Consider the following 57,671-nt stretch of genomic DNA (forward strand, 5'->3'; position numbering starts at 1 on the left):
GCTTTAAAGAAATGGGCGTCTTAAGGTCTATGGGTGCATTGCTCAAAATGAATCAGAAAGATGGTTTTGATTGCCCCAGTTGTGCTTGGCCAGACCCTGAAAACAGGTCTCCGGTAGCAGAATATTGTGAGAACGGTGCCAAAGCACTGGCTGATGAAGCAACCACAGCTAAGGCAGATGCTGGTTTGTTTAAAAAATGGACAGTTGAAGAATTATCTCAGCTATCAGATTACGAACTCAATAAATTTGGGCGTTTAATAGAACCTTTAGTGCTTAGACCTAATAGTCTGCACTATGAACCGATTACGTGGACAGAGGCTTACGGTTTGATCACTAAACATCTGGATAGATTAAACCATCCTGACGAAGCGATTTTCTACACGTCTGGTCGCTCCAGTAATGAGGCCGCTTTTTTATATGGAATGTTTGCTCGTGCTTTTGGTACGAATAATATGCCAGATTGTTCTAATATGTGTCACGAGTCTAGCGGTGTAGCGCTGGGTGAAACCTTAGGAATAGGGAAGGGATCAACGGTTTTAGAAGATTTATATGAAGCTGAAGTGATTATCATTGCCGGTCAAAATCCGGGAACCAATCACCCGCGGATGATGTCTGCTCTGGAAAAATGTAAAAATAACGGCGGAAAAATAATAAGTATCAATCCGTTGGAAGAATCCGGGTTGGTGAATTTTAAAAATCCGCAGCATTTAAGTGGAACAATTGGTAGCGGTGTTCAGATGGCAGATTTACATCTTCCTGTGCAAATCAATCAGGATATTCCGCTGATGAAATTGATTCTTAAAAAATTAGCCACTTTAGATTCTATAGACCACAAGGTTTTTGATCACGCCTTTATAGAAAAATATACAACCGGTTATGACGGGTTTATAAACGACATAAAACAATACGATGAGGCTGATTTGCTAGCTCGTGCCGGTGTGCAGGAATCTGATGTAAATAAAGCCGTAGCGATGCTACGCCATTCAGAAAAAATCATCGTATGCTGGGCGATGGGCTTAACCCAGCATAAAAACGGAGTAGAAAATATACGCGAGTTTGTAAACTTGTTATTATTAAAAGGAGCTTTAGGCAAACCCGGTGCAGGTACCTGTCCCGTGAGAGGTCATAGTAATGTACAGGGCGATCGCAGTGTTGGCATTCAGCATTTTATAGATGAAGCAATGAACAGGAGGATTAAGGAGTTTATGCATTTTGATCCACCCACAAAAAGAGGACTTGATGTTGTTGAATCTATGGAAGCGATGCATGAGGGAAAAGCTAAAGTCTTTTTTTGTCTGGGTGGAAACTTCCTGATGGCTGCATCAGACACAAAATATACCGCTGAAGCCATACAGAATTGTGAGCTTTCGGTACAAATTAGCACAAAGCTTAATCGCACTCATCTGGTTACCGGTAAAACGGCTTTAATCTTACCAACGCTAGGACGTTCTGAAAAAGACACCATCAACGGAAAGCAGCAGTATTTTACGGTTGAAAACAGTATGGGTAAAGTGAGTCAGTCTAAAGGTATTCTCAAACCAGCTTCTGGAAATGTAAAGAGCGAACCGCTTATAATAGCTGAGATCGCCGATGCCTATTTCAAAGGCAACCATCCTGTAGATTGGAAAGCGATGGGAATGGATTATGAGATTATCAGAGAATATATTGATTTGGTAGCCAAAGGTTTTAAGGATACTTCAAAACGTTCTGAAGGTCATGGATATTACTTACCAAATAATGTGCGTAATCTTGACTTCAGTATGCTTCCGCAAGGAAAAGCACAAATCACGGTTAATAAATTACCGCAACATACTTTAGCAAAAGATGAATTTATGCTGATGACTATTCGGTCACACGATCAGTTTAATACTACAATTTATGGTCTGGACGATAGATACCGTGGAGTTTACAATGAACGCCGCGTTGTTTTCATGAATCAAAAGGATATGGATAAACTAGGCTTGAGAAAGTTAGATGTAGTTGATATCACCAGCGAATATGATGGTGAAGTCCGTAAAGCCAGAAAGTTCTTAATGATACCTTACAATATCCCAGAAGGAAATATAGCTTCTTATTTCCCCGAGACAAATATACTTGTGCCGTACAATCACTTTGCAGAACGCAGTCAAACCCCCATAAGTAAATCTGTTAAGGTGAAAATTCATAAACAGACTAAAACGGTGAAGGAATTGGTTTAAGAAATTTAAAAACCCCCGATATTTAGTCGATTAACCCCCTATATAATAGTTTTAAATTAGTGAAAATTGTAAAAGCTAACAGGAGTTAGTCTTAATAAGAGCATTCACTAAAATATCTATTTTGAAATTTAAAAGTGTCGTTTCAGTTTTTAGTATAATAATAATTGCTAGTACAGCATTTTTATTAAGCTGGAAGAGCCAACCAAAAAGTTCTCAGAAGGAGGAACCAACTAGTATTGAACTACATTTAGATTCTAAAAAGACCTTTCAACTTATAGATAATTTTGGAGCTTCTGATGCGTGGTCTGTACAATTTGTGGGCAGTAACTGGCCTTTACATAAAAGAGAGAAAATAGCAGATTTGTTGTTCAGTTTGGAAAATGATGAATCTGGTAGTCCTAAAGGAATAGGTTTAAGCCTTTGGAGGTTTAATCTGGGTGCAGGAAGTGCTGAACAAGGTGAGCAAAGTGGTATTGGAGATGAATGGAGAAGAGCTGAATCTTTTCTAAGCGATGATGGCTCTTATGATTGGAACAAACAGCAAGGTCAAGTGTGGTTTGCAAATGCGGCTAAAAATAGAGGTGTAAAAGAGTTATTAATTTTTTCTAATAGCCCGCCGGTAAAATTCACTCGCAATAATAAAGCATATACGAGCAATAAAAACGAATCTAACCTTAATGCTGAGCAAGTAAAAGATTTTGCTATTTACCTAGCAGATGTAGCTCAGGGATTAGAGAACAAAGGCTTAAAAGTAGATTATATCAGTCCGGTAAATGAACCGCAGTGGGATTGGGCAGACGGAGGTCAAGAAGGAACTCCTTTTTGGAATAGTGAGATTTCGAGCTTGGTAAAAGAATTAAGTAGACAACTTGACGAAAAAAATCTGGACAGCATTTTTATTGATATAGCCGAGACAGCTCAAATTAACTACCTAGTAGAATCAGGAGACAAAAAGGGCAGAGGTGATGTTATCAATTCCTTTTTTAATAAATCTTCAACAAATTATGTAGGTAATCTAAATCACGTAAGTCCTAGTGTATCTGCACACAGCTACTTCACAACATCTCCTTTTGCTAAAATGGTAGAACAACGTGAAAAAGTGAATAGTGCTATAGTAAAGATTCCTGACTTGCATTTTTGGATGAGTGAATATTGTATTCTAGGTGATAATAACGGAGAGATTAACGGAAATGGTCGTGATTTGGGGGGTATGGAGTCTGCACTATATATGGCTCAAGTAATTCATAGTGATTTGGTGGTTGCAAATGCTAGTGCCTGGCATTGGTGGACTGCAATTTCTGCTTATGATTATAAAGATGGCTTAGTCTATATTGATAAGAATAAAAATGACGGTAACTTTTATGAAAGTAAAATGCTCTGGGCTTTTGGTAATTATAGCAGGTTTATCAGACCGGGTTACCAACGTGTATCACTTAACGGAGTTAATGAAAATAAGCTAAATAAAGATTTTGTTTATTCAGCTTATAAAAGTCCTGACGCAAAAAAAACAGTGTTGGTTTTTATAAATGCAACTCCAGAAAGCAAAGAAGTCAATCTTAATTATGAAGACAGCTTCAAGTATTCAAAAATTGAAAGTTATGTGACTTCAGAAGATTCTGATCTTGAAAGAAGAGTGTTGTTTATTAATGAGCAATTAGAAATTCCAGCAAAATCCGTTACAACATTTGTTTGTACTATGGAATAATAAATTTCTGTTTAAGTGTTAGTTATAAGTGTGTTATTTTGACATTGAACAGTTATAAAGCCTCAGTTTACTGAGGTTTTTTGTTTTAAATAGGATTTTTTCTATTCTTTAGATCTTTTCAATTTGCTATTCCACAGTTTGATTTTGAACCGTAATTTTTGTTTTCTCTTCTTTTTACTTTCTTGATCTTGAACTAAGTTGATATAGAATTTAGCGCCAGCTTCCTCAAAAGAGGTTTTTTTCGGTAGAGATAGTCCTTCATTGGCTTTTAGATTTTTCCACGGGATAGACAACCAAATATTGACATATTCATCCAGTTTGATTTTTCCTTCAGCAAAAGCCTGAATGGCAGAAGATTGAAATTCAGTCCGTGGAATAATTATTTCGCCATTTACCACTTTAAATGTTTGAACGATAGGTCTAAACTCTAATTCTTCAAATCGATCCTCTTTAAGTAAAACAACACTTTCCATCAAAGGTTTGTAGTTATGCAGCGTGAGGTTTTGTAGATTCAATTGCAGTTCACCGTTGAGGCTATCAGAATTTAAAGTTCCGTCATCATTGAGCATTCCTGTTGCCTGTAGGTTAAAGTTTATTAATCCGCCAAGTTTATCAGTATTTTTCAAGTTTTCATTCTTAAAATAATCAAGCCCTTCAACAATCTTTTTAAGATCTAAGTTAGTCGCTTCAATAGTAATAGTTACCGGTAGATGCTTAGGTTCAGAAATATTTGCAAGAGCTTCTATATGCAATTTACCATCATAAAAGTCTACATCACTTTTTTGAATTTTTAGGTTTTCCGTATTGTCAAAAAGAAGATACGTATCAAAATCTGTTAACCTTAAATTCTTGTGAATAAGGGTATCAATAGTAATGCTTCCCTGTGGATAATAGGAGTCATTAATAGTATTTAGAATGTCCTTCAGGTTTTGAATTTTTAAAGGTTTTTTATCTGAAGTGTCTTTAGTTTTTTTACTCGTATCGAAAAATGTCACCAGATCTGCAGTATCTAGGTAAGGAGAACTAATATCAAAAGTCGAAATATGCTCCTCGTTTTCTATCGAATTATTGATGAAATCAGAGAAATTATTAATCGATCCTGAAACATTCAATGTGCTTTTGCTTGGCAGATCTATGGTTAAGGTTTCCAGATTTGCAAAATCATTCTTGATCTCTAAGCGAAGACTGTCTATAGGAATCTGAATACCTGCCAACGGAAAATTTACTTTCGAGTCTACCAGTTTTAAAGTTCCTATTGCATCGGTATTAAATACGGCGAGATCTGATGCTTCTCCGTGATAATCGCCGGTAAACTCAAATTTTCCAGATTCAAATATAAAATTGACAGTCTTTAAATAATCATTTAAGTCTGCTGTATTACCAGAGGCCTTTGCCTCAAACTTAAAATCAAAGGGATTTTTTTTTTCAGCATTTTTAACTCTTTTTAAAGATTGAATGGTTCCCTTTAAAAATAACCGAGAATTTTTATAATTGATCTTGAGATGATCCAATTTTAAAATAGAATCATTCTCAAAATATACCGAAGCATCAACATCTTTAGTAATTAAACCTTTGTATTTTAAGGAATCTATATTGAGCGAAACTTGAGGTTGCAATCTGTTTATATCTTTAAAGGCTTTTGATAATTCTCGGGATTTAGTTTCTGAAGTAAGAACATTTTTCTTGCTAAAAGAATTAACGACACCCATCCATTGATCCCCATCTACAAAAGGAGCTTTTATATTTAGAAAAACACTGCTTTTTGTTTCTTGGTTATCTAAAAGTATATTGGTGAAATTTTTAATATTTCCGTTTAAAACAAAGGGATGCAATGCGCCCACTTCAAGTTCAACCTGATCTAATATGATATTTGAATTTGCGATATTAACGGATAATGAATCAAAGTCGATATCGAAACCGGCGTTCGGGTAGTAGAAGCTTGCATTTTTTAGTTTTAAAATACCCCTGGCTTTATTCAGAAGTTGGTTGAATTCTTGAATGTTACCGGAAACATTCCCTGAAAAGTCAAAGTTACCGGCTCTTATATCTACTAATTTGATATCAAATAAATCTTGAAAAATAGCAATAGGTCCTTTAGTTTTTGCTTGTACATTGAGGTGAAGCGGCTGTTTAATTGCAATATCTTTTCTGGGAACAATTAAGTTTCCTTTTAAATTGGTTTTAGATTTCTGATAATTGATGTAAAAGTCATTAATGGTAATTATCTCAGGGCTAGTCAATTGAATGTCTGAGCTTAGATTTTGATATTGAATTGCGTTGTAAACAACATGGTCTAATTTGAGTTTAAACCGCGGCTGAAATTTATGAAAAACTGCGGTGAGTATTTGATTGATATTTTTACGATCATCCTTGTTTTTATCAGATTCCGGAATCATTTTCTTGGCTGTAGAAATGAGTTCATCTACATTTAAATAGCCAGATTTTAACTCCACAAAACTGCTGGTAGGCTCTAATGGATTATTTGAAATCAAAGAGGAAATATTATTGAGATATCCTGTAAAAACGAGGTTTTCGCTTTTTTCTAATTCGATACTCAATTCTTCTAGAAATGATTTTTTATTAGCTAAACTTAGTTTGATGGTTTTTACAGGTAATTGTAAGCCATTTTTTTTGAGAATAACCTGAGTATTATTGAGTAAAAAGCTTCCTTCCGCAAAATTAAAAAGCTGCTCAAGATGGTCAATATCGCCTCTAACCTTGGTATTTAATTCGAAATTTCCACCTTTAAAATCAAAATCATCATTCTTTAAAACCTGTGCGAGCGATTCATTTTTACCTTCTATATTTAAATTAGCAGCGACATAATTGGGGTACTCAGGAGTAGATTGATAATAACTGTTATCCAACTTTAGCTCCATGCCTTCAAGGTTACCGGTGACCTCTTTGAAGAATATTTTTATATCCTCTTTAGTTCCTTTTTTACTTTGGATGCTGTCAGATATGTAAATCTTATTTGTGAGATATCCTTTAAAATTAGTATTTGACAGGGTATATTTATCGTTATAACTAGCTGTGTTAGCTGTACTTTTAAACCTAGCATTAATCTCTGGAGTATTTTTAAATTGAAATAAGCCATCAAGTGTCAAACTCGTTTGAATGGGGTTTGATATTACAAATGGAGCAATCTTCTTTGCAATACTATCAGAAAGAAATTTTTGTAAAGAACCGAATTTCAGATTGTCATTAGAGAGATTTATATGATATGCAGGTTCTAGCAAATTAAAACTAGAACTTATGGTAAATCGCTCATCGTCTATGCTTAGAATAAACTCGGATATATTTAAAACATTTTCATTAGTATCTAAGGAAAATTTGGGTTTGCCAGATACTTCGGTTGATTTTAAAAAGCTACCTTTTTGTGTATTAAACCCTAATTTATTGATACTAGCTTCAAAACTAAAAGACCCACTTATCAGTGATTTAGTCTTTTTGAGTTGACCACGAATATTATAAAACTCTAAATTGAAATCTTTATGAAATATACTATCCTTAGCAACATATTTTAATTCTTTTATTCTAAAACTTGTTGCTTTGAGATCTATCCAGGATGGAAATGAAATAGAGGCTTTATGATTTTGAAGTTTATTTAATTTTTGCTTTATGTGATAATCATAAGATTTATCAGAGACCATTTCAGAATAAATTGAAGCGTTGTTAATCGTAATATTTTTAAACTGAAAATCTCCTCGAATTAAATCGCTGGCACTAATAGTGACCAATGCCTTATCAATGACAATTGATTTTCTTTTAAAAGAAATCGTGTCCCTTTCACTTTGAGATATATCGTTAATTGTAAAACCAACGTTAGGAAAACCGGTTAAAAAATTAGCTTCTACGTCACCAATCTCTAAAGTTCCTTCGTGATTGGCGTTATACCACTCCTGTAAACCATTTACAATTAAGTTACGGCTTTGCCAGCCCAATATGAATAAACCAATGGGGACTAAAATAATAAGCCCTAAAATAAGTCCAAGACGGCGTAAACGTTTGGTTGATTTAGGTTTATTTTTCTTTGTGATAGGATGAATTGTCAAATGTTATTTTAAAGTAAAATATGAAAAATAGTTATTTGTTAGCTTTTTCGAGCAATTAGAAGTCAGCTGCTAGGTAGGAACTATCAAAAATAGTCTAGAAATATCCTAAAGTTGATTAAGTAATTCAAAAGAATTATAATGTAATTCTGAGTCTGACAAGTTGCATATGTAATTAAGATTATAGAGGTCGGTAGTTAGTTGCATTCAATTTGCTTGCCATACACTTTGTCCTTGTTGATCATTTTAGTAATTAGATTATTGAATATTGTGGCTTTGCTTTGTGAGTGGTTAATCCTAAAACAAAACTCATTAAAATATCTATTGAAATCGCTCACCCAAGAACTGGTTGTTCTTATCCAGAACTTGATCTGATGAATTTTGGTACTGGTAGCCATCTTGAAGACAATAAAAAAAGCCTTGTGCATACCAAACTTAACTTTATGAAAAAGCGTATTGAAAGTAGCGGACTCCTGGAGCGAACAGATATTGCATGTTCTTGAGAAATCCTTTCTTGCCTGAGGTTTTTTATGGCCACACTTACGGCACTTAAATCCATCATTCCATTTAATCTCAGCCAGGTATTCTTTACAATTTTCATCAGTTTTGAACCGATCAGAGAACTCTAGGAGATTTTGACCCTTGAAACTATTCATATGATCCCTATATTTGGTGTCTTCCAAGATATGAGTTTAAATACTTGCCTCTATATAGTTATATGGATGTGTTGATAATTTGAAATATTGAATGTAAATCAGAATAATAATTATTTCTGATAATTTGCCGGGCTAACTCCTATTCTTTGAGAAAATGTAGATGAAAAATGCTGAACAGAAGAGAAACCACAAGCGAACGCAATATCAGACATACTGTAATTTGAAGCTTTGATCATTTCTATGGCTTTTTCTATTTTCAAATTGATAATAAAGCTATTTGGAGGATAACCTGTCAATTTCTTCACCTCATAAGTAAATTTTGTTTTCCCCATTCCAAACAAAGTGGCAAGATCTTCAATAATCCATTTTTTATTTAAATCTTTATTAACTACTTGGGTAAGTCTCTCTATAAAATTATCCTCTTCAGAAATTTGTTGTTCTCGTAAGGATAAATAGCGATTGAGATCAATAAAAAAATTCTCTATAATATTACCTACCATAGTTTTAAAACCCTTTTCTTGGTTCTTTAGTTCTTTCTCAAGTTCAATAAAGTACTTTTTAAAGACTTTTGCTTTTTCTATGACAATAACATTTTCAGAAGTCATCATAGAGCCTAGATTTTCTTGAAATTTTTTAGAAAGCTTAGTCCATTTTCCAAGGTTTAAAGGCGTGTCAACTGAGAATTCTTCTGGTTTTATAACAATCCAGTTGATATGGCCAATATCCATTTTACCTTCCGGACTGCCATTTAGTTGCCAAGGAGTTGTGACCGATAGATTATCGGGAAGCAATTCTACTTCAGTATTATCTACTACCCATTTGTATTTACCACTTTTTACAAAATGAATTTCAATACCATCATTCAAATGCGGACGCATATTTTCATCCATTCTTACCTTGGAAAATTTCATACTACCAAATTGTTTGATATAGGGAACGCTTTTTAAAGGACCTAAGTTTTCCGGATGCCACCAGATCCCTTGATTACCTTCTTTATTATTTATAGCAGACATTTAAATGAATATATGTAGTGATTAAAATGAAGTTCAATTTATGATATAACGATAAAAGCTTTTATAAAATTGACCGTTGTTTGAAAATATCATTAAAAAAACTCTAAAATATTAAACTTACCGAGAATTTAAACGAGATCTTAAAATTGATTTGTTTCCAAATTGTTAATGAAGATTCTTAAGTTTAATTGAAAATTAGAACTATTTTCTAATCAATTTCAATTCAAGATTAATGAACGTAAATTTTTTACAAAGGCTAGTAGTATTATTTATAGTCATCATTACTGCATATACGAGTAATGCTGCTGAGATATGGGTTTCTCCAGAAGGAAATGATTTAAATGCAGGGACAAAAAATGAACCTTTTGCCACCGTAAATAGAGCATTGCGCAAGGCAAGAGAAATGCGAAGACTCAGTCAATCTGATATAGAAGGCGGAATTAAAATTATTTTAAAAGACGGCACTTATTATTTACCAGAACCTGTATTTATTAGACCGGAAGATTCTGGTTCTGAGATCAGTACTACATCGATTGAATCCGAGCCTTTTGCAAAACCTGTTTTATCCGGAGGTATTGAAATAGCAGGGTGGAAACCTTCAAAATCGATAAACGGTTTAAAACCGGGTATTATATGGGAAATTGATGTTCCTAAAAAAGCAGGATCTGTTTTAAATTTTAGACAGTTTTGGGTTAATGGGAAAAAAGCAATAAGAGCTAAAAATACAAGAGGTTCTGAAATGCAACGGATTTTATCATGGGATAAAAATACCGAATCGTGTTGGATTCCAATTGATTCAGAAGAATTCAATTTTGAACCCGGAATGGAGCTATTTATTCAGCAGTGGTGGGCTATAGCTAATTTGAGAATAAAAGAGGTTGAAGTACATCAAGATAGTGCTAAAGTAAGCTTTGAAAACCCCGAGAGCCGCATACAAAATGAACATCCATGGCCTGCTCCGTGGATATCAGAAAAAACCGGTAATTCACCTTTTTTCTTAAATAATGCATTGAGTTTTTTAGACGAGCCAGGCGAGTGGTATTTTGATAATTCAAAATCAAAAATTTACTATTATCCCAGAGCTGGAGAGGATTTAAAATCTAAAGCAGTAATTCCATTTTTAGAAAATCTCGTTTCAATTACAGGAACAGTAGATAACCCAGTTCATCACATAGGTTTTAAGAATATTTCTTTTGAATACAGTAACTGGCTACGACCATCTTTAAAAGGTCACGTTCCACTACAGGCTGGTATGTATTTGTTAGATGCTTACAAGCTTCAAACTCCTGGTACTCCAGATAAAGCAGGTCTAGAAAATCAAGCATGGATAGGAAGACCCAGAGCAGCTGTTGAAGTTAATTATGCTAATAATACTGTATTTGAAGCTTGTAGTTTTCAGCATTTATCTTCTACAGGATTGGATTATCATAAAGGCACTAAAAATAATACTATAAAAGGCAATTTGTTTAAGGATATTGGAGGGAGTGGTATCAATATCGGTGTTTTCTCAGACGAAGCTTTTGAAACACATTTGCCGTACAATCCTAAGGACACTCGAGAGATTAGTTCGGGTAATAAAATTACAGATAATCTAATCACAGATGTTACTAATGAAGATTGGGGTACAGTAGGTATTAGTGCTGGCTATGTGAAAGATATTCTTATCGCACATAACGAGATTTCAGATGTATCTTACTCAGGGATTAGTTTAGGATGGGGGTGGACGCAGTCTGAAAATGCAATGCGTGGAAATAGAGTGCTGGCAAACAAAATACATCATTATGGGAAACACCTTTATGATGTTGCCGGAGTTTATACACTATCAGCTCAACCTGAAACGAGTATAGAAGAAAATGTCATTTATGATATTTACAAAAATCCTTATGCACACGACCCGTATCACTGGTTTTACCTATATACTGATGAGGGGTCTTCACACATAACCGTAAAGGACAATTGGGTTCCTGCTCAGAAATTTTTGCAAAATGCAAATGGTCCCGGAAATATCTGGGAAAATAACAATGCCTTTGTAAATGATATAATAAAACAAAAAGCAGGTATTAGAGCACCTTATAAAAATTTACTTAAAGAGGTGGTAATAGATGAGCAATGGCCGTTAAAAGAAATTCCTCAATTCGCAGCTGTAGAAATTATAGGGACCAGCTTAGATATTTCAAAAATTAAAGAAGCTGCACAATCTAGAGGCTTTATAGATCCTAAAGTTTACAAATGGAAGAATCATGTGGTTATACACGGAAAGCTCAATTATATTGAAAAATTTAAAAATGATTTAAGTGATCTTTTTCCCAAAGCTGAACTAAAAACGTATCAGCATCCCATTTATGATTATAAAAAGAATGAAAGATGTTCTGATACTAAAATGGCTTCAGAATGGGATCATATCCTATTAACAGCAAACCTCGTAGAAGATGCTCAATTACAAAAAGAATATATAGACTATCATACTTCACAATTTGAAGAGTGGCCTGAAGTAGCAGAAGGGTTTTGTAATGGTGATTTTCAGCAATTACAGATATTCAAAAACGGAAATCAATTAATGCTGACAATAAGTATTCCCAAAGATGCAGCTTTTGAAAAGCTAAATCCGTTAACGCTAAAAAATAATTCCAGAATGGAAGCATGGAACTCAATTATGTCAAAATATCAGACGGGAATTAAAGGAACTAAAAAAAGTGAAGTCTGGGTATTTCTAGACCCAATAGAATAAGTATTCCTAGTTATTACAATTATATGAAACAAACCAACCATCAGTTTTACGACTTCCTAGATTTCGAAATCGATTTAGATAACGATAAAAAGGATTCTCGACTTTGGAAAGCATGTAAGCCTACTGATATAGCTTCCTATGGTTTAGGAGTGGTTCTAACAATACCGTTTCAATGTCAAAAAAGGTCTAATGATATTGAAGCAGACTTGACTGTTGCAAGAAAAACGTATAAGGTTTATTTAAGAGCTTATGGTTCTAAAATACTAAGACTTTGTATAGGATTTGATGCAGTAATTTCAGAGAGTTCTGAGATGATTCAAATGGCAGATGCTATAAATGAGGTTGCATTGTTTTATGAAATCGATGGTGATACTTGGATTGTGATTGATAGAAATGGTGAAACACGCGCAAAAATAGATTTATCAGATTGTGCAATCGATTACTGGAGTGATTTATTACCTGCACCACAAGAAACATTTGAAGCCACTTTATATCCTGATGGTAAAAAAGAGGTTGTAATAAGTGGGCACGATCAGTTTTTCCCTGCTAGAGTAGATGCAATGCCTTTAGCATTTATAGAGAAGAATGGGAAACCTCATAGTGCAACACTTTCATTTGAATCAACAGCCGATGAAAAATTTGTAGGAACGGGTGAGCGATTTTCAAAATTAGACTTATCTGGACGTACATTTCAGCTAAAAAATCAAGATGGCCAAGGTGTAAATAACAAGCGAACATATAAAAATGTTCCCTTTTATCTATCTAGTGAGCTGTATGGTTTGTTTTTGCATACTTCTGCTTATTGTAAATTTTCAATGGCCGATTTTTCTACACGTTCGGTTCAGATTTATACAGAAGAACCTGTTTTAGATCTATTTCTAATAGGTGATGCTTCACCGGAGCGTATAATATACCGTTACAAACAACTTACTGGTTTTCCAGAAGTTCCTCCTATTTGGAGTTTTGGGATTTGGATGAGTCGCATGACTTATTTTTCAGAAGAAGAAGTAATTGAAATTTGTGACAGACTTAGAGAAGAGAAATTTCCTTGTGATGTTATCCATTTAGATACGGGTTGGTTTGAAACGGACTGGCTTTGTGAATGGAAATTTAATTCTGAAAGATTTCCTGACCCAAAAGCTTTTATTTCAAAATTGAATAAAAGAGGATTTCGCTTAAGTCTCTGGCAGATGCCCTATATCTCAGAAAATGCGCAACAGTTTAAAGAAGCTACTGAGAACAAATATATAGGCGTAGCCTTGAATACACCTAAAGAGAAGGGTTCTAACTTTAGTAATCTTGATTATGCTGGTACAATAGATTTTACCTATCCCAAGGCTGTTAAATGGTATCAAGATCTACTCCAAGAGTTATTCGATATGGGAGTGAGTGCCATTAAAACAGATTTTGGTGAAGAGATTCATATGAATGCTGAATATCATGGAATGCCACCCGAGCTTTTAAATAATCTTTATGGTCTTCTTTATCAAAAGGCAGCTTACGAGATTACAAAATCTGCTAGAGGTGAAGGTATTATCTGGGCAAGAGCTGGCTGGTCTGGCTGCCAACGATATCCAATACACTGGGGAGGAGATGCAGCAGCCTCTTGGGAAGGTATGGCAGGTTCATTAAAGGGCGGACTTCATTTGGGACTCTCCGGATTTGGTTTTTGGAGCCATGATGTTCCGGGTTTCCACGGAGTGCCTAATTTTATGAATTCAGTAATACCTGATGATTTGTATGTAAGGTGGACGCAGTTTGGTGTTTTCACTTCACATATTAGGTACCACGGTACTTCAAAAAGAGAGCCTTATTTCTACCCTAATATTTCTGGTATTGTAAGAAAGTGGTGGCAATTGCGATATGCATTAATTCCTTATTTATTAGAGCAGAGTAAGGCTTGTATGACTTCAGGATATCCCGTATTAAGAGCTCTTTTAATGCATCATCCAGATGATGTTATGTGTTGGCATATTGATGATCAATATTATCTAGGATCTGATTTTTTAGTGGCTCCAATTATGAATTCTGAAAATTCACGAAATATCTATTTGCCAGAAGGAGAATGGGTTAACTTTTTCACAGGAACCGAATATCACGGAACACAATGGATTAAAAATTTTGAAACCAACTTACAGGACATGCCAGTATGGATAAGAAAAGGAAGTTCTATTCCTTTGTATACAAACGAAGTAAGTTGTACAGATGAAATGAATTTAGATACCACAATATCCCTTGAAGTTGATTCAGATTTTAAAGGAATTTGGCAGTATTTGAAAATTGAAGATTCTAACTAAAGTATCACTTATAAATTATTAATTATGAATACGATAATATCTGATAATCAATTAAAACAGTACGATGAAGAAGGTTTTTGCATCTTAAAGAATGTAATACCACAAGAACTTTTAGAGCGTTTGCGAGATGAATGTCAACGCTTTATAAAGGAAAAAGATGATGAGATGGACAAGAAGGGGATAGAGGTTGATGAGATTAATCATAAAGGGAAACGTTATTTTATTGCCTTACGCTATAAAGATAGTGAGACGATGCAGGATCTTATTTTTGGTAAAGAGATGGAAGAGATCGTCAACAAGGTTTTAGGAGACGAAGCGTACTTATTTCTAGAACAATTTGTTGTGAAAGCTGCAGATAAGGGAATGACGTTCTCATGGCATCAAGATTCAGGCTACCTTGATTTTGAGCATAAACCCTACTTATCAGTTTGGCTTCCCCTAGATGATGTTTCTGAAGAAAATGGAACAGTTTATATGCTTCCTTATAAAGATGCTGGTACCAAGAAAAGAATTGATCATGTTCTTCAAGAAGGCACAAACGATAAAATAGGTTATTTTGGAGATAACCCCGGGGTACCAGCGGTTTTAAAAGCAGGAGATGTAGCTATTTTTTCGAGTACTTGTTTTCATAGAAGCGGTTCTAATAAAACTAACAAGTCAAGAAGGGTTTTATTGATTCAATATTCGGCACAACCTATTTTGAAAAAAGATGGTAACCCACTTTACTGGGCAGAACCTTTTCTTAAGGATGGAGAGAATTTAAAAACTCAAGAACTTTCTAAATAAGAAAGGTTACATAAAATTAACTACACTAAAAATCAAAAACTTATGAATATATACGACCAGTTAACATCTCTTGATTTTGCTGTCGTAGGCATTTACCTCCTTATCTTATTAGGGATAGGATTCTGGGTTAGCTTTAAATTAAAAGGCTCAAAAAATGATAATTTATTTTTAGCAAGTAATTCTTTAAAATGGCCGAGTATTGGCTTTACGATGTGGGGTACAAATGTGGGACCATCTATGCTTATTGCATCAGCGAGTATAGGTTATACAACAGGTATCGTTGCCGGTAATTTTGCATGGTATGCTTTTATATTTATTTTTCTTTTAGCTGTAGTATTTGCTCCCCGATATCTGGGAGCTAAGGTGCAAACCTTACCAGAATTTATGGGGAAACGCTTTGGCAATTCTACTCAAAATATATTGGCTTGGTATACGATAGTAACTATTTTGATTAGTTGGTTGTCCTTAACGCTTTTTGCCGGAGGTATTTTAATTCAGCAAATATTGAATATGCCGATGTGGCTCTCAATCGTTTTATTACTGACTATTTCAGCTTTTTTTGCAATGGCTGGTGGTTTAAAGGCAATCGCATTTACAAACGTTTTTCAGATGATATTGCTTATTGTAGTATCAGTAATACTCACGTGGATTGCATTTTCAGAATTAGGAAGCCTAAGTGCTATTCAAGAAAGAATTCCATCAAATTACTGGAATTTGTTACTACCTAACGACGATATTAATTATCCTTGGATCGCCATCTTGTTAGGATATCCGGTTATGGGAGTTTGGTTTTGGTGTACAGATCAATCTATGGTTCAGTCTGTCTTAGGAGCTAAAAATATAAAGCAAGGTCAGTTGGGAGCAAATTTTACGGGATGGTTAAAAATATTAGATGTTCCATTATTTATAATTCCTGGGATTCTGTGTTTTATACTTTTTCCTGATTTAAAGAATCCTGACGAAGCTTATATGACCATGGTCACACAATTACTACCATCGGGACTAAAAGGTTTGGTTATGGCTGTGTTAATTGCTGCATTAATTAGTACAATCGATTCCGCTTTAAATGCGCTTAGCACGGTTTTTACAATGGATATTTATGTAAAAAAAATGAAACCTGAAGCAACACGAAATCAAATTGTAACCACAGGTAGAATTGTCACCGTAGTTGGTGCTTTTATAGCTATTTTAATAACGCTTGCTATAAACAGTATTAAAGGCTTAAATCTTTTTGATGTCTTTCAATCTGTTTTAGGTTTTATTGCTCCTCCTATGTCTGTGGTATTTCTCTTTGGGGTTTTATGGTCTAAAACCACAAGACGTGCAGCAGATAGTATTTTGATATTTGGAACCCTTTTAAGTTTAACCGTAGGAGTGCTGTTTTTATGGATTTTTCCTAAGGAAATCTACGATTTTTGGCCTCATTTTCTATTGCTTTCATTCTACCTTTTTGTAGTGCTTTCCATAGCTATAGTCATCATTTCATTATTGGATTCAAAAAATACAGATACAGAAAATACACTACTTCCCGTAAAGAAAGTAACTATGACCTTAAGAGCTAAGTTACTTTGGGTTTTACTATTTATAGTGATGCTGGGACTATACCTTTTTTTTAACGGAAACTAACAGAGCTGAAAAGAGTATGAAAATAAAAAACACTAATGATGGTTCTCTTGATGCACCATATTTACGGGTAGATATCAATTACAATACCTGTGATGAACTGCCTACTTTTTCTAGTGGACCGAAGGGAAATGACCTACAAAAACATACAGCAATTGCTGATGCTGGTTTTAGTGCAATTCAGGATGGAATACCCGATTTATGCAACAAATTGAATCTCAATTTAACGGCCCATGCCCGAGTTAATGCTGTAGGGGATTTAAAAGAATTATTGCCCTTATGGAAATCAGAAAGCTACAATTGTGCAACGGTCCATCTAGGCTGGGGAATAGAATTTGATTCAGAAGTGAATCGTCTAGTGGAATATATTTTGGACAGTTCAGTGAATTACGATTTTCCAATTTATATAGAAACGCATCGCGCTACCGTCACTCAAGATATGTTTAGAACAGTGGAGTTGACTAAGCGTTTTCCTGAAATTCGATTTAACGGTGACTTCTCACACTGGTATACCGGGCAGGAAATGATTTACGGCGGAATTGAGCAAAAATGGAATTTTTTAGAACCGGTTTTTGACCGTGTCCGATTTCTTCATGGAAGAATTGGTAATCCCGGAAGCATTCAGGTTGCAATACAAAATAACTTGAATACCGACTATGTGGCTCATTTCAAAGAGATGTGGACGCGTTCTTTTTTAGGTTTTCTAAAATATGCAGAGCCGGGAGATTACATCTCATTTACTGTAGAATTACTTAAATCTACTATTTTCTATGCACGTAAAATAACTGACGAAAACGGATTGGAAAGAGAAGAAGGTGATCGCTGGGAAGAAGCACTGCTTTATAAAACCATCGCAGATGAATGTTGGGCAGAAGCTCAAAACCGTTACGCAAACCTGCAATTACATTAAAATGAATAACAACTTAAAAATAAAATTACATCTTGCTCAACTTGTTGTGTGGCTATTTCTGCTTTCAGGAAGTTTTACTTTTGCGCAACAAACAAGTGGTGAAGCAACCTGGATCTGGTATCCAGGTGACTTTGAAATCGATTTGGCAAATAAAATGCAAAATCGCCGTACCGAACGGGGTTCCTTTTTTCCGGTTTTCTGGAAGACAGATAGTCATTACAATCTGGTAGATTTTCATAAAGAATTTGACCTTTCAGAACCTGAAGAAGTTCAGATAGCTGTAGAAGGGAAGTACAACATCAAAATTGACGGTAAGGCAATTCCCGGGTTTCCTGACAATATTATAATGCCCGCGGGTCATCATAAGTTGAGCCTTAAAGTCTACAATCAAGCTCACGTACCGGCAATATTCATAGATGGACAAACCGTAAAATCAGACAAATCCTGGTTGGTAACTTTTGAAGATAAAGAATGGATTGATCAAAGTGGTAAAGTTTCAGATCAATCGGGGACGACCTGGTTACAAGCCGGTTCTGCTAATTTAAATTCGGTACAGAAATTACCCTCAAATTATGCATTACCTGTAAAACCTCTTAATCCTGTTGATTCACAAAAAACAGAACTCGGTACACTTTATGATTTTGGTAAAGAGACCTTCGGTTTTATTAAATTGGAGGGTTTACAAGGGTCAGGTACTGTAGCTATTTATTACGGGGAATCTAAAGAAGAAGCGTTGTCCATTGCAAACTGCGAGACCTTAGATCATTTAGAGATTTATGAAACTTCTGCAACAGATTCTATTTTAGAGCTTTCTAAAGCATTTCGATATATACAGATTGTCACTTCAGAAAAGGTATCGATACAGGATGTAAGCATGCTTTTTGAATATGCTGATGTTGAAGATAAAGGCAGTTTTAAATGTTCAGACGAGCGAATTAATGAGATCTACGAGGTAGCGAAATATACGTTTCACCTAACCACACGCGAATTTTTTATTGATGGAATCAAGCGTGACCGGTGGATTTGGTCTGGAGATGCTAACCAGAGTTATTTAATGAATTATTATTTGACAAATGATTCGCCCACAGTCGAACGTACAATGGTTGCGCTGCGCGGAAAAGATCCTGTTACAGCACATATCAATACGATTATGGATTATTCCTTGTATTGGTTTTTATCCATTTATGATTATTACCTATACAGCGGCGACCCTACTTTTATCAAGCAGTTTTATCCCAGAATGCAGTCGTTAATGGAATATTGCCTTTCCCGTCGCAACGAGAACGGTATGATGGAAGGTCTTGCTGGTGACTGGGTTTTTATAGATTGGGCAGAGGGTTTGAGCAAAGAAGGAGCAGTAAGTTTTGAACAGGTGTTACTGGCACGCAGCCTAGAATCTATGTCGCTTTGCGCTGAAATAGCAGGTAATCCAGAAGACTCTTCAAAATACGACGCCTTAGCAAAAGAATTAAAAAGTAAAATTTTTGAAACGTATTGGGATTCAGAAAAAGGAGCGCTGGTCCATAGCGTGGTAAATGGCAAACCAAAAGATAATGTAACGCGCTACGCCAATATGTTCGGGATTTTCTTCGATTATTTTAATGATTCCCAAAAGCAAGCAGTTAAAAACAAGGTTCTCTTGAATGATGCTGTTCAGCAAATAGTAACTCCTTATATGCGGTTTTATGAGTTGGAAGCACTTTGTGCAATGGGAGAACAAGATTATGTTTTAGATGAAATCAGAGCGTATTGGGGCGGTATGCTTGATCTGGGAGCTACATCATTTTGGGAAGAATACAATCCGGATAAAGAAGGCAGTGAGCATCTGGCAATGTATGGTAGAGAATTTGGTAAGAGTTTGTGCCACGCCTGGGGAGCGAGCCCTATTTATTTATTGGGAAAATATTATCTGGGCGTTAAACCCACAAAACCGGGATATGAAACGTATGACATCAAACCGGTTCTAGGGGATCTTAAATGGATGGAAGGAACAGTACCCACTCCTAATGGTAAAATTGATTTGTATTGCAGTAAAAAGGAAATCAAGCTTAATTCTGATGAAGGTACTGGGAACTTGATTTTAAAAAGTAAAAGCAAACCCAAAACAAATCATGGAACTTTCGTTGAAATAGCTTCAAATACCTACGCGCTTAAGATTACACCTCACACCGAATATTTAATTAATTACAAAGCACTTTAAGTATAACTATGAATTTATTAAAAGGACACCTCTTCTTCTTTCTAAGTTCTGTAAGCTTTTTTTGCTTACAGGCTCAAGATGCCAAAACTGAAATTAAGTATCTGTCAGGAAAAGGATATCAGGATACCAAAGAGTGGGAATTTAAAATTTCTGATGGTCGCAATAGTGGAGAATGGTCAACTATTAGTGTGCCTTCAGTTTGGGAGCAGGAAGGTTTTGGTACCTATCAATATGGCATTAAATTCTACGGAAAACCTTTCCCCGATGGGATTGCAGATGAAGTAGGACAGTATAAATACACATTTCAAGTACCTAAAGAATGGGAAACAAAAGTCATCAATATTGTTTTTGATGGTTCGATGACGGATACCGAAGTTAAAATAAACGGGCGTTCTGCCGGTACAATGCATCAGGGAGCATTCTATCGCTTTAAATACGATATAACTCCACTTTTAAAGTTTGGAAAAGAGAATGTTCTTGAGGTGACTGTTAGCAAAGAGTCTTCAAATGCCAGTGTAAATCTTGCTGAGCGAAGAGCTGATTATTGGAATTTCGGTGGAATTTTCAGGCCTGTTTTTTTAGAGGCTTTACCGGCGACACACATCGCGCGTACCGCTTTAAAAGCAGAAGCAGACGGCTCTTTTGAAGCAGATGTATTTCTGGGTACAGGAAATTCAGATCTTAGAGCTGAAGCTACACTGACAGATAAAAACGGAAAGAAAATGGGTGATGTTTTAACGGCTAATTTACCTACCGGAAGTGATAAAATTCATGTGTCTGGCACTTTTCAGAATATAAAAACCTGGACGTCTGAAATTCCCAATTTATATGGCGTTGTTATCAAATTATTTAAAGATGATAAGTTAGTTCATCAGGTAACCGATACCATAGGCTTTAGAACTATTGAAATTAGAAAAGGAGATGGTATCTATGTCAATGGTGTTCGGATTTTGATGAAAGGGATAAACAGACATAGCTTTTGGCCAGAGTCTGGTCGTACGCTTAATAAAGAGCTCAACTATGCCGATGTGCGTTTAATCAAAGAAATGAATATGAATGCGGTGCGTTTATCGCATTACCCACCAGATCCGGAGTTTTTAAGAGCTTGCGATGAACTGGGTTTGTATGTGATGAATGAACTGGGCGGTTGGCACGGTCATTATGATGACAATATTGGTAAAAAATTGGTAAAAGAAACTGTAATCCGTGATTTAAATCATCCCAGTATCATCTTTTGGTCTAATGGTAATGAAGGGGGTTGGAATACTAATTTAGATAATCAGTTTGAGATATGGGATCTTCAAAACAGACCGGTTTTACATCCACAGCAAGAATTAAATGGTGTTGAAACCATGCATTACCGCTCGTATGGCGAGACTATAGAATATCAGCGTGGAGAACATATTTTTATGCCAACAGAGTATTTACACGGTCTATATGATGGTGGACACGGAGCAGGGTTTGACGACTACTGGGAAGTTCTGCGTAAACATCCCCGAAGTGGCGGTGGCTATTTATGGGTTTTTGCAGATGAAGGTATCGCACGTACCGATCAGGATGGCCGTATAGACAATCAAGGCAATTTTGGAGCAGACGGTATCGTAGGACCTCATCACGAGAAAGAAGGGAGTTTCTTTACTGTGAAAGAAGTTTGGTCTCCAATAATGCTTACAACACCAAAACATTTAGATTCTGATTTTGATGGAAATTTTGAAATTGAAAACAGGTACTTCTTTACCAATTTATCAGACTGTACTTTTGAATGGGAATTGGCTACTTTTCCTAATCCCGACGATTCAAAAATCGGACATTTAACATTGAAGAGACAAACCTTAAAAGGGCCTGATCTTAAGCCTCAGTCTACAGGAAACTTAAACATTAAGTTACCGAACAACTGGAAAGATGCAGACGTACTGTATTTAAAAGCGCTTGATTCTGATGGGAATGAATTATGGACTTGGGATTATACTTGGAATAAAGAAGAAGAAAAGCTTCTGGAAATTGAAGACAAGGGTATTGTAAAACTTGAGGAGACAGATGAATTTTATGAAGTGACAAGTTGGGAAACCTCATTAAAATTTGATAAAACTACCGGTAAATTAACAACAGTTGAGCAGTCTGGGGAATCAATCAGTTTTGGAAATGGACCACAAATTATTATGGCTCGTCGGGGAGATCGAACCTTAGACGGCACTATAAATCCTGATTTTGAAAAGGGAGAAGATCGAATCTATAAAGAATTTAAATGTATTGATGAGGAAGTGAATTGCTCCGAAAATCTCGTTACCATTACAGCTGAGGAAGTTGATAATACCGTTAAAATTGAAGCTATTTATTTCGGAATTCTACAAAAAGTAATCTGGACGATTTATCCTGAAGGTTTGGTTCAAATGGATTATGAATATGCCTATAACGGAATAACAGAACTAGCCGGAATTTATTTTGACTATCCTGAAGAAAAAATGCAATCTAAAAGGTGGTTAGGAGCCGGGCCGTATCGGGTTTGGCAAAACCGTTTAAAAGGTACCAAACTTGATGTTTGGGAAAATGGATACAACGATCCCATTCCGGGAGAGTCTTTCAATTATCCGGAGTTTAAAGGTTATTTCAGCAATTGGGAATGGGTAGAATTTACCACTGCAGAAGGCAAAATACAGGTGCGTAGTGATGATTCAGATACCTATTTGGGTGTTTATACCCCAAGAGATGGTCGCGATGCCTTGTTATATACTTTACCTCAAACGGGTATTGCAGTATTTGATGTAATACCGGCGGTTCGTAATAAAGTAAATGCAACAGATTTAGTAGGACCATCTTCTCAACCCAAATGGATTAATGGGACTAAAAAGCACAGTCTCTTTTTAAAATTTAATAATAAATAGAATGAGATTAGGACCAACTCTTAAAACGGGATTTACATTCCTTGTACTTGTATTGATTACTTCCTGTTCTCAAAAATTGAAAAAGAGAGAAATAACCAGTGATGTGATGCAAGAGATTTATGAGGAAATAAAAACACCTTATAAATACGGTCTGGTGATGGTACCTGAAGATAACTCCTATAAGATGGATTGTCCCAGTGTTTTCAGAAAGGACGATACATGGTACATGACGTATCTCATTTATGACGGAAGAGGTTATGAAACATGGCTTGCTAAAAGTGAGGATTTATTAAACTGGGAACATTTAGGTAAGATTATGTCTTTTTCTGACGATTCCACGCAGTGGGATATGAATCAAAAAGCCGGGTATATTTCATTACAAGACCCTGAGTGGGGAGGGAGTTATGAATGGGAGTCTTATGATGATAAATATTGGATGAGTTATTTTGGTGGAGATAGTGAAGGTTATGAAGCCGGCTTACTTTCTTTAGGTATGGCTTATTCTGAAGAGTTACCAACAACACCTCGCGAATTTGAGCGTCTTCCAGGACCTGTACTTTCACCAAAGGATGATGATGTACGCTGGTGGGATAATAGTGTGATGTATAAAAGTACGATCATAAGAGATCTTGAGCGTGAGAGTGGTCACGATTTTATAATGTATTACAATGCACGAGGTGACAGTATCAACCCGGGTAGAGGTGCCGAGCGTATCGCAATGGCAGTTTCAGATGATATGAAAAACTGGGAACGTTATGGAGATGCTCCCTTATTAAATCATGATACAGGTATAACCGGTGATCCCTATATTCAGCGAATTAATGATACTTGGGTCATGTTTTATTTTGGTGCTTTTTGGAAAGATGGCGCATTCAATCGGTTTGCGGTTTCTAATGATTTATTAAACTGGACTGAATGGGAAGGAGAAGATCTTGTAGCTTCTTCAGAACCTTATGATGAAATTTTTGCACACAAGTCTTTTGTGGTGAAACACAACGGAGTAGTTTATCATTTCTACTGCGCTGTTAATAAACCGTTTCAACGTGGAATTGCTGTAGCGACTTCTAAAGACTTAGGTAAAAGCCTGCTCAATTTTGTAAAACCGGAGGAAAAAGAATGATAAAATACAGCATCCTTTTATTCACTTTGTTGTCGGTTTTCAACATTAATGCACAAACGGTTACGGGTGAGCCTGCGGGTATTCCTGAGGTGGCTAATATTTATAGTTTTGCTCCCTGGGAAGATCCTACTGTAACGGCTATTAATCGCCAGCCTGCAAGAAGTACAGCTTATTCATACGCGACCGTTGAAGATGCTTTAGCCGGAAATCGCGAACAGAGCAGGTATAAAAGTTTAAATGGAACCTGGGATTTTAAATACAGTGTCAATTTAAAGGAGGCACCTCGAGATTTTTATAAAGAGGAAGTTAAAGGCTGGGATACCATTAGCGTCCCGTCTAATTGGGAATTAAAAGGATATGATATTCCTATTTATAAAAGTGCGGTTTATCCTTTTAGACCTGTGAATCCACCTTTTGTACCAAAAGACACTAACGGTATAGGATCGTATCAGCGCAAATTTGATGTTCCAAAAAACTGGAAAAATATGACCATAACGCTGCATTTTGGAGCAGTGAGTTCTGCATTTCAAGTCTGGTTAAATGGAAAGTTTTTGGGCTACGGGGAAGACAGCTTTCTTCCTTCAGAATTTAATATTACGCCGTATTTACAAGAAGGTGAAAATTTAGTGTCCGTTCAGGTCATGCGATACAGCGATGGCTCATACTTAGAAGATCAGGATCATTGGAGAATGAGCGGTATTCAGCGGGAAGTTTTTATTATGGCAGAGCCAAAATTGCATATCGAAGATTTCTTTTATCAAACAAAACTGGATGAAAACTATACCGACGCTGTATTCAAATTGCGCCCTCAATTAGAAAATAATACAGGTGATACTATTTCAGATTATACGTTTGAAGCGCAGCTATACGATGATCAGAATAAACCGGTTTTTAATAAAGCGCTTACCAGTTCTGCGGCGGCTATTTTAAATGAAAGTTATCCGCGTCTCGATAATGTGCGTTTTGGTTTTTTTGAAGAAACGCTTCAGAATCCTAAAAAATGGAGTTCTGAAATACCTAACTTATATACTTTAATACTCACTTTAAAAGACAATACTGGTAAAATAACGGAGGTTAAAGGGTGTAAAGTTGGCTTTCGTTCCATCGAGTTTTCTAAGGAAAATGGAAAGCTCTTAATCAACGGGAAGGAAACCTATGTATATGGTGTAAATCGTCACGATCATCATCCCGTTAGAGGCAAGGCGTTGACCAGACCTGATCTTGAAGAAGATATACGAACAATAAAGCAATTCAATTTTAATTTAATACGAACCAGCCATTACCCTAACGATCCTTATTTATACGATTTATGTGATAAATACGGGATTATGATTATGGATGAAGCTAATCTGGAAACACACGGATTAGGAGGAAAACTAAGTAATGATACCCAATGGACTAATGCCTATCTGGAACGGATGACCCGTATGGTAGCGCGTGATAAAAATCATCCTAGCATTGTATTTTGGAGTTTAGGAAATGAGTCTGGTAAAGGTCCCAATCACGCTGCGATGGCCGGCTGGGTACATGATTTTGATATCACGAGACCGGTTCATTATGAACCTGCGCAGGGAAACCCCAGATTACCCGGGTATATTGATCCTCGGGATGCGTGCTATCCTTCCACAGGTGATCATTCGCACCGTTTTGAGAATCCTCAGGATGAGCCTTATGTAGATATGGTAAGTCGGTTTTATCCTGGGGTATTCACGCCTAAATTTTTGGTAGATCAGCATAAAGATACGCGTCCTATTTTATTTGTCGAGTATTCTCATTCTATGGGAAATTCTACCGGAAATTTAAAAGAATTATGGGATGAGTTCAGGTCGTTACCTCGAGTTATAGGAGGTTGTATTTGGGATTTTAAAGATCAAGGATTGCTGAAAATAGACGAGAATTCAGGCGAGGAGTTTTATGCGTATGGTGGAGATTATGGAGAAAAACTGCACGATGGTAATTTTAATATCAACGGGATTGTAGCTTCAGATGGAAGACCAAAGGCGGCAATTTATGAGAATAAGTGGGTGTATCAACCGGTAACTTCAGAATTGGTAGCAGATTTCAAACTTCAAATTAAAAACAGACACGCCACTAAATCACTTAAGAATTACACGCCGGTATTGCAATTTTTTGAGAATGGAAATCTCTATAAAGAAGTTATTTTAGAAGTATTTAATCTGAATGCGGGAAACCAAACCACATTTGATATAAAATCATATTTACCTCATTTTAAAAATGATAAGGAGTATTTTGTAAAGCTTCAGTTTAAGTTGGTTGCAGATACACTTTGGGCTGAAAAAGGATTTGTTATTGCAGAAGATCAATTCCTTTTACAATCAAAAGGAGAGCCTATTTATAAAACTCCAAGTAAAAAGGCGGAGTTACATATTATCGAAAATGAGGATGTGTATCAGGTTTCCGGAGAAAGTTTCCGTATTAATTTCAGTAAAGAAAACGGCGCGTTAACTTCTTATAAACTGAATACAGAAGAACAAATTTTTGCTCCACTTTTACCCAGTTTCATTAGGCCTCTAACGGATAATGATCGTAAAGGTTGGAAGCCTCATAAAGTTTTAAAATCCTGGTATGAGCATAAAGCAGAACTAATTTCAACCCATTTTTCAAAATCAAAAACTGAAATTCATATCAATTCGAAATATGAAGTTATTAAAGATAGTGCTTCTGTATCTGTTAACTATATCGTTTCAAATGATGGTACAGTAAAAGTAGCTTATGAATTGAAAGCTTCATCTGCGTTACCCAATATCCCAAAAGTGGGTATGCAAATGGGTATCAAACAAAATTACAACCAGATTTCTTGGTACGGTAAAGGACCTTTGGAAAATTATAGTGACCGAAGTTTTGGCTTTACAATTCAGAAGTATGAATTGCCTCTCGATGCTTTTATTGAACCTTATGTCATGCCGCAGGAAAATGCTAATCGAACAGCAGTAAGATGGATGGCTTGTACAGAAATGACCAAAAACAATGGAGTTCTAATAGTAGGTAAACAACCACTTAGTATGAGTGTCTGGCCGTATACGCAAGAAAATCTAGAGGAAGCAAAGCATACTTTTGACTTAAACGAAGAGGAGTATCTCACGTTGAATATTGATTTAAAACAAATGGGAGTAGGAGGTAACGACAGCTGGTCTCCAGTGGGTCAGCCTATGGAAAAATATCAGATTCCGGCTAAAGATTATACCTATAGCTTTTACATACATCCATTCAAGAATCAAAATGGGAGTTTTGATACAAACCTTAAAAAATTCGGTTACTGATGAACTATTTCAAAAAATACAGCAGGCTGATTTTAGTAGTGGTTTTATGTGTTTCCTGTGAAGTTCAGAAAGACAAAGAAACTACTGCTTTTTTTGAACCCACTCAAGAATCAGCAAAACCCTGGGTGTATTGGTATTGGATGCAAAGTGCTTATTCAAAAGAAGGCATAACTACAGATCTGGAAGCTATGAAAGAAGCCGGTTTGGGAGGGGCTTACCTGATGACTATAAAAGGCCCCACAGATCCGCCACTTATAGATCCTCCAGTATTGCAATTGAGTCCGGAATTCTGGGAGTTGATAGATTGGGCTTTTGAAGAAGCCGGTCGTTTAGACTTAAAAATTGCTTTTCATGCTGCAGATGGTTTTGCAGTTGCAGGAGGCCCTTGGATTACTCCTGAAAAATCAATGCAAAAAGTGGTTTGGGCAGATACAACTGTTGCAGGAGGAACTAAATTAAATATACAATTACCAGTTCCCAAACATTACGAGAATTACTATGAAGATATCGCAACTTTTGCTATACCTATAAAAAATGAAAAACGGATTTCTTCTCAATTGAGTCCGGTTATTTCTACTTCTTTAAAAGAAGATGCTTCGTTTTTAAATGATCCTAAGGCTGAAGGAAATTTTAAACTTTATGAAAAAGGTTGGTTTGAGTATGAGTTTGATAAGCCGTTTACCTGCAAATCGATTCAGATTGAAACTCCCGGAAATAATTATCAGGCACATCGATTAATTCTGGAGGTCAGTGATGATGGTGTGAACTATAAAAGGTTGAGTAGATTAGAAGCTCCACGTCACGGCTGGCAGGATACAGACCAGTTTTATAGACATGCTATACTTCCAACAACCGCAACGCATTTTAGATTTGTTTATAATCCTGAAGGAACAGAACCCGGCGCAGAAGATTTAGATGCTGCAAAATGGAAACAATCGCTTAAGGTTTCTAAAATTATTCTTTCTGAAGAAGCACGTATTGATAATTATCAGGGAAAATCTGGTGCGATTTGGCGCATCAGCTCCCGAACTACGGAAGCCCAAATTCCTAAAGAAGATTGTATCGAATTAACAGCACTAAACAATATTTCTGGGTTTGTAGATAAAACAGGAATTTTAAATTGGGAAGCACCTCAGGGAAATTGGCGCATTATGCGTTTTGGTCATACCTCAACCGGACACGAAAATGCAACCGGTGGAGCCGGTAAAGGTTTGGAGGTAGATAAGTTTGATCCCGAAGCAATACGCTTTCAACTCGATCACTGGTTTGGTGAGGCGGTTCGTACGATAGGACCTGAACTAGCTTCAAAAGTTTTAAATATTTTACATCTAGACAGTTGGGAATGTGGAAGTCAGAATTGGTCTCCTGTTTTTAGAACCGAATTTGAAAATCGCAGAGGTTATGATATAGTAGATTATTTACCGGTAATGGCAGGAATCCCAATTGAGGATGCAGCTATTTCGGAAGGGATCTTATATGACATCAGAAAAACAATTTCAGAACTAATTGCCGACAACTTTTTTGGAACACTTCAAGAAGAAGCAGATAAAAATGGAGTAGCCTTCAGTTCAGAAAATGTAGCACCTACAATGGTTAGCGATAATTTACTACATTTTAAATATGTAGATTTTCCGGGAGGAGAATTTTGGTTGCGAAGTCCGACCCACGATAAACCTAATGATATGCTCGACGCGATTTCCGGTGGACATATTTATGGGAAAAACATCATTCAGGCAGAAGCATTTACGCAGTTGCGAATGGACTGGGATGAACATCCCGGAAATTTAAAAATCCTTGCAGATCGTAATTATGCATTGGGAATCAATCGTTTTTTTTATCACGTATTTGTACACAATCCTTGGCTTGATCGTAAACCCGGAATGACTCTAGACGGTGTTGGCTCTTATTTTCAAAGAGATCAGACGTGGTGGAAACCCGGTAAAGCTTGGGTAGATTATTCTCGTCGTGTACAGTTTGAATTGCAAAAAGGTAAACCTGTAATAGATCTAGCCGTTTTTACTGGTGAGGAAATTCCTTCCCGCTCTGTTTTACCGGATAGATTACTCCCATTTATTCCTAATGTTTTTGGAGAGAAACGTATAAAATCAGAGTTTTTACGATTAAAAAATAAAGGGCAACCCATAGCCAAACAGCCAAAGGAAGTAACGTATTCAAAAAATGCTACAGATTTATCGCAATGGGTAAATGCTTTAAACGGCTATAAATACGATTCTTTTAATGCCGATGTGCTTCTAAATGATGCACGTGTATTAGACGGTAATGTCGTATTTAAGGGAGGAATAACGTATAAAGCTCTGCTTTTTCCCGGAGCGCGTAAAATGGCACCTAATCAATTGATGTCATTATTGGTTTTAGAAAAAATTATAGACCTCGTAAAAGAGGGAGCTACAGTTTTAATTGGGGATCAACCAGTTGATATTCCCGGTAACTATTCAGAAACTGAAAAGCTTAAGTGGGAAAAACGAATTACTGAGCTTTGGACAGCTAATTCAAATACGCAAAATTCCTGGAACTTAGGAAAAGGAACCGTTGTAAAACTCCCCTATTTAGGAAGTGATTTCAGCGATTTGGGCTTTACTCCCGATATTCTTATTAAAAATCCTTTAGTGAATAGAGAATCCATAGCATGGACGCATAGAACCACAAAAGAAGGCGAGAGCTATTTTGTTTCCAATCAAAAAGAAGAAGTTCTAGAAACTAAATTTTCCTTTAGAGTTGATGGCCGGATTCCCTACATCTATAATCCCGAAAGTGGAGAAGAACGCAGCTTGAATGAATGGAAGGTCGTCAACGGAAGAACAGAAATTCCTTTGAAATTAAATGCTAATGAATCCTGTTTTGTTCTTTTTAAAGAAAAAACTAAAGAAACTATTCAGAAATCTGGTTTAAACTGGTTGACCTTTGAGAAAGCCAAAACCTTAAATGAAAACTGGAGCATTCAATTTGATCCTGAATTTCACGGACCTAAAAATCCTATAAGAACTTCCAAGCTTTTTGACTGGTCTCAATCTAAAAATGACAGTATAAAATACTATTCGGGTACTGCTATTTATGCCAAAACATTTAATTGGGATTCTAGCAAGCAGCAAGCAGTTTGGCTTCATATCGGTGACGTTTCAAATATGGCAGAAGTCGTATTAAACGACAAAAACTTAGGAGTGCTTTGGACCTATCCATTTCGGCTTAACATATCAAAAGCTTTAAAGCAAGGAGCAAATAAATTGGAGTTACGAGTAACAAATACCTGGGCTAACCGGTTAATTGGCGATGAGGATTTACCACAGAAAGAACGACTCACGTGGACAACAGCTCCATTTAGATTGGAAAAAGACAGTCTTTTGAAAGCCGGGTTGCTAGGTCCTGTTCGTTTAGAATTAGAAAAAAAGAACCCATGAGAAATTTAAGAATACGATTAATTCTGATAATACTCTTACTTACTGTTACAGCGGTAAAAGCAGAACTTAAACTCCCTGCATTGTTTACAGACAATATGATTTTGCAACAGCAAATGGAAGTACCCATTTGGGGTTGGTCAGATAATAAGTCAGATATAACAATAAAAACTTCGTGGGATAGTAAAACCTATACGGCTGTTTTGGGAAGTGAAGGGAAGTGGCAGGTAAAAATGAATACACCTGTTGCGGGAGGTTCTTATACCATAACGATACAACAAGGTTCTGAAACCAAAAGTATACGGAATGTGCTTGTAGGTGAGGTTTGGTTGTGTTCCGGGCAGTCCAATATGGAAATGCCTTTAAAAGGTTTTCCGGGTCAGCCTGTATTAGGTGGTAATGAGCAAATCGTACATTCAACTAATAATCAAATTCGCTTTATAACCGTTCCCAGAGCAACTGTTTTGAGTCCAGAAAAGGATTTTGAGGGAAACTGGCAGGAAGCCAAACCTCAAACCGTAGCAGATTTTAGTGCAACTGCGTGGTATTTTGGATCACTATTACAAGAAGTTTTAAAAGTGCCTGTAGGATTGATACACGTGTCATACGGGGGCTCGAGTGTAGAAGCCTGGATGAACGAAGAAATGCTGAAGGATTTCAGTGAAATTAAAATCCCCAATACCGAAGAAGATTTAAAGAAAGATCCTAACCGCGTCCCCACAACATTATTCAATGGGATGTTAGCTCCGGTTATTGGATATGGTATTAAAGGAAGCATTTGGTATCAGGGAGAGTCTAATTATGAGCGCCCTTTTCAGTATAAAAAGTTATTTGAGACCATGGTTGAAGATTGGCGTGGTCTGTGGGAACAAGGAGATTTTCCGTTCTATTTTGCACAAATAGCACCCTTTAATTACGGACAGTTTCATCCGGATGATGCTTTAGAGAAATACAATTCCGCTTATTTAAGAGAAGCACAATTACAAGCATCTAAAACCATATCCAATTCGGGTATTGCAATCTTAATGGATGTTGCTGAAGAAAATAACATTCATCCAAAAAATAAAGAAAAAGGAGGCGTTCGATTAGGCCTTTTAGCATTGACTAAAACCTATGGAATCAGTGGTTTTGAGTTTGAGAGTCCGGAATTTAATACACTTGAAATAAATGAAGGTAAAGTAACGGTTTCGTTCAATAATGTTCCTAATGGTATTACCGCCTACGATCAGGAAATTACAGGTTTTCAACTTGCAGGTAATGACCGTGTTTTCTATCCCGCCGAAGTCGTTTTACGTAGAAAATCAGTAATTCTATCTTCTTCTAAAGTTCAAAAACCGGTTGCTGTACGCTATCTTTTTAAAGATTATGCACAGGCCGAATTGTTCAGTACCGGAGGTTTACCGGTCTCTTCATTCAGAACTGATGATTGGGAACCTCAAGACTAGATCATAAATCCCGCACTATGAAAATTGTCTTTTTTGTTTTATTCTTTCTTTCATTCAGTTTACAAGCACAAGTGCCTGTACTCAATGATTATGATCAGGTTTGGGACACACAAAGTAAAAACTCTTCTGAGTCTATGCCTTTAGGAGGCGGGGACATTGGAGCAAACGTTTGGGTAGAAAAAGGGAATCTTTATTTTTATTTTTCGCGAAGCGGAACTTTTGATGAACACAACACCCTGCTTAAATTGGGTCGTGTTAAAATCAGTTTAAATCCCAATCCTTTCAAGAATCAGGAAGGCTTTCAGCAGAAACTTAATCTGAAAGAAGGCTATATATCAATAACGCAAAATGCAACTGAGATAAAACTTTGGGTTGATGTATTTGCACCGGTTATTCATATAGATTTAACAAGTGCTAGTCCTGTTTCTGTGACGGCTTCTTATGAATCCTGGCGCTATAAAAACAGAAAGGTTCTCGGTAAAGAAAATAATGCAAATTCTTATAAATGGGCACCGCAGGGAGAGGTTATTACGTATGCAGATTCAGTAAATTTTAAAGAGAATAGGATTGAATTTTATCATCAAAACAGAGTTAAAACTGTTTTTGATGTCACTGTTGATCAACAGCAGATGACCGCCGTTAAAGATCAAATGATGAACCCTTTAAAAAAATTGACTTTTGGCGGAGTTCTTTGTGGAACTGATTTTACTGCTGAGGGTATCTACGATGGAATTTATAAAAATACTGATTTTAAGGGGTATACGCTGAAAAGCAAAAAATATTCTAAAAAGCACCAACTTAAAATTGTGCTTCACACGGAGCAAAATGCAGCAATAGCAGCTTGGCGTGATAATCTGAACCACTTAATTAAATCTTATAAACCGAATCATAAAAAAACAATTTCCTGGTGGAATGATTTCTGGAAGCGCAGCTTTATTTATACTGGTAATACTGTCAGCAATAAAAATGATTCTCTCTACCAAATAGGTCAAAATTATCAGCTTTTTAGATATATGTTGGCTGCAAATGTCTACGGTAAATATCCAACAAAATTTAATGGAGGTCTTTTTACTTATGATCCTGTTTTTATAGATTCTACTACTGCTTTTACTCCGGATTTTCGCAATTGGGGCGGAGGTACGATGACAGCTCAGAATCAGCGATTGGTATACTGGCCAATGCTCAAAAGTGGAGATTTTGATATGCTTCCGTCTCAACTGGATTATTATTTGAGCTTGCAAAAAAATGCAGAGCTCAGAAGTACGGTTTATTGGGGACACGAAGGAGCAGCGTTTACCGAGCAATTAGAAAATTTCGGCTTGCCTAATCCGGCGGAATATGAATGGAAAAGACCGAAAAATTACGACCCAGGAATGCAGTACAATGCCTGGTTAGAATATGAGTGGGATACCGTTTTTGAGTTTTGTGATATGATGCTTAGTCTGAATAGTTATGATGGACAAAACCTTCAAAAATATAAGGGATTTATTTTGAGTTGTATCCGCTTCTTTGATGAGCATTATCAATATTTAGCACGTAAGAGAGGTCGAAAAGCATTAGATGCTATGGGACATTTAGTTTTATATCCCGGTTCTGCAGCTGAGACTTATAAAATGGCAAATAATGCTAACAGTACCATTGCTGCACTTCGGGTTATTGCAAACAAATTAATCGGTCTGGGAGAAAATGAATTAGATAAAGAGCAACTGATTTATTTAAAAGATTTTAAATCCAGAATACCACCACTTAATTACAGAGAAATTCAAAATCAAAATGTATTAGCACCTGCTAAAAGTTGGGAACGAATCAATAATACTGAATCTCCACAGCTTTATCCTGTTTATCCCTGGGGTATTTATGGTATAGGGAAACCCGATCTGCAAACAGCACAGAATACTTTTAATTACGATCCTGATGTTTTAAAATTCAGAAGTCATATAGGTTGGAAACAGGATAATATTTTTGCAGCCAGACTGGGTTTAATTCAAGAAGCTTCACAATTAAGTTTACAAAAAATGTCAAACTCCGGGAGACGTTTCCCTGCATTTTGGGGACCGGGATTTGATTGGGTACCTGATCATAACTGGGGTGGTAGCGGTATGATAGGAATGCAAGAAATGCTTATGCAAGAGGCTGAAGGTAAAATTTATCTATTCCCAGCTTGGCCAAAAGATTGGAATGTACATTTTAAACTTCACACATTACAAAATACTACAGTAGAGGTTAAGCTTATAAATGGAAAAATTGAAGATTTGAGTGTCTTACCTAAAACGAGAGAAAAGGATATAATCAGCCTTTTAAATTTTTCAGAAATAGAAAAACTAAATATTAATTAGAAATACGTATTATGAAACCTATAATTTGGAGTAAAATACTTTTAATGCTGCTAGCTGTAAATGCAGCGAGTTGTCAGGTACAGGAAACTAAATCTGTAAAACAACCGGTTAAAATAGATTTGGATTTTGGAGGTCGGAAAGTTTTGGAAGTGAACGATCCCAATTACAAATCCTGGATGATTAACGAAGGAGAATCCAGTGAATTTACTACAGATTCTTTGTCTTTTAGATTAAAAGGAGCACTCAATTCCTCTTGGTATAAAACAGGTATTCAAGCACCTTATTATGCTAGATTGATAAGTGATGGAGTGCGATCATCTGACGGAATTGATTTAGAGATTAAAGGTTTAAAAGCTGGTGAACACTCTTTTTTAGGATTTCATAATACCTTTGATAAATTAGAAGGTGAAAAAACTACAGCACTATCAATAGCTGTAAATGGGAAGCCAGTAACTTCTGTAGAACCGTCAAATAGGGCAGAGAAATCAATAGATGCTGCAGTGTCTTATTTTAAATTTAATGCTCAAAAAGGAGAGCCCGTAGTCATACATTTTGACATTATTCAAGAAAATGGAAATCTTCAAAAACTTGTTTTAAATGGGTTTGAAATAGATACTCCGAACTTAAAAAAGCAAGCTGCTAATGCATATCCTGAGGATAATGATGAACACGTAGTTATATCTGACGATTTTAAGCTTAAATGGGATTCTCCTGAGGGTACTGAAAAGAGTTTGATTTATTTCGGAGCTGATTTAGACGAGATTAAATCAGCGAATCAGAGTTCAGATAGTTATCAAGGAGAAATTTTAACTAATACATTTAGTGTTCCTGAACTGTACAGTAGAAATACATATTACTGGCGGGTTGATACAGTAGATGATGAAGGAGAAATCACTCCTGGTAAAGTATGGTATTTTAAACCGGCTCAATTAGCATTTAAAGGAGCAGAAGGCTATGGTCGCTTTGCTATAGGTGGGCGTGGCGGAATCGTTGCAGAAGTAACCAATCTTAACGATAGTGGACCGGGAAGTTTGCGCTATGCAGTAGAAGAATTAAAAGGTCCTCGTACCATTGTTTTTAATATTTCAGGAATAATTGAATTGGAGTCCAGATTAGTGGTCAGTGATCCTTATGTAACTATTGCTGGTCAAACTGCTCCCGGAAAAGGAATACTGATTGCAAATGCGCCGATAGGTCTCACAGGAAATGATGGTATAATACGCTTTCTAAATGTTGCGATTGGAGCAGGTCGTACTTATGATGGTATGGGCTTAACAGGAGCAGATCATAGTATTATAGATCACAGTTCTATACGGTGGACGATTGATGAATCATTTAGTTCTCGCGGAGCTCATAATATCACATTGCAAAATACTTTAATTGCAGAAGCTTTAAACGTTGCAAATCACGGTAAATATGAAAATGGTAAAATGCATGGTTATGCAGCAACTATAGGTGGTGATATAGGTAGTTTTCATCATAATCTCTTAGCTCATAATTACGGTAGAAACTGGAGCATGGGAGGTGGACTTAACGGAGAAGGGTATTACAGCGGTCGTCTAGATATTCGTAATAACGTAGTTTATAATTGGGGACACAGAACTACCGATGGTGGTGCAAAAGAAGTGAATTTTGTAAACAACTATTATAAACCAGGTGTTGCTTCAGATATTTTTTATGCTTTAACCGCAGATCACGAAGGAGTAGGAAAAGGGAGTCAGCGATACTATTTTACAGGAAATGTTATGCCCGGTCATTTTGAGGAGAACAATCAAGAGAAAGGAAGAAGATCAAGAATCACAAATAATGAGGTGGTTGATTATGAAACATTTGTAGATAAACCATTTTTTCCATCTTATGTCAAAACGCAAACAGCAAAAGAAGCTTACAAAACAGTGCTTTCTGATGTAGGAGCAAATCAGCCTCGATTAGATGATCACGATAAAAGAATCATACAGGAAACCTTAAACGGAACTTTTAAATACACGGGTAGCAAAAGTGGGATAGCAGGTCATATTGATACTGAAGATGATACAGCGGGCTGGGAAGACTATCCTGTAATCACAAGGCCTGATTCTTGGGATACTGATCACGATGGATTACCAGACTGGTGGGAAAAATTGAAAGGATTAAACCCTAAGAGTTCAAAAAATGACTTTTCAGACACAAATTTGGACGAAAATCAAGATGGTTTTACCGAATTAGAAAATTATTTAGAATGGTTAGCTAAACCGCACTTCGTTATTAAGGAGGGAGATACTTTAAGTTTTTCAGTTAAAGAATATTTTGAAGGTTTTACAGCTAGTCCCGTATATTCAGTAAAAGCAATAACTAATGGTTCAGCAAAAATAGAGGAGGAGAGTCTAGAGTTCAATTCCAAAGGAAAAGGTTTTGCTTCTTTTACAATTTCGGTTAAAGATAAAGATGGTGATACGATGGACCGTCTTGTTAATGTACTCATTCAATAAGTAGAATAATGAATGTAATAGTGGTAAATCTTATTATAGTATTTAGCCTTAATTTGACTTTTGCTCAGACCGGAGGCATCACAGATACTTCAAAAAGTCCTTATGCAAAGTTGCAAAGTGTTAACCTTAATGCGGTAAAATGGACAGAGGGTTTTTGGAAAGACCAACTTAAAATTGAAAATGAGCATACCCTACCCTATATGTGGGATTTATATCATAAAGAAGAGACTCACGCTTACAATAATTTTGAAATAGCTGCAGGCTTATACAAGGGCAAACATGATGGCCCTTCTTTTCATGACGGAGATTTTTATAAAATTTTAGAAGGAATGGCGGCCAGCTACGCAGTTACTGGTGATCAGGAGCTGAATAAGCAAATGGATGAAGCGATCGCATTAATTGCAGATGCTCAGCGTGAAGATGGGTATTTACATACCCCTGTTTTAATTGAAGAACGGTGGGGCACTCTAGGACCAGAAGCATTACAAAAGCAATTGGGGTTTGAGAAGTATAATATGGGACACCTTATGACTGCTGCCTGCATTCATTATAGGTCTACCGGAAAATCTAATTTTTTAAACATCGCAAAAGGCGTTGCTGATTATTTATATGATTTTTATAAAAAGGCATCCCCAGAATTAGCCAGAAATGCGATTTGTCCCTCTCATTATATGGGTGTTATAGAGATGTATCGTACTACACGAGATATACGTTATCTAGAACTTACTAAAAACCTTATCAATATAAGAGGTACAACAGCTGATGGTACAGATGATAATCAAGATCGAATTCCTTTTAGAGATCAAACTACTGCGATGGGACATGCGGTGAGAGCTAATTATCTGTACGCCGGGGTTGCAGACTTGTATGCAGAAACTGGGGAAGCGGTACTTTTGGAACGACTCAATTCAATTTGGGAAGATGTAACTAAACGAAAGATGTATGTAACCGGTGCTTGTGGTGCACTCTATGATGGAGTATCACCCGATGGGACCTCCTACAATCCTACCGATGTACAAAAAATTCATCAGGCATATGGAAGGCCTTATCAATTGCCTAATGCCACAGCACATACTGAAACTTGTGCAAACATTGGTAATTTATTATGGAACTGGCGCATGTTACAACTAACGGGTGATGCAAAATATACTGATGTTATGGAGCTAAGCCTTTACAATAGTATTCTCTCTGGAATAAGCCTTACGGGTAAAGAATTTAACTATAATAACCCACTGGCTATTTATCAAGACTTACCTTTTGATCAACGTTGGGGTAATGTACGCCAAGGTTATATAGCACTTTCAAATTGCTGTGCTCCTAATGTGACCCGTACTTTGGCAGAAGTAGCAAACTATGCATACAATTTAACAAAAAATGGACTTTTTATAAATTTTTACGGTTCAAATAATTTAAAAACCAATACGTTAAATGAAGATTTAATTGAGTTAGAACAGCTTTCAAACTATCCTTGGGATGGTAAAATCACTATAAAAATAAAAAAAGCACCAAAAGGTATTTATCATATCAATCTCAGAATCCCTGGGTGGTGTACAGATGCTTCTTTACTCGTAAATGGTAAAACTATTGAAAACTTAGATCCCGGCACTTATAAGAATGTCGCCAAAAAATGGAAGCAAGGAGATGTAATTGAACTTGAATTACCTATGAGTGTTAATTTTATAGAAGCTAACCCTCTAGTTGAAGAGACTAAAAATCAAGTAGCTGTCAAAAGGGGACCTTTGGTTTACTGTTTAGAATCTGAAGATATAATCGATGAAATTGATTTAAAAAAAGTTTCAATAAATATTGATTCTCCGTTTAAAATAGAGAATCAAGATATTTCAAAAAGAAAAATTATAACCCTAAAAGGCTCAGGTTTTTATAATAACTCAAATTGGGAAGAAAATTTATACCAGCCTTTATCAAGAAATGAGCAAAAAGTTTCTATTACATTAATTCCTTACTTTACTTGGGGTAATCGTAATAATGGCGACATGTCTGTGTGGTTAGCTTATTAGAATAGAGAATTAAATTGACAAAAAAACATTTACAAAATCGACCGCTGTTCAAAAATAGCAGTTAAATATTAATAATATCACAAATTTAGCAGTGTAATAATTCAAATCTTGTTTTTTACACTTTTTATCGCAATCGATTGAGAAAACTTAAAACAGAAAATAATTTATCAAATCATTCACCAATGAAAAAAACAATTACTAAAATTAGCCTGATGCTTATTTTGGTTCTTTGTTTTTCTGCCGCTTATGCTCAGCAGAATACCGGAGATCAAAAAACAGTGACAGGAACTATAACTGATCCTGAAGGAAATCCTATACCAGGAGTTAATGTATTAATTAAAGATTCAGGTAATGGGGTAGTTACAGATTTTGATGGTTCCTATTCAATAAGAGCATTCGAAGGAAACACGCTTGTGTTTACTTTTGTGGGATTGAAAACGAACGAAAAACTTGTTGGATCTCAAAATACAATCGATATCATTATGGAAGAAGATAGTTCTGTACTTGATGATGTTGTAGTAGTAGGTTATGGAAGTCAAAAAAGAGCAGACATTACTGGAGCTATTGAAACGATAAAACCTAATGACATTCAAGACTTACCCGTTTCTAACTTAGCAGAGTCTTTGAGAGGTCAGATTCCTGGTTTCTCTGTGTCTGGAGGTTCTCAGCGTCCCGGGGATGGTGCAACACTACAAATACGTCAAGGTTTTGGTTTTTCAAAAGATGGTAATTCGCTTTTACCATTAATTGTAATAGATGATATGATTCAGGTTGACCCTCAAACCGGGCAACCTACGTTAGAAACCTTTAACCGTTTAGATCCTTCAGAAATTGAAAGTATTACTGTTTTAAAGGATGCATCTGCTGCTATATATGGGGCACGTGCTTCACAGGGAGCTGTTGTGGTAAAAACGAAACGTGGTAAGATAGGTAAAACATCATTCAACTATTATACTCAATTAGCAGTTAATGATGCTGTGAGTCATAGTAAAACGATGAGTGCCTATGAATATGGAGTTTGGCATAACAGGTATTTAAAAGCAGATAATCGTGATAATGAAGGTCGAAATCTTTTTTCTGATGATGAGTTAGAGCGTATGAGAAGTTTAAACTACGATTGGTTAGACCAGGCTTGGAATACAGCAACTCAACAAAGACATTCTTTAAATATGAGCGGTGGTGACGAAAAAGCCACATACTTTGCAGGTGTTACTTACTTTACTCAAGAAGCAAATTTAGGAGAACAGGATTTTGATAAGTGGAATTTTAGAACAGGTGTAAATGCAAAAATATCAGATGATTTTGATATTTCGGCTTCAGTTTCAGGAAATTCAGGTTATGTAGAACGCTCATTTACTAAAGCTACCGCAAACATTAACGACAGCAGTTACGGGTCTAAAGCTGGTGGTGGGGAGCAAGGAGATTATGGATACTTGCTTCATATGCCCAAGTATATACCTATAACTACAACGATTGATGATGAAGAGTACTATATGTCTCCTTTTCCACGTACAGATCGTAATTTAGGTAGTGCAAATACAAATCGCACAATTGCAGGATGGAATTATTTTGCAACCTTAAATAATGGATCGAAGCAAACTACTGAGGATTTTACCTATAATATTAATGCTTCAGTAAATTATAATGTCCCTTTTATAGATGGCTTATCAGTTAAGGGAACTTTTTCAAGAAATGAAACTTCAGAGTATACCGAACAAATACAACTGCCTTATACCTTAACCCGTATTACCAATTATAATTCGGAAGGGAACCATTTAGAAAATGAAAACTCGGATTATAAAATTGAAGAAAATCAAAGAAATTCTAGAGTTTATTATAATAGTTTCAAGAGTAAAAGTGCACAGGCAAACCTTTTTGTTAATTATGAAAAGACTTTTGGTGATCATGATTTAAGTGCAATGGTCTCAATGGAACGTTCAGAATCTGAATATAAGAGTACGCGTCTTGCTTATGAAAACACATCTTCAGATTATTTAGGAACAAATGAAACTGCGGGAGAACTTTCTGATAATTCAACTGCATTTAAAGGGGAGTCAGGTACTTTATCTTACTTAGGCCGTTTGAATTATAGTTACAAGTCAAAATATTTATTTCAATTTTTATTCAGAAGTGATGCTTCAACAAAATTTGCACCAGAGAATTATTGGGGATTCTTTCCATCTGTACAGGCAGGTTGGATTATGTCTGAAGAGAAGTGGTTTGAAGAAGGCTTACCATGGGTAGATTTCTTTAAAATACGTTATAGTTTAGGTAAGACCGGGAAAGATAATATTAAACCTTGGCAATGGGTACAATATTATGATATCTACGTAGATAAAGGTTTACAGTTTGGAGAAGACGGTGGTCGTTTAGGAGGAGCATTATCACCAAAATTGAATCCTAATAGAGATGTAAGATGGGATAAGACAATTAAGCATAACTTAGGTTTTGATATTAATCTATTGAAAAATAGATTACAGATAGGAACCAATTTTTACTATGATAAGACAACAGATTTATTGCTAAATACCGCTAGTACTGTGGGAGTTCCAATTTCTGTAGGAGGTGGTTTTGCTGAAGAGAATTTTGGAGCTGTTGACGCATGGGGGTCAGAATTTACAGTAGCCTGGAGAGATAATATTGGTAAAGATTTCGATTACAATATAGGGGTCAACTTTGGATATTCAAACAATAAAGTTATTAAGTATCCTGAGCAGCCCCTGTTACACCCATCAAATAATAATGTAAAAGAGGGAGCATCATTGTTTTTTCCTGCTTGGGGCTTTCAGACCTGGGGAGGCACATCTACCGGAGATGGTATTTTGCGTACCGATCAAGATGTTGATAATTATTGGGATTACTTATCTCAAAGAGCAGCAGCAGCAGGTACAGAGCCTAGCTATTTAGGTATTAATAGTGTAGATGGCTTACGTAAGGGAATGCTTGTTTATGAGGATGTGGGTGGTGCATTTAATAGTGAAGATGGTACTCAAGCCGGTCCTGATGGTCGTATTGATAATCAGCTAGATTATGTTAAGCTTGATGATAATAATAGAACTTATGGTTTTACCTCAAACCTCAGATTTCAATATAAAGGTATTTATCTAAGAACTCAGATTTCAACATCTTGGGGAGGTTACAGTGAAATAGACCGTGTTAAACAAGGGACTTCATCTTCTCATAGTTTTTGGGCTCATGAAAGTTATTGGACCGATATGTATGATGCAGATAATAATGTAAATGGTAAATATCCTAATCTAGCTTTTTACGATTCAAGTTCAATGGGTGCAAATTCAAATTTTTGGAAGATTAACACCTTTAATGCTATGATACGTAATCTAACTATTGGCTATGAAATTCCTCAGAAATTCCTTTCCACACTTAATGTTCAGAGAGCTTCACTTGGCGTGACCGGTAATAACTTGTGGTATTTCAATAATCCGTACCCAGACAATTACCGAAACAATTATGACAACTCTTTTGTAGGTTATCCTACCTTAAGAACCTGGTCTGTAAACCTGAGTGTATCATTCTAATTCTAAAAGCATAAAAATTATGAAAACAACAATTAATATATATATGAGTATGGTGCTTTTACTTGTGATGAGCGCCTCATGTACCGATGACTTTCTGGAAGAAAAAAGAAATTTTGGAGAATATGATGATACCTTTTTTCAAAGTCAAGAGCGTGTAGATTTTTATATCAATAACATTTATTATGATTATTTCCAAAGTTTTACATCTCCTACAGCTAGCTTGGTAGGTTCTTACAATACAGAATATTCAGGATTAACAGAAGAAATAGGGGGAATTAGTAGGTATATAGATCCTACAATTAATTTAGTGACCGCTGATGAAACTTCAGCTTATTATGGAACACGATTAGAAAATAAATTAAAAAATGAACCTTATCACAGAATACGGGACTGTAATGTTCTGATTGAAGATATTGATGTAAAAGGTGCAAATTTAGATGAAGAGTATAGAAATACAGCAAAAGGACAAATGTATTATTTGCGAGCAATTCAATATTTTGATTTGATGCGTGTTTATGGAGGTGTTCCAATTGTCACAACAGTAGAAAATGCATCAGTTACTGACGAAAGTTTACAAATTCCTCGAGCATCTGTACCAGAATTGGTTGATCAAATTACTTCTGATCTAGATATGGCTGCAAGTTTGTTACCTGGAACATGGAGTCCAGGAGAATATGGGAGATTTACAAAAGGTGCAGCTCTTGCGCAAAAGGCAAAAGTATTACTAACTTTTGCTAGCCCATTATTTAATACAGACTGGGATAACAACAGCAATGAGCGTTGGCAGGCTGCCTTAAAGGCTGGTCTAGATGCGGAGTCTCAGTTAGCTTCAGATGGCTATGGTTTATATGGGAATTCTGCACAGGATTGGGAAGAAATGTTTGTAATAGACAACACCTTTAACCCTGAAGCTATTACGGTACACCTCTTAGGAAATGGCAATACTGACAGTTTCTTGAATAATTCATGGGAGCAAAATATACGGCTTAACAGTCAGGGTGGGGGTAACGGTCAGAATGTACCTAAAGAAATGATAGATCTATTCCCCATGGCAGACGGTTCAAGACCTACTGCAGAAAATGGGTACGACGATTTCTTATTTTTTCTGGATCGTGATCCCAGATTTTATAGAACATTTTCCTTTTCCGGACAGCAATGGGGTTATGATGAAGATCCTGATGATACGGTATGGGCTTATCGTTGGAATACTCATGATGGAACAGAGTATTATAGCGATAACAACCAGATGTCTAGTCCTGCCTTTGTGCGTAAAATGACAAATACTTCGGCTACTAATGAAAGTGGTTTTGAATATTCGGGAACCGATATTTTTGAATTCAGATATGCAGATTTACTACTTATGATTGCCGAATCTTATGCGGCCACAGGCAATGTAGGAAATGCAGTAAGTTATATAGGTCGGGTAAGAGAGCGAGTAGGTATTCCTTCTACAAATAATTATGGTATAGGAAATTTAGCAAATAAGTATGAGGCTTTAGAAGCCTGCTTATACGAGCGACGCGTTGAACTTGCTTATGAAGCAAAAAGATTTTGGGATGTTCACCGCTGGATGTTGTATAGTGATGATGCTTCTGCTAATAATACTACCTGTCAGAAACTAGGTGTAGAGCCACTAAATGGTAGTAAGCGTACTGGTAACCTATTGCAATACAATATGCAGGCAGCCACCGCCGATGATCCACTTGCAACAGAACGTGCAGCAATTTCTGTAAATCCTGATGCAGCAGATTTTGAAGCACAGTTGCAAACATTGGCAAGCTTTTATACTACTAATTTTCAGTTGACAGCACTTCCTGTTCCTCTTGATAATGTCAATGATCAACAAGCCTTTATAGATTTTAAGCCTAATTATTATGTTATGGGACTAAATAGAGAGGTGCTCACTCAGAATCCATATTTAAGACAAACGATTTTATGGCAAGATGCTTCAGGATCATTAGGAACTTATAATTATAGAGAATAAATATATAGAAGCTGTTTAAAGAACAGCAAATATTACCCAAAAACAAAAAATTATTTTTATGATAAAGAAGAATGTTTTATTGCTACTATTTGTATTTAGCCACTGTTCAGTCATTTTCGCTCAATATCCATCTTTAACAGATGCGGATAGAAAGCTCGAAAAAGAAATAATTGATGCAGCCTATGCTCACTCAGATGAAGCGTGGGAAGAGGCTAGTAAAATAGTTCAAAAAGAAGCTAGAGCAGGAAAACCATACATACCTTGGGCAGCCAGACCTACAGATTTACCACAAGCTGAGATACCGGCATTTCCAGGAGCAAAAGGAGGAGGCATGTACACCTTTGGAGGTCGAGGAGGAAAAGTTCTAACTGTTACAAGTACAGCAGATAGTGGCCCGGGATCTTTAAGAGAAGCTTGTGAAACTGGTGGAGCTCGTATCATTGTATTTAATGTTGCAGGAATAATCAAACTTAAAACTCCGTTGATTATAAGAGCACCGTATATCACTATTGCTGGTCAAACAGCTCCCGGAGATGGAATTTGTATTGCTGGCGAGACCGTATGGATTGATACTCATGATGTTATTATCAGACATATGCGTTTTAGAAGAGGTGATACTTTTGTAGGACGTAGAGATGACGCTATAGGTGGTAACCCTGTAGGTAATATTATGATAGATCATGTTTCGGCTAGCTGGGGATTAGATGAGAACATGTCAATTTACAGACATATGTATGAGCCGGGTGCAGATTATAAAGCGGAAAAACTACCTACAGTAAATATTACAATTCAGAACAGTATATTTTCTGAAGACCTGGATACCTACAATCACGCATTTGGAAGCACATTAGGTGGAGAAAATTGTTCATTTATGCAAAATCTATGGGCAAGCAACGCTGGTCGTAACCCATCTATTGGATGGAATGGTATTTTCAATTTTGTAAATAATGTTGTTTTTAATTGGAAACATAGATCAGTAGATGGTGGCGACTATACAGCTAAGTATAACATTATAAACAATTACTTCAAGCCAGGACCTATCACCGGCAAGGATGAGCGTGTAGGGCATAGAATTTTAAAGCCTGAATCTGGTAGAAGTAAGTTAGATACAGTTGTTTTTGGTATGGCTCACGTTGAAGGAAATATAATGGAAGGATACCCCGATATAAATAAAGATAATTGGAATGATGGTGTACAAATGGAAGGTACAGATGGTAAAGAAATGCCTTTTGAAGAAGCAAAAAAGTATTTCCCATATATAAGAGTAAAAAAACCAATGCCAATGCCTTGGATAGGTCAAATAATGCCTGCAAAAAAAGCATATAATTTTGTTTTAGATAATGCAGGAGCAACTTTGCCCGTACGTGATGAAGTAGACCAGCGTATAATAAGAACTGTTAAAACAGGAAAAGCTGAGTATGTAAAAGGTTTGGATCCAGATTCATTCTACCAATTTAAGTACAGACGTCTGGCAAAAGACTCTTATAAAGATGGAATTATAACGGATATTGCTCAAGTAGGAGGTTATCCTGATTATAAGGGAACATCATATAAGGATTCTGATAAAGATGGTATACCTGATGCCTGGGAAGTTAAATACGGCTTAAATCCAAATGACCCTTCTGATGCATCAAAATCGTATGGCGAAAATACCTATACCAATATTGAATTATATATTAACGGTATTGAACCACAGATGAATAAGAAAACAGATTGGACAGCTCTAGAAAATAATGAAGATACCCTTGCCGAGTTAAAAAATGGTTTGGCAAACTATAAGAAATAAGTTGTGTGTATGATAGTTTGCCGGTATTTATACCGGCTGACTATTTTTTAATTTAAAAAGAAAAATCATGAAATATTTTAAGATTCCTGTATTGTTAATATTTCTAGTCTTTTGCAGCTGTAAAAGCACAGCTCAGCAAGATTTTGATCCTGCGTATGTAAAAGTAACTAATGAGCGTGCTCAAAAAATAGTAGATAATTTAGCTATATCTAACACAAAAAAAGAATTAAAAGTACGTGATCTTATTGCAGGTCAATACAGAGCATTAAGCAAGATTCAAGAAAATGAAGAAGCAGAATTAGCTGTTGTGAAAACTAGTAAAATGTCTGAAGAATTAAAGCAGTCTAAAAAAGAGGCGATAACTTCTAAGGTTGATGCTGAAACTAAAAAACTGCACAAGCAGTATTTAAAAAGCCTGAAGAAACAACTTAATGATAAGCAAGTCACTGAGGTAAAAGATGGGATGACTTATGGAGTTGTTGAAATTACCTACGAAGGTTATCAGGATATGCTTCCGGAGTTGCTTAAGGAGGAAAAAGAATATATCTACAAAAATCTTGTAGAAGCGCGAGAACTGGCTATGGATGCGGGTTCATCTAAAGAGAAACATGCCTGGTTTGGTAAATACAAAGGGAGAATTAATAATTATTTATCGCAACGCGGATATGATCTCAATGCAGAAAGCGAGGCTTGGCATAAACGAATAGAAGCTCGAAAAAAGGAAGAAAATAATAATTAAGTCAACTCCTTTTTAAGCATAAGTAAAGATTAACGCCACTCTTCAAAAATGAGTAACCTCCTAAGATATTTTATAAAACAGAAAAATTCAAAAGTTTATTGGCTCTTGCTAATTGTAGTATATGTGTTGCCCACCGTATTATTCTCACAAAAACCTACACCTAAAGTTGAACGAACTATAGATGGGAGGGTTGAACTTATTTCAGATTCTTTAGGAAATAGCATTCCTGATTTCTCTTTTACAGGTTACAAGAACAGCTCAGAATCTATAGTTGATGTTGATATAAAAGCTGTGGTTCCTCATATAGATAGAGATGCTACTGCTAGTATTCAGGATGCATTAGATTATGTTTCTTCACTAGATAAAAATAATGAAGGCTATAGAGGATGTGTACTTTTAGAGAAAGGTATTTATAAGGTTTCAGGAAATCTTAAAATAACCAACTCAGGTGTTGTTTTACGAGGTAGTGGTGCCGGTGAGGGAGGGACTATTTTAAGGAGCACGGGGTCTGAACGAATGGCAATGATTCAAATAGAAGGAAACAAGGGCAGGCAAATAAAAGATACACTTAGCTTTCAAACAACGTACACTCCTTTAGGAGTTCAGCAAATAAAAATTAACAATCCGGCTAAAGTTAACGTTGGAGAATCTGTTTTAATTCAATCAGAATTCAAACAAAACTGGATTGATCAATTACAGATGAATAGTTTTGGCGGGGAAACAGATTGGCTGGGTTGGAAAACAGATGATTTTAAAATTTCAGCAGATAGAGATATTTCAGCAATAAAAGGAAATATACTAACGCTTGATGCTCCACTAACCCAACCATTGAATGATAAATTCGCTAAAAATTATCTTTTAACCTTTGATGGAGATCCTAGAATAATAAATAGCGGGATAGAAAATCTATCTATAGATTCTGAATACAATATTGCAAATGAAAAAGATGAGCAGCATCGTTGGGATGGAATTTCCATAAATAATGCAAAAGACATTTGGGTTAGGCAAGTCAATTTTAGTCATTTAGCAGGAAGTGCTGTGATTGTTTTAAAAAACGGTAAACGTGTTACTGTTGAAGATTGTATATCTAAAAATCCTATTTCAGAAATTGCAGCTTTTAGAAGAAATACCTTTTATACCGAAGGTCAGCAGACACTGTTTCAGCGTTGTTATGCAGAAAATGGATATCATGATTTTGCAGTAGGAGGTTACGGTAATTCAGGTCTTAATGTATTCTTACAGTGCAAATCGGTTTTGCCGTATAGCTATAGCGGTTCTATCGGGAGTTGGAACACCGGTATTTTGTTTGATAATGTAGAGATAGATGGTGATGCGCTGAGTTTTTCGAATAAAGGTCAGGAATCACGGGGACTAGGTTGGAATGCGGCTTATAGTGTAATCTGGGAATCATCGGCTTCAAGAATAGAGAATTACAGTCCGCCTACTGCCCAAAACTGGGCGTATGGAGTGTGGGGACAATTTGCAGGCAATGGTAACTGGGAGGAAGTAAATAGCCACATAAAACCTCAAAGTTTGTTTTATGCATTGCACCATCAACGAAACTTAAAAAATAGTAAGGATTTTAAATTACTTGAGTTGGGGTCAGAACCCTCTTCAAGTCCTACTCAAGAACAAGCTGCGGCATTAACGGAAGAAGCATCTGCGCCCAGCTTGAGTCTTGAAGGGTTTATTACACAAGCAAAAAGCAGAAACAAAATACCTGTTGATTATAAAAAGGCTAAACAATTCAATAGAATTAGTACTAAGGAATCTTCAGATAAAAAATCTTCTCAAGTTGAAATCAAAAATGGAAAACTGGTAGGTTCAAACGGATTGATAACTGGCTCTACAAATGCAGTTCCTTGGTGGAGAGGAAGTTTAAGGGATCGTGATATTGAAAATGCACAACCTCACATAACACGTTTTGTTCCAGGACATTCGGGTAAAGGATTTACAGATAATTCAACAGAGACTGTATCCTATATGACAACCAATAATGTAGCGGCACTAGATCATAATTATGGCTTGTGGTATGAGCGTAGAATGGATGATCACGAGCGGGTAAGACGTTACGATGCAGACACCTGGGCACCATTTTATGAGCAACCTTTTAACCGAAGCGGTAAGTCTGAAGCTTGGGATGGTCTCAGTAAATACGATTTGACATCTTTCAATATTTGGTATTGGGATCGCCTTAAGCAATTTGCTGATTTAGCAGGTGCCGAAAATAAAATCCTACTTAATGAGAACTATTTTCAGCATAATATTCTGGAAGCAGGAGCGCATTGGGCTAGTTCACCATGGCGCAAAGCAAATAATATAAATGAAACTCCATTTCCTGAGCCTCCTCCATACGCAGGAGACAAGCGCATATTTATGTCTAAACAGTTTTATGACGTTTCTAACGATTCCCTGGCTGCATTGCACCGTTTATTTATTGAAAAGAATTTAGAAAACTTCAGGGATAATGGGAATATTCTGCAATTAATCAGTCAGGAGTATACCGGACCTTTGCATTTTATGCAATTTTGGTTGGATGTTATTTCAGAGTTTGAGAGTGAGAAGAAGAACAACTCCAAGATAACCTTAAGTGCTACGAAAGATGTACAGGACGCGATACTTCAGAATAAAGACTATTTAAAACTTATAGATGTAATAGATATAAAATACTGGTATTATAAACAAGATGGAAGCACTTATGCTCCTGAGGGAGGAAAGTTTTTAGCTCCTAGACAGCATGCCCGTCAGATGGATACCGGCAAGGAAACTGAAGCTCAAACCTTTCGCGCTGTACAGGAATACCGAAAAAAATATCCGAATAAAGCAATTATTTATAATACTAACGCTGCTTCCAGAATGGGATGGGCTGTGCTGATGGCCGGAGGTTCTTTACCAGCAATACCTAAAATTGAAATAGAAGATTTTAATAAGGAAGTAGGGTTGATGCAATGCAATTCTGCTTATTCAGATTTGGTTTGGGAGATGAGTAGAACTGGATTAACCTACCTTTTCTATTTTAAGGAAAATGGCAGTATAGAACTTGATCTTTCAACATTCAAAGGTAATTATGAGGCATACTGGATTGATGAAAAGACTGGTGAAATCCTTAAAGAAGTATTGTATAAAGCAGGTTCTTCTCTACATATTTCAAACGATAAAACAGGATCAAAAGTAATCTATATTCATAAAGTAATTAAATGATGAAAAAAATAGCATTCTATAATATATCCATGATTTTTCTGCTTTTTATAAGTGCTTGTAAAAACGAAAAGCCGGTTTCGCAAGACGTGCAAGCAACTGGTGAAGAAGAAACCTTAAAGCCGATTGAGATTGCAGATAATGCTCATTATTTTCAAAAAGAAAATGGAGACCCTTTTTTCTGGCTGGGTGATACCGCTTGGTTGATGTTTACTAAACTAGATCGCAAAGAAATAGCTAACTATTTAGATGACCGAAAGGAAAAAGGATTTAATGTGATTCAGGTAATGCTGCTGCATTCACTTGATGCAGTAAGTAGTTATGGTGATAGCGCCTTAACAGATGGCCAACTCGATAAGCCTATTGTAACTGAAGGGAATTCCTTAGAAAAAGAAGCAGCTTATGATTATTGGGATCATATGGCGTATGCAATAGATTTAGCAGAAGAAAAAGGCTTGTATATGGCTTTAGTTCCTGTTTGGGGCGGGAATGTAAATTCGGGTAAAGTTTCTGTAGAACAGGCTGAAGTTTATGGTAAATTTTTAACCGAAAGATTTAAAAATGAAAATATCATTTGGCTTAACGGCGGCGATACTTTTGGTAATGAATATACAGATGTATGGAATGCTTTAGGTAGTACAATTAAAAAAGGGAGTCCAAATAAATTAGAAACTTTTCATCCTAGAGGAAGACACCAATCTTCAGACTGGTTTCAAAATGAAGATTGGTTAGACTTTAATATGTTTCAATCTGGCCACAGAAGGTATGATCAAGATGATTCTGAGAAAGGATATGGCGAGGATAACTGGAAGTATGTGAATGTGGATTATAATTTAAAACCAACAAAACCTACTCTTGATGGTGAGCCGTCTTACGAAGGAATTCCGCAGGGATTACACGATACCTTACAACCTTTGTGGAACGCAAACGATGTACGCCGATATGGCTATTGGTCTGTTTTTGCAGGTGCTGCGGGGTATACTTATGGTCATAGCGCAATTATGCAGTTTTATACAAAAGAAGATGGTGCAGGTGCTTATGGTAATACAATAAACTGGCAGAAAGCGCTCAATGCCCCTGGCGCAGAACAGATGCAATATTTAAAAAATCTGATGATGCTTTTTCCTTATTTCGCAAGAGTTCCAGATCAGGATTTAATTGTTAATCAAGGTGAAAAGTATGATTATTTAGCTGCTACCCGAGGCGAAGATTACGCAATGATTTATACCTACACAGGAAAAAGTATAAAAGTAAAAATGGGAAAAATTACAGGGGAAGAAGTAGATGCCTTTTGGTATGATCCTAAAGACGGTAGTGACCTTCCTATTGATTCATTTAAAAACGTCGGTATTCATGAATTTGATCCACCGGGTGAGCCGGAAGACGGAAATGATTGGGTATTGGTATTAACATCTAAATAATTATTCATTGAGACACATTAAACACCTATTACTTTTTGTTTTTCTATTGGGGTATACTTCTATAAACTCTAATACTTTAATTAGGTATAATATGCTTGAAGAAGGCGTGAGTAATGAGGGTAGAAAGAGCACAGAAATTATTCAGAATACAATAGATAAAGCTTTTGAGGCGGGAGGAGGTACGCTTTATTTTCCTGCAGGAAATTATCTAACGGGAGCTTTAAAATTAAAAAGCAACATTACTCTTGACCTAGAAGCTGGAGCTGTATTGAAATTTTCTGAAGATTTTGAGGATTACCTTCCATTTGTGCAATTACGTTGGGAAGGAACTGTGCTTAATAGTTTTTCACCGCTGCTTTATGCTAAGAATGCAGAAAACATAACCATTACCGGTAGAGGAGTAATAGATGGAAACGGCAAAGCGTGGTGGACCGAAATGTATCGAATAGAATCTACCGAAAACCTGCCGCTTACTCGGTATCAAAAAATGACACAAGAGCAAAACAAAGGTCTTGAAACGGCTCCTTATTATGAGCGCACTCGTAATTTCTTATTTCACAGACCACCGCTGTTTCAGGCTTTTCAGTGCAAGAATATTTTAATTGAAGGCGTAACTTTTCAGAATTCACCTTTTTGGACTATAAACCCTGCATTTTGCGATAATGTGACCATTGATAAGGTTACGATATTCAATCCGCCTTCTCCCAATACAGATGGTATTAATCCTACTTCTTGTAAAAACGTACACATTTCTAATTGTCATATTAGTGTGGGAGATGATTGCATTACCATAAAATCAGGAAGAGATACAGATGGTCGTAAATGGGCTACTCCCACTGAAAATGTAACCATAACTAATTGTACAATGTTAAGTGGTCACGGTGGCGTTGTTATAGGCAGTGAAATGTCTGGCGGAATTAAAAAAATCACAATTTCAAATTGTGTTTTTGATGACACAGACCGTGGAATCCGCATTAAATCTGCAAGAGGTCGTGGTGGGGTGGTTGAAGACATTCGGGTTTCTAATATCGTGATGAATAATATTAAGCAGGAAGCTTTTATGCTCAATCTGTTTTATGATAAGAATACTACTGAAGAATCGGTATCAGAACGAACTCCTGTTTTTAGAAATATTCATTTTAGTAATATCACGGGAACAGCAGTAAATACTGCAGGACGTATTCTGGGGATTTCAGAAATGCCGGTTCAAAATGTAAGTTTTTCAGATGTAAATATTGAAGCTGAAAAAGGTTTTGAAATACACACCGCCAAAGATTTTCAGTTTAATAATGTACGGGTAACCACTAAACTGGGAGCTTCATTTGAAATCGAAAATGCTCACCAATTTGTGATGACAAATATTTCTTCAAAGAAGCCTTTAAAGAATACACCACTTATAAAGCTTATTAATGTTTCTGATGTATTGCTGACTTCTAATTTTCCATTAGAGAATACAGCTGTTTTTCTTGAAGCTGATGGGGCTGAAACCCGAAATGTTTACCTAAAAAATAATGTTTTTGATAACGTATCGATTCCCGTTAAATCAGGAACGAATTTAAAATCTAAAATCAATTTGAATTGAGACTGATTAGACGACATATTATTGAATGTACTATTCTTCTGATTTCGTTTTTAATTACGAGCTGCGCTTCTAATGAAGCAATTTATCTATTTACTTCTTTTAGGGAACCGGCTACAGAAGGTTTGTATTTGGCATACAGTACAGATGCATATCATTGGGAAGATCTTGAGGGACCTTATTTAAAACCTCAAGTAGGCGAAAGCGGAATTATGAGAGATCCTTCCATAATAAAAGGTAAAGATGATACTTATCATATGGTGTGGACGACCGATTGGCGTGGCGGAACTGGTTTTGGCTATGCTAACTCTAAAGATTTAATAAACTGGTCAGAGCAGCAGTATATACCGGTAATGAAAAATGAATCGGATGTAGTAAATGTATGGGCTCCAGAAGTTTTTTACGATGATATAAATGATAACTATATTATTATTTGGGCTTCAACGATTCCGTTTAGATTTGAAAAAGGGGAGGAAGAAGAGGAAAACAATCATAGAATGTATTTTACAACGACTAAAGATTTTAAGACTTTTTCAGAAACCAAATTATTTTTTGATCCGGGTTTTAGTGTAATCGATTGTGCTTTGTTAAAACGAGGTGATGAAGATTATGTCCTTATTTTAAAAGACAATACCAGACCGATGCGGAACCTTAAAGTAGCATTTAGTAAATCTCCATTGGGACCGTTTACAAATACTTCAGAGCCTTTTTCAGATTATCTTTCTGAAGGTCCAACGGTCCTTCAGAAAGATAGAGAGTGGCTGATCTATTTTGATAATTATGGAGCTAAAAATTATCAGGCAGTTCGTACCTCAGACTTTAAAAATTTCGAGAATATATCCAATCAAATTAAGTTGCCCGATGGGCATAAACACGGGACAATAACTACAATTTCAAGAAGTGTTTTAGATGGACTTCTTGACAAAAAAGATAAACTATAAATGACTCGATCTGTGTATTTAAATAAAGTTTTAGGTGTGTTTTTTATGTTGAGCATCTTGTTTACTATAACGTCTGCAGTTGCTCAACAAGACACCATTAAATATGTAGGTAAAACATTATCTAATATAGATTACCATCATGGGCAACTCCGTCCTGCTGTAGGAGTTCATGCAACGCAAATTATGCGGGCAAGCAGGGAACATCCTGAAAAGTCAGATGGTTTTGGGTGGACCTACAACCATGCGCCTAATATGGCGTACTGGAACAATATGTTTTTTGTTCAGTATTTGAGTGATCCTGTGGGGGAGCATATTCCGCCGAGTCAAACATTTCTAATACATTCTAAAGATGGAAGAGAATGGTCTATGCCGGAAGTTATTTTTCCTATTTATCGCATTCCTAACGGTATCAAAAAAGAAGGAGTAGAAGGAATTTCTAAAGATCTGGATGCGACGATGCACCAGCGCATGGGGTTTTATACCTCTTCAGATGATCGTCTGTTTACGCTTGCTTTCTATGGCATTTCATTGAATGAAAAAGACAGTCCAAATGACGGTAAAGGAATAGGTAGAGTCATCAGAGAAATAAAAAAAGACGGCACGATGGGGCCAATCTACTTTATCAGGTACAATAAATCATGGAATGAATCGAATACCAATTTTCCATTTTATAAAACAAGTAATGACAAAGGCTTGAAAAAAGCTTGTGAAGAGATTTTATCTCAACCTTTACTGATGCAACAATGGGTTGAAGAAGCAGACCGCGATGATCCTTTAATACCGCTTCAAAAACAGTATAAGGCTTTTAGTTATTATCACCTACCTGATGGTGATGTAGTGGGTTTGTGGAAGCACGCTTTAACTTCAATAAGCAAAGATAATGGTGAGACCTGGGAATATTCGCCTACACGGGCTCCAGGTTTTGTAAACAGCAATGCAAAAATCTGGGGACAAAAAACTTCAGATAACCGGTATGCTACTGTTTACAATCCTTCAGAATACCGCTGGCCGTTGGCGATTTCTACCAGTAATGAGGGGATGACTTATACAGATCTGTTATTGATTCATGGTGAATTAACACCGATGCGCTATGGTGGAAATTATAAATCCTACGGACCGCAATATGTTAGAGGAATTACTGAAAATAACGGTACTCCACCAGATGGCAAGCTTTGGGTAAGTTATAGTGTGAATAAAGAGGATATCTGGGTTGCTTCAATTCCGGTTCCGGTTAAAAGTTCGGTTTCAGAAGATGTAAATTCAGTTTTTGATGAACTTCCTGATGATCACGAACTGGACTTATGGAATGTTTACAATTTGTCGTGGGCTTCCGCTAAAATTGAAAAAAAAGAAAGTGGTATTAAATGGCTTACACTACGTGATCACGACCCATTTGATTATGCAAAAGTAGAGCGGGTAATTCCTTCAGCTGAAAAAATGGAAGCGACTTTTATGATTAAACCTGAGCAAAACGATCAGGGTTTGTTACACATCGAATTTCAGAATGCAGAAGGTTTGCCTTCAATTCGTATCATTTTTGATAAGGATGGAAAAATCAAAACAAAATCGGGCTCTCGTTTTAGCGGAATCGCAGACTATGAAGCCGGTAAAGAATACAAGCTAAAAGTAGTTCTAGATGTTACAACGCGGTCGTATACCATTGAGGTGAATGAGCAAAAAGAATCGCGTAAGATTTTTTATGCCCCTGCATTAGCGATTGAGCGTATCATGTTTAGAACAGGAGCAGCACGTCATTTTCCAACACCTGACACCCCGGCTGATAAGGAAGATTATGATGATTTACCCAATACAGGTGCGTCAATTCCGGAGGCTGTTTTCAATATAAAATCATTAATAACTCAGAAACTTTAATTTGAATTTATTAAAAAACATACTACTTGCTTTTATTTTCTCCTTGGGATTTAATTCTAACGGCCAGACACCTGCTACAGATTTAATCTGTGAGTTTAAGAAAAATCCGGTTGCCGTTACAAATGCGAATCCCAGATTAGGATGGAAGATATTTTCAGAAAAAAATGATGTTTCTCAAACTGCTTATCACATTCTTGTAGCCAGTACCCCTCAAAAACTAACTGTTGAAGATGCTGACTTTTGGAACAGTTCTAAAATAAATTCAGATCAAAGTCAGCTTATTTTCTATAGCGGCAAGCCTTTAAAACCCGGAAGCAACTATTACTGGAAGGTAAAAGTTTGGGATCAGGATAAAAAAGCATCTCAATGGAGCGAAGTTAATTCGTTTAGAATAGCACCTGATGAAAAGCAATTGCAGCCGGTTTGGATAGGAGCAATTACTAAAGAAGATAGTCATCTGCCGGAAGGAAGAAATTTTCATACTGCCACTTATAAAAAGGAGAAAAAGGAAGCAATGATTGCTGCTACTGATTCTTTAGCACGACGTAGTATTATGCTTAGAAAAGTTTTTAAGGTGTCTAAAAAGATCACGGAAGCTGTTGTTTATATTTCCGGTTTGGGGCATTATGAACTTACTATAAATGGAAGCAAAATAGGAACTAGTGCGTTTGCACCACTTTGGACAGATTATGATAAATCGGTTAATTACAATAGTTATGAGTTAGATAGTGATGCATTAAATAAAGGAGAGAATGCTATTGGCGTTGTTTTAGGAAATGGAATGTACAACATGATAGCAGAGCGCTATTCTAAATTCTTTGTGAGTTTTGGACCGCCTACGTTGTTTTTCAATATGAAGATCACCTATAGCGATGGAACCAGTGAAGTTATAAAATCTGACTCATCCTGGAAATACGAGAAAAGTCCTATAAGCTTTAACAGTATTTTTGGTGGAGAGGATTATGATGCTAATTTAGAGCAACCGGGATGGGATCAACCTAATTTCAATGCTGAAAACTGGAAAGACGCAATTATTCAGGAAGCACCAAAGGGAAAATTGCAAGCGCAGGTAACACCACCGGTGATCATTCAGAAAGAATTTAGTGTAAAAGAAGTAAATGAGATTGAGCCAAATACGTTTGTGTTTAATATGGGGCAAAATCTTTCCGGCTTTCCAACCATTCAGGTTAAGGGTAAAAAAGGACAAAAAATACGTCTTTGGGTTGGTGAAGTTTTAAATGAAGACGGTCGTATACGTCAGGGACGCAGCGGGAAACCTTATTATTTTGACTATACTTTAAAAGGAAATGGTATAGAAGAGTGGCAGCCCAGATTTAGCTATTACGGGTATCAATATATAGAAATTGAACAAATTAACTACAAGGAAGCAGTAGATGCTAAACTTCCTACACTTTTAAACATAACATCAAATTTTATTTATAATGATTCAGGAGAATCAGGATTTTTTGAGTCTTCTAATCCTA

At 36.3% G+C, this 57,671-nt stretch carries 29 protein-coding genes (2 of these 29 running past the window's edge); 26 read left to right on the forward strand and 3 right to left on the reverse strand.

Annotation, left to right across the window (positions count from 1 at the left end; genetic code table 11):
- Together BUB91_RS05620 and BUB91_RS05625 are read left to right on the forward strand one after the other, a co-directional pair.
- On the forward strand, positions 1-2,198 hold the 3' portion of the coding sequence (locus BUB91_RS05620) for an FdhF/YdeP family oxidoreductase (protein WP_073098078.1). Its footprint begins 124 nt before the window's first position; 2,198 of the gene's 2,322 nt are visible here — the last part of the coding sequence; its start codon lies off the left edge, out of view; its stop codon occupies positions 2,196-2,198.
- Positions 2,199-2,319: 121 nt separating this feature from the next.
- The gene (locus BUB91_RS05625) at positions 2,320-3,903 is read left to right on the forward strand and encodes a glycoside hydrolase (protein ID WP_073098081.1); all 1,584 of its coding nucleotides are present in this window, start codon (positions 2,320-2,322) and stop codon (positions 3,901-3,903) included.
- A 101-nt stretch (positions 3,904-4,004) separates the two neighbouring features.
- Here BUB91_RS05625 and BUB91_RS05630 read toward each other — a convergent pair whose 3' ends face one another.
- The 3 genes from BUB91_RS05630 to BUB91_RS05640 form a co-directional block, all read right to left on the reverse strand.
- The gene (locus BUB91_RS05630; RefSeq protein WP_073098084.1) at positions 4,005-7,958 is read right to left on the reverse strand and encodes an AsmA family protein; all 3,954 of its coding nucleotides are present in this window, start codon (positions 7,956-7,958) and stop codon (positions 4,005-4,007) included.
- Between the two features lie 194 nt (positions 7,959-8,152).
- On the reverse strand, positions 8,153-8,611 hold the full coding sequence (locus BUB91_RS05635; protein ID WP_083557858.1) for a transposase: 459 nt from the start codon (positions 8,609-8,611) through the stop codon (positions 8,153-8,155).
- A 110-nt stretch (positions 8,612-8,721) separates the two neighbouring features.
- Positions 8,722-9,624, reverse strand: coding sequence for a helix-turn-helix domain-containing protein (locus tag BUB91_RS05640; RefSeq protein WP_073098089.1), 903 nt, complete (start codon positions 9,622-9,624; stop codon positions 8,722-8,724).
- Between the two features lie 232 nt (positions 9,625-9,856).
- Here BUB91_RS05640 and BUB91_RS05645 point away from each other — a divergent pair, with 232 nt between their 5' ends.
- The 24 genes from BUB91_RS05645 to BUB91_RS05760 form a co-directional block, all read left to right on the forward strand.
- On the forward strand, positions 9,857-12,352 hold the full coding sequence (locus tag BUB91_RS05645) for a right-handed parallel beta-helix repeat-containing protein (protein WP_073098091.1): 2,496 nt from the start codon (positions 9,857-9,859) through the stop codon (positions 12,350-12,352).
- A gap of 23 nt (positions 12,353-12,375) precedes the next feature.
- Positions 12,376-14,649 (forward strand): glycoside hydrolase family 31 protein, encoded by a 2,274-nt coding sequence (locus BUB91_RS05650; RefSeq protein ID WP_073098094.1) that lies wholly within the window; start codon positions 12,376-12,378, stop codon positions 14,647-14,649.
- A 24-nt stretch (positions 14,650-14,673) separates the two neighbouring features.
- A complete protein-coding gene (locus BUB91_RS05655) occupies positions 14,674-15,435 on the forward strand; it encodes a phytanoyl-CoA dioxygenase family protein (RefSeq protein WP_073098096.1) in 762 nt (253 codons plus the stop codon).
- Positions 15,436-15,477: 42 nt separating this feature from the next.
- On the forward strand, positions 15,478-17,061 hold the full coding sequence (locus BUB91_RS05660) for a sodium:solute symporter (RefSeq protein WP_073098099.1): 1,584 nt from the start codon (positions 15,478-15,480) through the stop codon (positions 17,059-17,061).
- 16 nt (positions 17,062-17,077) lie between these two features.
- A complete protein-coding gene (locus BUB91_RS05665) occupies positions 17,078-17,968 on the forward strand; it encodes a hypothetical protein (RefSeq protein WP_073098102.1) in 891 nt (296 codons plus the stop codon).
- Between the two features lies 1 nt (position 17,969).
- A complete protein-coding gene (locus BUB91_RS05670) occupies positions 17,970-20,168 on the forward strand; it encodes an alpha-L-rhamnosidase-related protein (protein WP_073098105.1) in 2,199 nt (732 codons plus the stop codon).
- 8 nt (positions 20,169-20,176) lie between these two features.
- Positions 20,177-23,050 (forward strand): glycoside hydrolase family 2 protein, encoded by a 2,874-nt coding sequence (locus BUB91_RS05675; RefSeq protein WP_073098107.1) that lies wholly within the window; start codon positions 20,177-20,179, stop codon positions 23,048-23,050.
- A 1-nt stretch (position 23,051) separates the two neighbouring features.
- Positions 23,052-24,170 (forward strand): glycoside hydrolase family protein, encoded by a 1,119-nt coding sequence (locus tag BUB91_RS05680; RefSeq protein ID WP_073098110.1) that lies wholly within the window; start codon positions 23,052-23,054, stop codon positions 24,168-24,170.
- A complete protein-coding gene (locus BUB91_RS05685) occupies positions 24,167-27,451 on the forward strand; it encodes a glycoside hydrolase family 2 TIM barrel-domain containing protein (RefSeq protein ID WP_073098112.1) in 3,285 nt (1,094 codons plus the stop codon). The genes BUB91_RS05680 and BUB91_RS05685 overlap by 4 nt, the downstream gene beginning before the upstream one ends.
- A complete protein-coding gene (locus BUB91_RS05690; protein ID WP_073098114.1) occupies positions 27,451-30,867 on the forward strand; it encodes a glycosyl hydrolase in 3,417 nt (1,138 codons plus the stop codon). The genes BUB91_RS05685 and BUB91_RS05690 overlap by 1 nt, the downstream gene beginning before the upstream one ends.
- Positions 30,864-32,309: a sialate O-acetylesterase gene (locus BUB91_RS05695; protein ID WP_073098116.1), complete on the forward strand. Its 1,446-nt coding sequence runs from the start codon at positions 30,864-30,866 to the stop codon at positions 32,307-32,309. The genes BUB91_RS05690 and BUB91_RS05695 overlap by 4 nt, the downstream gene beginning before the upstream one ends.
- Positions 32,310-32,326: 17 nt before the next feature.
- Entirely contained in the window at positions 32,327-34,645 is a 2,319-nt protein-coding gene (locus BUB91_RS05700) for a DUF5703 domain-containing protein (protein WP_073098119.1), read from the forward strand.
- A gap of 11 nt (positions 34,646-34,656) precedes the next feature.
- On the forward strand, positions 34,657-37,113 hold the full coding sequence (locus BUB91_RS05705) for a T9SS C-terminal target domain-containing protein (protein ID WP_241652569.1): 2,457 nt from the start codon (positions 34,657-34,659) through the stop codon (positions 37,111-37,113).
- 8 nt (positions 37,114-37,121) lie between these two features.
- Positions 37,122-39,131 carry an aceric acid hydrolase gene (locus BUB91_RS05710; protein ID WP_073098124.1) on the forward strand — a complete coding sequence of 670 codons (2,010 nt, stop codon included), beginning with the start codon at positions 37,122-37,124 and terminating at the stop codon, positions 39,129-39,131.
- 182 nt (positions 39,132-39,313) lie between these two features.
- Positions 39,314-42,667, forward strand: coding sequence for a SusC/RagA family TonB-linked outer membrane protein (locus tag BUB91_RS05715; RefSeq protein ID WP_073098126.1), 3,354 nt, complete (start codon positions 39,314-39,316; stop codon positions 42,665-42,667).
- 19 nt (positions 42,668-42,686) lie between these two features.
- Positions 42,687-44,651 (forward strand): RagB/SusD family nutrient uptake outer membrane protein, encoded by a 1,965-nt coding sequence (locus tag BUB91_RS05720; protein WP_073098128.1) that lies wholly within the window; start codon positions 42,687-42,689, stop codon positions 44,649-44,651.
- Between the two features lie 58 nt (positions 44,652-44,709).
- Entirely contained in the window at positions 44,710-46,437 is a 1,728-nt protein-coding gene (locus BUB91_RS05725) for a polysaccharide lyase (protein WP_128759310.1), read from the forward strand.
- A gap of 67 nt (positions 46,438-46,504) precedes the next feature.
- On the forward strand, positions 46,505-47,176 hold the full coding sequence (locus BUB91_RS05730) for a DUF3826 domain-containing protein (protein WP_073098130.1): 672 nt from the start codon (positions 46,505-46,507) through the stop codon (positions 47,174-47,176).
- A gap of 48 nt (positions 47,177-47,224) precedes the next feature.
- Complete coding sequence (locus BUB91_RS05735) at positions 47,225-50,377, forward strand: DUF6298 domain-containing protein (protein WP_073098132.1); 3,153 nt, start codon at positions 47,225-47,227, stop codon at positions 50,375-50,377.
- A complete protein-coding gene (locus BUB91_RS05740; protein ID WP_073098134.1) occupies positions 50,374-51,795 on the forward strand; it encodes a glycoside hydrolase family 140 protein in 1,422 nt (473 codons plus the stop codon). The genes BUB91_RS05735 and BUB91_RS05740 overlap by 4 nt, the downstream gene beginning before the upstream one ends.
- Positions 51,796-51,886: 91 nt before the next feature.
- A complete protein-coding gene (locus BUB91_RS05745) occupies positions 51,887-53,377 on the forward strand; it encodes a glycoside hydrolase family 28 protein (RefSeq protein WP_083557848.1) in 1,491 nt (496 codons plus the stop codon).
- Positions 53,374-54,315: a glycoside hydrolase family 43 protein gene (locus BUB91_RS05750; RefSeq protein ID WP_073098138.1), complete on the forward strand. Its 942-nt coding sequence runs from the start codon at positions 53,374-53,376 to the stop codon at positions 54,313-54,315. The genes BUB91_RS05745 and BUB91_RS05750 overlap by 4 nt, the downstream gene beginning before the upstream one ends.
- Positions 54,316-56,187, forward strand: a complete 1,872-nt coding sequence (locus BUB91_RS05755; RefSeq protein WP_206635264.1) for a sialidase/neuraminidase family protein — start codon at positions 54,316-54,318, stop codon at positions 56,185-56,187.
- A gap of 1 nt (position 56,188) precedes the next feature.
- Positions 56,189-57,671: the 5' portion of an alpha-L-rhamnosidase gene (locus tag BUB91_RS05760; RefSeq protein ID WP_073098140.1), read on the forward strand. The gene runs 1,304 nt beyond the window's last position; only the first 1,483 of its 2,787 coding nucleotides appear in the window; it begins with the start codon at positions 56,189-56,191; its stop codon lies off the right edge, out of view.

Origin of the sequence: Leeuwenhoekiella marinoflava DSM 3653 (assembly GCF_900129005.1) — a bacterium.
GTDB classification, from domain to species: Bacteria; Bacteroidota; Bacteroidia; order Flavobacteriales; family Flavobacteriaceae; genus Leeuwenhoekiella; species Leeuwenhoekiella marinoflava.

What these genes read in the sequence shown, in the direction of transcription:
- BUB91_RS05710 (WP_073098124.1), top strand. Translation starts at nt 37,122, where the DNA reads ATGAATGTAATAGTGGTAAATCTTATTATAGTATTTAGCCTTAATTTG.
- BUB91_RS05700 (WP_073098119.1), top strand. Translation starts at nt 32,327, where the DNA reads ATGAAAATTGTCTTTTTTGTTTTATTCTTTCTTTCATTCAGTTTACAA.
- BUB91_RS05645 (WP_073098091.1), top strand. Translation starts at nt 9,857, where the DNA reads ATGAACGTAAATTTTTTACAAAGGCTAGTAGTATTATTTATAGTCATC.
- BUB91_RS05725 (WP_128759310.1), top strand. Translation starts at nt 44,710, where the DNA reads ATGATAAAGAAGAATGTTTTATTGCTACTATTTGTATTTAGCCACTGT.
- BUB91_RS05735 (WP_073098132.1), top strand. Translation starts at nt 47,225, where the DNA reads ATGAGTAACCTCCTAAGATATTTTATAAAACAGAAAAATTCAAAAGTT.
- BUB91_RS05730 (WP_073098130.1), top strand. Translation starts at nt 46,505, where the DNA reads ATGAAATATTTTAAGATTCCTGTATTGTTAATATTTCTAGTCTTTTGC.
- BUB91_RS05685 (WP_073098112.1), top strand. Translation starts at nt 24,167, where the DNA reads ATGATAAAATACAGCATCCTTTTATTCACTTTGTTGTCGGTTTTCAAC.
- BUB91_RS05740 (WP_073098134.1), top strand. Translation starts at nt 50,374, where the DNA reads ATGATGAAAAAAATAGCATTCTATAATATATCCATGATTTTTCTGCTT.
- BUB91_RS05655 (WP_073098096.1), top strand. Translation starts at nt 14,674, where the DNA reads ATGAATACGATAATATCTGATAATCAATTAAAACAGTACGATGAAGAA.
- BUB91_RS05680 (WP_073098110.1), top strand. Translation starts at nt 23,052, where the DNA reads ATGAGATTAGGACCAACTCTTAAAACGGGATTTACATTCCTTGTACTT.
- BUB91_RS05650 (WP_073098094.1), top strand. Translation starts at nt 12,376, where the DNA reads ATGAAACAAACCAACCATCAGTTTTACGACTTCCTAGATTTCGAAATC.
- BUB91_RS05705 (WP_241652569.1), top strand. Translation starts at nt 34,657, where the DNA reads ATGAAACCTATAATTTGGAGTAAAATACTTTTAATGCTGCTAGCTGTA.
- BUB91_RS05635 (WP_083557858.1), bottom strand. Translation starts at nt 8,611, where the DNA reads ATGAATAGTTTCAAGGGTCAAAATCTCCTAGAGTTCTCTGATCGGTTC.
- BUB91_RS05665 (WP_073098102.1), top strand. Translation starts at nt 17,078, where the DNA reads ATGAAAATAAAAAACACTAATGATGGTTCTCTTGATGCACCATATTTA.
- BUB91_RS05720 (WP_073098128.1), top strand. Translation starts at nt 42,687, where the DNA reads ATGAAAACAACAATTAATATATATATGAGTATGGTGCTTTTACTTGTG.
- BUB91_RS05670 (WP_073098105.1), top strand. Translation starts at nt 17,970, where the DNA reads ATGAATAACAACTTAAAAATAAAATTACATCTTGCTCAACTTGTTGTG.
- BUB91_RS05745 (WP_083557848.1), top strand. Translation starts at nt 51,887, where the DNA reads ATGCTTGAAGAAGGCGTGAGTAATGAGGGTAGAAAGAGCACAGAAATT.
- BUB91_RS05660 (WP_073098099.1), top strand. Translation starts at nt 15,478, where the DNA reads ATGAATATATACGACCAGTTAACATCTCTTGATTTTGCTGTCGTAGGC.
- BUB91_RS05755 (WP_206635264.1), top strand. Translation starts at nt 54,316, where the DNA reads ATGACTCGATCTGTGTATTTAAATAAAGTTTTAGGTGTGTTTTTTATG.
- BUB91_RS05675 (WP_073098107.1), top strand. Translation starts at nt 20,177, where the DNA reads ATGAATTTATTAAAAGGACACCTCTTCTTCTTTCTAAGTTCTGTAAGC.
- BUB91_RS05695 (WP_073098116.1), top strand. Translation starts at nt 30,864, where the DNA reads ATGAGAAATTTAAGAATACGATTAATTCTGATAATACTCTTACTTACT.
- BUB91_RS05715 (WP_073098126.1), top strand. Translation starts at nt 39,314, where the DNA reads ATGAAAAAAACAATTACTAAAATTAGCCTGATGCTTATTTTGGTTCTT.
- BUB91_RS05640 (WP_073098089.1), bottom strand. Translation starts at nt 9,624, where the DNA reads ATGTCTGCTATAAATAATAAAGAAGGTAATCAAGGGATCTGGTGGCAT.
- BUB91_RS05690 (WP_073098114.1), top strand. Translation starts at nt 27,451, where the DNA reads ATGAACTATTTCAAAAAATACAGCAGGCTGATTTTAGTAGTGGTTTTA.